Genomic DNA, 42744 nt, shown 5'->3' with positions numbered 1-42744 from the left:
GCTTGGCCTCGCAATACGCTGACGTCGACCTCCACATCTCGCCCTGCTTCGGGGTTTGTCCAAGGGACATGGCCCCGCATTACACCATCCCGCGATGGTTTGGTAGAGAAAAACACCAGTCACCTAGACGGTGATCCCCGGCCGTACCCAGGGTACCACCCACGCTGCTGCCCCGGTGAACCGTGGAGCAAGCCGCGAGCGCCCTTCGACCCGCAGAGTATCGACCCGCGCGGAGGGGTCCATGTTCACGGGCTGGAGGGCGCTCGCTGCGTTTCTCAGCACCCTGCTGGGGAGGGGTTCGTCAGCTCTTCGGCGGCGTCATCTTCGCCGGGTCGACGGTGACGTCGCGCTTCAGCTTGCCGAAGCGAATGACGCTCTGGTCGCCGGTCTGCTCCTCGATCGTGACCTCGCTGATCGTCCACAGCTCGATGCCGAGGCGCATTTCGAGGCGCTTGACGTGCTTTTTCACGTCCTCGGCGCGCGGGACGGCGCGAAGGGTGATTCCGTCTTTTTTGCTGGGGATGCTGAGGTCGTAACGGCCGCGGAGTTTCTCCAGGTCGCCGCCCATCAAAATCAAGAGATCACCGAGCACCGCGCCGAACCGGCCCGCCGCGGCCTTGCCGACGCTCGCCGCGCCGCGCGGGGTCGCAAAGGAAAACCCCTCGGGGCCGACCCAGTACGTGACCGCGTCCGGGGGCAAGAGCTCCCAGCGCAATCGGTCGGGGCGAACCAGGGTCATCTCGCCGGCGCTCTTCACGGTCGTCGCGAGCAGGCCAATCGTGCGTTCTTGCTCGAAGGGACCGACGAGCGTCTTGAGATCCGCGCGCGCCTTCGTGATCCGGCCGAGGACCTCGGAGACCTCGTCGGCATGGGCCTCGGCGGAATACGACGCGGCGGCGAGGAGCGCGCCCGAGGCGGCGAGGGCATTTCGCAAGAAATCACGTCGATCCATCAGAGCTCTCCATGATGCGGCTTGCCCGCCTTTTCCCAGGCTTCGTAGGCCGGGGACCGGTACAGCGGGTCCTCGGGGGCGGTGACGAGCGGCTCGTCGTCCTTTGGTTCGTAGCCCGATTCGAGGAGCCGGGCGACGTCGAACCGCACGAAACGGCCGAGCAGGTGCGGGCCTTCGCTGACCCAGAGGACACGCGCCGTGGTGTCCATGACGACGGCGTGCGTGGCGATGAGGGCGTCGAGGGAGCGGCGATGGCCGATCGGGAGGTCCACCCCGCCGAGGCCTTTTTTGTCGCGCAGAACGCCCATCACGTGTTCGACGGACGCGGCCGGCGGGAGATTCTGAAGGAGCTCGTCGAGGCGCTCGCGGCGCGGGCGCGTGGACGTCGTGGACTCGACGCGCTTGTTCGCGGGATCGTTCACGAGCGGGCCTTCGAGGTGGTTCGTGAGCGGGACCTTTCCGCGTCCACGACGGACGTGGATCGGCTCACCCGGGGCGCGCTCGACGATCGCGACGTCGCCCTTGGCGTCGGTGAGCATGATGAGGTGCGAGACCATGGGCGACCGATCGCGGAGCAGGTCGATGGCCTCGGCGGTGGTGCGGGCGCGGCCGAGGAGGTCGCGCGTGGTGTGGACGACGGGCTCGCCGACGTTGCGCGGCTCGCGGGCGCGGGCGCCGTGGACGACGAGCGCGAGGCCCTCGGCGTTCATGCCGCTGACGGCGCCGATGAGGCCGGGCCAGGCGACGGAGGCGTACGGAATGCGGTCTTGCTCGCGGACGAGGAAGACGGCCTTGCCCGTGTCGAAGATGCTACCGGCCTCGAAATCGAAATTGCGGGCGAGGACGGTGTGGCCGTCCTCGAAGGCGCCGTCGCCGAGGGCGAAGCTCGTGCAGCCGATGAGCGGCGAATGCTCGAAGGAGAGGGCGATGTCGTAGAGGGAATGCAAAAAGACGAAGCGATGGTAGGTCGAGAGGAAGCCGTCGTACGGGTCGGGCGAGAAGCCGCGGGCCTGGGCGGCGATCTCGCGCCGTCGTTCGTCCTGCATTCCCTGGTCGACGTGGCGGAATTCGAGGCGGCTCAGGTCGACGAGCAGCCAGCGCAAGGGCGGGACGGGGACGTAATGGCTGAACTGGTCGTAGAGCGTGCCCTCGTTCTCGACCATTTCGCGGTAGAGGAGGCGCGAATGCTGGTGGCCGATCTCCTCGGGCGTGCCGGCGAGGCGGACTTCGAGGATCGCGCCGCGCTTTCGGGCATACGCAGGGCCAAGGACCCGCAGGCCGGGGCGCGCCTCCACGGCCTCGCCGGTCGTCTGGGCAAGGGCGGGGGGCTCGATCCGCGTGCCGGCGAGGATGGAGACGTGGGCGAGGCCCGGGACGACGACGAGGAGGACGAACGCCCAGAGGAGGCGCCGTTTCCAGCGCGCGCGGGGCCGCGGGGCGGGTGTCTTCGGGCCTTCGTCCGTCACGGCGCCTCGGATCAGAGCTCCCGGGCGCTCTCGCGCGGGGTGTCCCGCGAGGGCCGCGAGGGTTTGGCCGAGGGCACGGACGGGGTCACTGGGGGAATCGTGGCGGGGGCGAGCCTCGATTCGGCGAGGGTGCTGACGACGCGGAAGACGATACGCGCCGGGTCCCGCACGCTGTGGAAATGGGTGATGCGCTCGTGCTCCGGCGGATACACGACGTCCATGGGGACCTCGACGATCCGCACGCCCGCGGCAATGGCGCGGAGGATGATCTCGGCCTCGAACGCATACCCGTCGTCCCGCGCGCCGAGCGAGAGCGTGGTCTGGAGGGGATACCGGCGCAGGCCACATTGGGTGTCGGCGAGCGGGCGGCCGCTGAAGAGCGAGAGGAAAAAGTTCGAGATGCGGTTCGACATCTGGTTCGCGCGCGGCGCGCCGGCGCGGACGAGGTCACGCACGCCGAGCACGAGGGCGCGCGGGTCGGGGTCGACGAAGGCGATGCGGTGCGCCTCGGCCGGCGGATGCTGGGCGTCGGCGTCGAGCGTGACGGCGACGTCGAAGCCGCGCCGCAAGGCGTGCATCATGCCGGTGCGGAGGGCCGCGCCCTTGCCGCGATTGTTGGGGTGCGCGAGGACGGTGGCGCCGGCCGCGCGGGCGAGGTCGGCGGTGCCGTCGGTGGAGCCGTCGTCGACGACGAAGACCGCGGAGGGCTCGGGCCAGAGGGCGCGCGTGGCGCCGACGACCTCGGCGACGGTGCGGGCGGCCTGATAAGCGGGGATGATCGCGCAAGGACGCATCGGTTCGAGAACCGTTACCACGGCGAGCGCGTGTCGGGGAGCGCCACGCAGGACACCGGCGTGCGCGCGGCGGACGTTCGGGGTAGGGTGGCGGCGATGGAAGACTTCGATCCCGAGGCGCTGCGGGAGCTGCGTTACCGCGCGAAGGGCGTGCTGCGGCAGCGGATGCGTGCGCTCCGGAACTCGATCCCGCGCGAGTCGTTGGCCGAGCGGTCGAGCAAAATTCGGGCGGGTCTGCTCGGGCGGCCGGAGGTCACTGCGGCGCGGACCATCGCGCTTTTCTGGCCGATCGTGAAGCGCGGCGAGGTGGACCTCAGGCCGCTCGTCGCGGAGCTCGAGGGGCGGGGCGTGCGTGTGGCATTCCCCTCGATCCACCCGGAGACGCGGGTGATGACGTTCCGGGTCCCGGCCGACCCCGCGGCCATGGAGGAGCACGGGCTTGGCTTTCAGGAGCCGCTGCTCACGGATCCGGAGGCGCTGGAGGTCGACGTGGTGGTGGTGCCGGCGCTCGGGGTGGACGGGGAGGGAAATCGGATCGGGTATGGGGCGGGGTATTACGATCGAACCATTCCACGGTTCTGCCCGCCGGGGGTCGCGATTGGCGTGGTGTACGATTTTCAGGTGTTATCGGAGGTGCCGGCGACGGAGGGGGATGTGCCGCTGCCGGTCGTGGTGACGGACGAGCGTGTGATCGAGGTCTGAGGCGCGGATGTCTCCGGCGGAAGGGGGGGCGCGCGCCACGATCTTCGGTGAATCCGGCGAGTCGGGTGGTCACGCGCGCTGCGTGGTGTAAACCTAGCGCGTTTTGATTTCCAGGAATCACGCGCGGAGCGCCCGCGCGCGATGCGGGGGGAACACATGCGCATCAATTCTTCCGTGCTGTGCGGCGGGATCGTCCCGCTTTTGTGGCTCTGCGCCGGATGCGGGTCCGACGGGGCCGAGCGCACCGGAGTGTCGGTCGATTCGTTGGAATGGAAAGAGGGCGCCAAGCTCGTGGCGCCCGAAGGGACGAAAGAGGCGAACTTCGGCGTGTCGATCGCCATCGACGGAGATATCGCGATCGTCGGGGCGCACGCCGACGATGGGATCGCCGAGAACGCCGGCGCCGCGCAGGTCTTCGTGCAAAAAGACGGCGTTTGGGTCCCGGAGCAGAAGCTCGTCGCCTCCGATGCAGAGGCGACGGATGGATTCGGCTACGCCGTGGCGATTTCGGGCGATATCGCGATCGTCGGCGCGCCGAACGATACCGACCAGGCCGAAAACGCGGGCGCGGCGTACATCTTCGTGCGAGAAGGCGGCGTCTGGAAGGAGCAGCAGAAGCTCGTCTCACCCACCCCGGAGCTCATTGGCTCGTTCGGCACGTCGGTGGCGATTTCGGGCAACCTCGCGCTTGTCGGGGCGAGCCGCGAGGACGGGCTCGGCTTCGATTCCGGCGCGGCGTACATCTTCGTTCGGGACGCGTCCGGGAAGATGTGGGGCCTGCAAAAGAAGCTCTTGCCGGCGGACGGGACGCCGAGCCATTTCGGCGCGTCGGTCGCGCTCTCGGAGAACGCCGCGGTCGTCGGGGCGCCGCGGGACAACGCCGGGATGCCGGTCTCCGTCGGCGCGGCGTACGTGTTCGATCGATCGGAGGGCGCCTGGCCGCTCGAACAGAGGCTCGTGGCGGACGACGCGGCCGAGCAAGACTATTTCGGGCTCTCCGTGGCGATTTCGGGCGATACGGTGCTCGTGGGCGCGGCGGGGGATGACGACGTCGCCGAGGACGGCGGCGCGGCGTATGTCTTTTCGCGGGTGGACAAGGTGTGGGGCGCGCAGCAGAAGCTCGTCCCCTCCGAGGCGGAGAAATTCGGCAGGTTCGGAATGACGACGTCGGTCTCGGGCGACGTGGCGCTCGTGGGGACTTATCTCAGCGGGCCAAACGTCACGGGCGCTGGGTCGGCCTACGTCTTCGTGCGCGCGAGCGATGCTTGGGCCCAGGATCGCCGGCTCCTCGCGGCGGACGGGGCCGACGGCGATTTCTTCGGCCTCGCGGTCGCGGTCTCCGAAGGCACGGCGGTCATCGGCGCGCCGGGCGATGATAACGACAAAGGTGAGAATGCCGGCTCGGTGTATACGTTCGCGGCGCTGGTCGCCTCGGGGGCGAACGGCGCCGGTGGAATGGGCGGCGCCGGCGGCGCGGGCGCCGGTGCGAACGAGGCGACCATCGGCGACGACAGCACGATGATGACGGGCGGATGCGGCGCGTGCACCGCCGTGGGCGGGGGCGAGGAGACGCGCGGGCTGATGGCCGCGATGGTGGCGCTCGGAATGGCGTTTTCCGTCGGGCGGCGGCGCTCGCGCCTCAATGCAAGGGGTCGCCGAGGATCTTCTTCCGATCGAGCTGCTCGGCGAGGGTGAGCCGGTCGGCGTCGTTCATCGATACGAACCGAATCGCCTGCAGCCGGTCCTTCGCCCATATCGGGCGGCCGCGCAGGCGAATCGGTCGGCCCGCGCCGACGTCCAGCTCGAACGCGGTGATCATGCTGAGCTCCCGATCCACGAGGGTCCGCGGCGTTTCGAAGACGAGCCCGCTCACCGAGAGGTCGACGGCGCGGCACGTGTGGCGATGCCCATCCACGATGGCAACCAAGGGATAGTCGCAGAGCGCGCGAGGGCCGATCCGTCTTTCCATGAAGGTCCATCTGCCGCGGTACGTGGAAAAGACGGACCGGGCCAACTTTTTGCCGTCGGCCGAGCGCGGGCTAGGATCCGCGTCGAGGAGGATCCGGAATGCCCACGTGCCGGGAGTGCGAGAACGAGGTCGACGAGCTGAAGACGGTGAAGGTCGGGACCAAGAAGAAGAAGATGTGCGAGGACTGCGCCGACCGCGTCGCCCAGGAAGGCGCGATCGCCGAGGAGAGCGAGGCCGTCGTGCAAGGGATGATGGGCTTCAAGGGGCGGCGGTAAGCGCCGCGCCTCATCGCATGATTTGATCGATCTCGTTCGAGGTCGCGTCCGCGAGCCCCTTCGCGAGCTTCTTCGGATCGAGCTCGACCGCGATCGCGACGGCGTCGGGCGCGTGCGTCGGCAGCGGCGCCGTCACGGGCGCGTCGAGGCCGAGCAGGTGGCCAAACGAGCCCTGCGCGAGGTCCTTCCACGACGCCGCGAGCTCCTCGGAGGCCGCCTCGCCGGTGCGGGAGAAGTCGCCGGCGACGGCGATGGAGAGCAAGATGCCCTCGCGCGCGCTCGGCCTCGCCGCCGCGCCGATCGCGGTGGCGGCGGCGAGCAGGCCCCGCGCGCCCCGCGCGAGCTCGCCCTCGAACGGGCCGAGCGCGAACGCGCGGGCAGGCGCCGGGCCGAGGCGCTCGGCGAGCGCGCGCAAGGACGGGTCGGCGAAGGCGCGTGTGGCGCGGGAGAGGGCGCCGCGCGCGAAGAGGGCGGCGATGCGGCAAGGGCCGCGCGGGATCGAGCCCGCTTGCTGGAAGCAGACGACGTCGGAGCCGATCGCGGCGAAGGCGTGCGCGCCGCGGCCGATCTTGCCGGAGACGCGGACGAGGTCGGGGCGGTCGACGGCGCGCGTCGTGTCGGTGCTCAGGCGGTCGCGGAAGGCGCGCTCGACGGCGCGCGGGTCGCTCGTGTGGCGGAGGATCTCGACGGTCGCGTCGCCCTCGTTCGTCGTGTAGGACGCGACGACGGCCTCGGGCGTCCGGCGGAGATCCACGGCGGTGCCTTTCGCGAAGCGGTCGAAGCGCGCCTCGGAGATGACGGCGCCGACGAAGGGGACGAGCCACGGGATCGAGGTGATCTCGTGGGGATGCACGAGCACGACCCAGCGCAGGCCCGCGAGGGGCAAGAGCCCGTCGAGCGAGGGGACGGCGAGCGGCGGCTCGGGCGTGGCGGGCTTCGTGACGGGCGCGGGCGCGCCGCAGCCGGACAAGGCGGAGGCGAGCGCGGCGAGCGTGGCGGCGAGGAAGGCGCGCCGGCCCGGATCCGTGGCGTCAGCCGACGACGAGGTGCGCGAACTTGCGGTTCTTCGATCCGACGCGGACAAGATACCTCCGGCCCCGCTCGAGCTTCTGTTGCTCGTCGCGCACGACCTCGCCGTCGAGGTGGACGGCGCCGCTCTTCACGAGCCGGAGCCCCTCGTTCGTCGACTTCACGAGGCCCGCCAGCGACAAGGCCTTGGCGATCCAGAGCGACTCGGCCTCGGCGGCCACCTTGATCTCCTCGATGTCGTCGGGCACGCCGCCTGCGGCCACGCTGCGGCGCCGTTCGAGCGCGGCGTCGGCGGCCGCGGCGTCGTGGAAGCGCGTCACGATCTCCTTCGCGAAGATCGCCTTCACCTCGACGATGTTGCGCCCTGCGCGCGTCTCCTCGCGCAGCGCGGCGATCTCCTCGTTCGATTTCGAGGAGAGCAGCTCCATGTAACGCCAGATCACCTGGTCATCGACGAGCATGAGCTTTTGCAGCATCTCGAAGGGCGGCTCGCTCACGCCGACGTAGTTGTTCGCGCTCTTCGACATCTTCAGGCCGACGACCTTGCCGCTCTCGACGCGCGCGTTCGTGCCTTCGAGGATCGGCGTGGTCATCACGATCTGCGCGCGCTTGCCATAACGCGGCATGAGGTCGCGGCCGACGAGTAGGTTGAAGAGCTGGTCGGTGCCGCCGAGCTCGACGTCGTTCTCCAGCACGACCGAGTCGTAGGCCTGGAGCAGCGGGTAGAGGAACTCGTGGATGTGGATCGGCACGTTCCCGTCGAAGCGCTTCGAGAAATCGTCGCGCTCGAGCATACGCGCGACGGTGTACTTCGCGCCGAGCTCGACGATCTCGAAGGGCGAGAGCTTGCCGAGCCACTCGGAGTTGTAGCGGACCTCGGTCTTGTCCTTGTCGAGGATCTTGAAGGCTTGCGCCTGGTAGGTCTCGGCGGCGGCGCGCACCTCTTCGCGCGTCAGGCGCGGGCGGGACTCGCTCTTGCCCGTGGGATCACCGACCATCGCGGTGAAGTCGCCGACGAGGAAGATGACCTGGTGCCCGAGCTCCTGGAACTGCCGCATCTTCTGCATGAGCACGGTGTGCCCGAGGTGCAGGTCGGGACGCGTGGGATCGAAGCCGGCCTTGATGCGCAGGGGCCGGCCTTCCTTCAGGCGCTCTTCGAGTTCGGCGCGGACGTGGAAGTCCACGACGCCCCGGCACAACTCCTCCAGTTGACGCTCGGCGGAAAGCATGGGGCGAACTTTGCCGGACGGCGCGCCGGGCGCAAGCGTCACGCGGCCGAAGAGGCGCGTAGAGAGGCGCTTTGCCCGGGGGGGACGATCATTCGTCCTCGTCGATGTCGTCGTCGTCCTCGTCGTCCTCGTCGTCCTTGCCGCCGGTGATCGCGAAGGCGCGGCTCTGGTTGACGAGCTCCTTCAGCTCTTTGCCGACCTTGAAGAAGGGCAGGCGCTTGGCGGGCACCGGGACGGGCTGGCCCGTGCGCGGGTTTCGGCCGCTGTAGGGTTTGTACGGGCGGACGGTGAAGCTTCCGAAGCCGCGGATCTCGATGCCTTCGCCGCGCTGGAGCGCCTCGGTCATCGCATCGAAGATGCAGTTGACCACAAGCTCCGCGCGCGCCTTGGTGAGCTCGCCACGGCCCGCGATCGCGTCGATGAGCTCGCTCTTCGTCATGGAACACCCCTCGGCGGCCGTCACGCCGCCCCCCGTCCCTACGCCCCCCCAACCTCGTGTGACGCCTGGACGGATACGACTTACGATTCCAGGAACTTAGGACACCCCTCGCATTCTGGACGCCCAGCGTCAACGACTTTCGTCCTCCAAGAAATCCAACCTGTCCAGCGCAACCCGCGAACCCGCGGGCTGCGGGCCGAGGCGGACGGTGAGCGCGATGGAGCGAGCGGCGCGCGGGATCGGGAAGGCCGGGAGCGTGACGCAGGGCGAATGCGGGGCCGCGGCGGGGGCGAATTCGTGGGTGTGCAAAGGGTCTCCGTCGACGACGAGCGAGACGGTGACGGAGGCGGCGCCGAGGATGGCGAGGCGCGGCGCGACGCGGCGGCCGGCGAGGAAGGGGGCGGGGAGGGCGAGGGAGACAGCGCCGCTCTTCGCGGGATCGGCGGGCGTGACGGAGAGCCAGCGGCGCGCGGAGGCGCAGGCGTCGGTGGCCCAGGCGGGCAAGGCCCAGGCGTCCTGTTGCGCGAGCGCGGGCCAGAGGTTTTCGCCTTCGAGGGCGAGGGGTGCTTGGAGATCCAACGAGTACGGGACGAGGTGCGGCGGGGCGGGGGGCGCCTCGCCGTCGGGCGGGATCGGGAAGAGGTAGCGATACGCAGGAGGACGGCCGTGCGCCTCCCAGGCGAAGCGATCGAAGGCGTCGCCGCGGTACCGGGCGATCGGTCGTCCGTTCGAGGTCCAAGGATCGTAGGCGAGGTTGAAGCCGTGGTCGGTGTCGACGAAGACGAGCGCACGTGCGGGGAGGCCCGCGAGGCGGGCCGGCTCGAACATCGGGAGGCCGGCTTCACGATCACGCAGCAAGGCGTGATCGAAGCCGGCGCGGAAGGCGAAGCCGAGCGGGACGAGCGCGACGAGGGCCGCGATGCGACGTGACGCGCCGCGGAGGTCTTTTGCGCGCGCGGCGAGGTGCGCGGCGGCGAGCGCGGCGAGGATGTGTTCGAGCGGGAGGACGTCGGCGTAGAAGCGCGCGCCGCCGCCGGGGTAATTGCCGTCGAAGTAGAAGGGGACGTACGCGGCGATCTGGAGGGCGACGGCGATTGGGAGCAGGCGCGCGCGTGGGAGGCGCGCGGCGAGGATCACGCCGAGGAGGACGAGGAGCGTGAAGGGCTCGGCGTTGCCGGCGTCGACGAGGTGTTGTTTGAGGCGGCGGAGCGTGGTCGCGGCGGCGGCGTAGGCGCCGTAGCCGTGCGGGAGGTTGTGCTGGACGAAGTCGCCGTGCTCGCCGAGGCAACCGATCGAGGCGCCGAAGCCGTACCGAAAGCAGCCGGGCGGGCCGTCGGAGAGGGCGTAATAGAGGCGCTGCGACGAGGTGAAGAGCTCGCCGGTGGCCGCATGTTGGTGGGCGAGGAGCAAGCCGAGGCCAGGGAGCGCGCCGAGGGCGAGGAGCACGAGGGCGGTGAGGCGCGCGCTGCGGGGCGCGCGTGCCGTGGCAAAGCGTGTCGTGACGACGAGGAAGGCGAGCGCGAGGAGGAGGGCGAGCGCGGAGGGAGGGCGCGTCGCGGCGAGCCAGCCTGCGAACAAGCCTGCGCCGAGCGAGGGGAGAAGGGCGCGCTCTCCGGCTTCGAGCGCACGCACGGCCGAGAGCGCGAGGGCGAGCGCGCCCGTGAAGCAGAGCGCGGCGAGGCCGTGCGACATGGTGTCGGCGGTGTGGTAGCGGAGCGCGGCACAGAGGACGGAGAAGAGGGTCGCGAGGCGCGGGATCGAGACGCGATCGGCGGCGGGCGTGTTTGCGGGGAGGGCCCGCTCGGCGAGGGCGTAGGTGGCGATCGTGAGGGCCGCGGCGAGGAGCGGGCCGATCGCGAGAGGCGCGTGGGCGAGGAAGCCGAGCGCGAGGAGCGCGGGGTACCCGGGCGGAAAGAGGACGGCGGCGGTGGGCCCGTCGGGGCCGTCGGTGCGCACGAGGAAGCGGCCGAGCGTGGAGGCGACGGGCTCGTCGAGCGGGAAGGCGAGGTGGCCGGCCGCGAGGGCGCGCGCTTCGAGGAAGTAACTGGTGGCGTCGATGATGCGAGGTCCGCCGCGGAGGTAGAGCGCGACGTACGCGGCGGAGAGGGCGGCGGCGGAGAGGGCGGCGAGGGCGAGGAAGAGGCGGGATTTGGTTGCAGGTCGAACGATGCGCGGGGCGAACGCGAGGGCGATCAGCGCGGCGAGGAGGGCGGCGAGCTGAGCGGGGTCACGGGGGAGGCCGAAGCGCACGGGGGGATGTCAAGGGGGGAAGCGCGGGAGGTGTCCGGGAGCGGGTGGAGGGAGAGGGTACATCGGAAGCGGAAGGGGGGCCCTTGCGGAACGCCACGCCGCTCTTGCGGAACAGCGCCCCGCCCTTGCGGAACAGCACCCCGCCCTTGCGGAACGCCACGCCGCCCTTGCGGAACGCCACGCCGCCCTTGCGGAACGCCACGCCGCCCTTGCGGAACGCCACGCCGCCCTTGCGGAACGCCACGTCGCCCTTGCGGAACGCCACGCCGCCCTTGCGGAACAGCATCCCGCCCTTGCAGAACAGCGCCCCGCCCTTGCGGAACGCCACGCCGCCCTTGCGGAACAGCGCCCCGTCCTTGCGGAACGCCACGCCGCCCTTGCGGAACGCCACGCCGCCCTTGCGGAACAGCATCCCGCCCTTCCCGAAAACGATCCCGCCCTCGCGGCGGCCAAAGGCAGGCTCGGGCGTGTCGGGTAGCGCTTGGCGTTGCGCCAAAGGCAGGTCCAGGCGCGCCGACCGTTGGGTCGCTCGTCGCCGTGCCAATGGCCCCGGCTGGTTCTGCCGTTGTGGTCGAGCGTGCTCGCGGGTGCACGATCGTGCGGGTGCGGCTTCCTGATTTCTCTTTGTCTGGCCAGTCGGCCGGGTGCCATGGAGTACGTGCGGTAGAGACACGCATGCGTAATGTGTGCTACGGAATGAGGGTCATGACACGCGCCGCCCACGAGGATCAACTGCTGAAGTCCCTGATTCGCGAGCATCGGAAGCGGAAGGACGAGCCCCTGCATCTGGCCATCCACTTCGAGCACGCGAGACACAAGAGGGATCTCTGCTTGTTCGAAGTGCTCGGTAACTTCGGTAGTGGCTCGATTCACGAGGACAAGAAGTTATTCGAAGTGGCCTTTGCGGCCGCAAGCGTTGGTTCCCGCCTTTCTTCGAGGGATGCTTTGAGGCTCGTGCTCACGAGTCCGGAGGAACTTCGCGAGGCGCTGCGTGCGGGTTGGGCATCTCTGACCCCCATCAAGAAAGCCTTTGCTGACGACGCTGCCACGGTGCTCTTCAGCGATTCGATTGGTAAACACCTACTCGCTGATCTTCAGCACGGAGCCGCGAACGCGAAGAAGAGGCGTATTGCGTGAAGCTGGAGCAAGCTTGGATGACGCAGGCGAAGTCCGATTGGAAGACGGCCCTGCTGCTCACCACCGAAGTAGACGATTGTCAACGGGTAGCGAAGTACCAGCAGGCGGTCGAAAAGTCGGTCAAAGCGCTCGCCGTGGCCCTGACTCGAGCGAAGATTGCCAGTTATGATGTGGGCAGCGCTCATGATGTCGCGCGAATCGCATCGAGTATTCAGGCGGCAGCGCCAGCGTGGAGTCGGCAGTACAAGGATCTCAAGCAATTGCTCCTGAAAGCTTTTGCCCGACATCGTATCGAAATTATCAAACAGCTCGATTCGGTCGTGCCTCAATACCCGGCCAAGGGGCAGCTTGCCAGGCGGAACTCCGAATACCCCTTCCAGCAAGCCGCGGGTGATGTTTGGTGCGCACCTTGCACACCGGCCACGTTCAGCAAGGGTGAGCTGAAGCGCTACGAGGCAACGGTAAAGGTAATTGTCGATATCACGGACAAGCTCGTTTCGGCACTTGGACGGGCCATCCCGTAGCTTCGCAGGTCAGGTGCTCGGCTGCTCAGGGAGCCGCGTCGGAGCGAATCACCCCGCCCCCACCACACACCGAAACCCATACCAAGGGTGCCGCTCGCTCGCGACGGGATGGTTGTCCGCCGGGGACTGGTTCCCCATGAGCCCATGGTCGTGCCAGGTGCCTCCCGTCACGCGGAACATCTTCTCCCGCGGACACGGCTGCTCACCCGCCGTCGAAATGCACGTGATCGGCTTCGGGTCGAACACGAACTCGGCCACATTCCCCGCCGTGTCGTAAAGCCCGAAGGGACTCCGATCCCCCGTGTAACTCGCCACCGGACAGGTCCCGAGATCCACGGCGACCGGCGGCGTGCTGCTCGTGATCGGTCCCACCACGCCGCCCTGCGTCCCGCCCATCGCGCCGCGTTGCCAGCAATGCTCGATCTTCTCCGGCTCGTCGCGGCCCCACGGGTAGGTCCGGTGCCGCTCGCCGAGCCGCTCCGCTTCGCTCATGCGCCCATCCCCGAGCGCGGCCCAGTACGCCTCGTAAATCGTCGGCAGGCGCCGGCCGCCGTTCCACTGGCAGTACGCCTCCGCTTCGGCCGGGCTCACGCAGTTGATCGGATGATCGCCGCGACCAGGCTTGCCCCAGTTGCAATTCGGCTCGTGGAACTTCTGGACGCGGCCTTCGCCCACCGGCGCGACACACGCCTTCGCGCCGACACACGCGGCATAGCCGGAGACCGTCACCTCGGTCGCTTCGATCTGGAACGGCTGCACCGTGACGACCGTGCGGTTCACCGCCATCGATTCGCGGAACGAGAAGGTCGCCCCGGGGATCGAGACCAGGCGCGCGCCCCGCGGCGAGACCGCCAGGCGCCTCGCGTTCTCCGCGTCCGTTCGACCGCAGCCGGTCACGGCGACGGCGAGCACGAGGCCGAGCGGGATCCTCGTCGGGGAGCGCATCAGCGTCCCGCCGACGGCGCTCCGCCGTCCTCCAGGATCCACGCGTGGTACGTGATCCACTCGCCCTCGACGGGCGTGATCGCGAGTTCAAAGCGCGGCGGGAGGTCGGCCGGCAGATCGACGCTCGGCTCGGTCCACGTGGGCCCGGGGCGCGCTTCGAGCTTGCCGAGAAGGCGGCCGTCGGCGCGGACTTCGGCCGCGACCTGCCGGCCCGCGACGGTGCGCACGACGAGACGGCCGCCGCGCCTCGGCGCGTTCATCAGGGCGCGCTCGGGCTCGCCGTGCGGGACGATGCGGCCGGCGTCGAAGAGATCGCGGAGCCTTTGGCCGGGCTCGGGCAGGACGCGGTGCACGACGAAGCCCATGCCCGGACGCGGGAAGTTGTAGCCGTGGGCCTTTTCGTTGACGAGATCCCCGACGTCGAGCTCGTCGATCACGCGCTCGCCTTCCCGCTGCGTGCGGGGCCAGCCGTTCCTGTCGAGCGCGCTCCAGTCGGCCTTGTAGATGACCTTCTCCGCGCCGCCGCAGATCACGTTGCCGACGACGGGCACGCCCACGAGGCGACGGCCGAAGAGGCCCGGGAGGTCGCCCCACCACGACGGGTAGATGGCCATGTGGTCGGGCCGATCCTCGGGCGGGATACGTTCGAGCAGCTCGATCGTGGCGCCGAGGCCGTTCACGCCGGCACGCGCGAAAGGAAGGTCGTGGTAGCCGCCGAGGCCGATGATGTCGAGGCCGGGCAGGTCCGACGCATACATGAGCGCGCCCGCGTCGCCGACGAGCACGCGCTTCGCCTTGCGCTCGGCGAGCACCTTGCCCGCGACCACGTGCTGGTCGCGGATGTTGCGGCTCGCGCGGCCGAAGAACCAGATCTGATCACGCATGTTCGGCGCCTGGTGGACGCCGTAGAGGACGACCACGCCGCACGCGATCGCGATCCGAAGCGCGAGGAGGCCCCGCGCGCGGCGCGTCGCTTCGAGCGCGGGCATGAGGAGCACGCCGAGGCCCATCGCGGCGAGGATGAACAGCCACGCGACGGCGCTCATCGTGTAGCGCTCGTTTTGCCAGCGGACCTGGCCGTTCAGCGAGACGAGCAGGAGCCAGCCCACGACCTGCGCCCAGAGCATGGCCGCGATCCTGCGGGTCTTTTTCGAGAAGAACGGGATCAGCGCGACGAGCGGGACGACCCAGCCCCAAGGGAGGTTCTGGCCGGGGATCCAGTCGGCGAAGTGGTGCTGCGTGTTGCGCAGGACGACGTACTTCAGGTGCGAGAGGTACTCGTCGAGCTTCTGCTCCCCGTTCATGTAGGGGTGGTTCAGCGCGAGCTTGACGATCGCGCCGGCCGCCGCCCATTCGCCGGTGAAGAGGCGGTTCGCCACGGCCTGCGCCACGGCCACGATCGCGCCGGGGATCGAGGCGCGGAGCAAGGTCGCGAACGCGGCGCGGAGGCCGAGGGGCCTGCGCACGAGGAGCGCGGCGTAGAACGCGAAGATCGCGATGCACACGACGGACTCGGGCCGCGTCGCGTAGAGCAGCGCGCCCGCGAGGCCCGCGAGCAAGCCGTCGCGGCGCACGGCGCGGGGATCGTCGGGCGTCTTGCCGATCGAGAGGATCGGCAGGAGCATGAGCGCCCAGACGCCGAGGTGGAACGCGTTCTCCATGCCGCTGAAGAGCGACCAGTCGAGGGCGCCGAGCGAGAGGACGGCCGGCGGCAAGAGGTACTTCGCAGCGCGTCCGAGCGGCTCACATGCGCGTCCGGCGACGACGAGGAAGAACGTGGTCGAGATGCAGGCGATGAGCGCCGCCCACGCCATGAGGTCGAGGCTGCGGAAGCCGAGGAGGTAGCCGAGCGAGAGCGTGAACGGGTAGAGCAGGCTCGTGTTGCCGCTGGAGAAGCCGTTGCCCTCGGACCACTGGAAGGGAAAGCCGCGGGCCGCGGCGCGCGCGTAGTCGAAGTGGATGAAGACGTCGTCGAGCGGCGCCGACCAGCCGCCCCGCGTCTGCACGTGCATGTACCCGTAGAACACCGTGGCCGCGTAGAGGACGCAGGCCCAGGCGTAGACGGGGTAGAGCACGCGGTCGATCGCGGGCCAGCTCTCGACGACACGCGCGAAAAAGCCCGGGTCGTAGGTGTCGCCGCGTTGCTGGGCCCCGTGGGGGGAGGCCGCTTCCGCTTCGTCTTTGTCCAGTGTGGCGGGCACGGGGGACTCTTATTACACGATCCCCGGTTCGGCCCGCGCGCCGACCTCGTCGTGACGCACGGGGCCCGGCCGAACCCGGGGACCATGAATTCCAAGGGCGCGCGCGTTGACCGGCCCTTGCCGCACCTGTAGAAAAGAACCGCGTTCGAGCGTCGCGGAAGGCGCCGACGCCGAATGGACGACCGATGCGCTGGTTCGTGGAAATCTCGTCGGCCGGGCCCTCCGCCGAACCTCCGGCAAAGCTCACCGTGGAGGCCCCGCAGTGGCAGCCCGCGCTCCAGAAGGCCCGCGCGATGCGCGGGGACGACGGGTCGCTCGGCAACTTCTCGATCGAGCTTCTCGACGACGGCTACAAGGCCGTCGATCCGGTAAAGAAGCTCCGCTACGTGGTGCGCAAAGCGCCCGACACGGCCGAGCTCTCCCCCGGCGGGCAAGCCGCCGCCGAGCCGCCGAAGGGCCGGCCGGCCGTCACCGCCCCCCCGCGCGTCGCAACCCCGCCCCGCGCGACGCCCGCGCCCGCGGCCACGCCGCTGCCGAACCCCCGCGTGCTTTCGAGCCGCGAGGTGGCCGCCACGGAGAGCTCGCCGCTGACGTACCGCGAGCACGTGTACGTCGTGCCCGAGGGGACGGCGGTCGAGGTGGCGCGGCGGGTCGTGCTGGATCGGTTCGAGGCCGTGAAGAAGGCGCTCGACGGCGAGCGCGGCGTGCTCGTGAACCTCGCGGTGTTCGATCACGCCTACGAGGGGAAACCCGCGCGCGCGCCGCTCGTCACGCTGATGTGGAAGGACTGGCGCGGCGAGCCGGAGGTGCGTCCGCCGGCGCCGCAGCCGAGCAAGTCCGTGGCCGCCGCCGCGCCGCGTCCCGCTTCGACGCCGCCGCCTGCGCAACGCGCCGTCTCGACGCCGCCGCCCGCGCAGCGGTCCGTCTCGACGCCGCCTGCGCGTTCGCCTTCGTCGCCGCCGCCTGCGCAGCGGTCCGTCTCGACGCCGCCGGCACGTTCGCCCTCGGCGCCGCCTCCGCGCGCGGCGGCCGGGTCGAGCCCCGCGATCAAGGCCGCGGTCACGACGACCACGAAGTCCACGCCGCCGAAGGCGCGTGTTCGCTCCGCCGAAGAGCTGATGAAGGAGCTCGAAGGCGCCTCGACCGATCTGCACTTCCTGAGCGACGCGCTCGAAGGCGCCGACTTCGTGATCTCGATCCTCCGGGAGCAGCTCCCGAGCGAGCTCATCCTCGTCTGGTTCCACGACGCCGAGAAACGCGAGCTCGTCCTCGTGCGCCAGCAAGGCGGCAAGCACGACAGGCTCCTCGCCCGCATGCCCGATCGCACGGGTCTCGCGCAGGCGGCCATCGCCAACAAGAAGGCCCTCGTCATCACCGACGCGCAGCGCGATCCACGCGCCGTCGACGCGCGCTGGAAGGCCTTCGGCATCGATCCGAAGAGCATCGCCTGCGCGCCCGCGCTCGGCGGCGGCAAGACGCTCGGCCTCATCGAGATCGTGAACCCCACGGGCGGCGGTCGATACGCCACGGCCGAGGGCAACGCGCTCACCTACGTCGGCAAGGAGCTCGCGGAGTTCCTCACCATCCAGGGCGTCGTGCTCGATCCGGAGAAGATCCGGGCCACGGCGAACAAGGCGGCGGCGCGCTAGGCGCGCGGCGAGACCGTCCATGCAGCGTCGTCGGCTGCGCGAGCGGCTGCTCTACTTCGCGATCGTCCCCTCGATCGTCTTCGCCGTCCTCGTGCTCGGCGGCATCGCGCTGCGCACCACGCTCCAGATCGAGAAGGCGCGCCAGCAGACCGTCTTCGACGCCACGCTCACGCTCGCCGACGAGCGCGTCGACCGGCTCGACAAGCTCATCATCGCGCAGGACAACGTCGTCGCGGCGCACGTCGACATCGCGAACCTCAACACGATCGCGCGCCGCTGGTTGCCCACGGCCTCCCGCGAGACGCCGACGGTGCGCGCGATCCTGGTGCTCGACCTGAGCCACGAGTCGCGCGACGTGCTCGCCTTCGCCTCGCGCGCGCCGGGCCGCGAGGACGACGCGTTTCGCAGGCTCCTCCTTGGCCGGCTCTTCTCCAGCCTGAACTTCGACGGCGATACGGAGGAGCTGCGCCACCTGCACCAGATCATCGATCAGCAGAGCATCCTGATCAGCTACTGGCAGCGCACCTACGCGGGCCGGCGTTACCTCGTCGTCGCCTGGCACGACGTGCCGCGCCTCGTGCACGACGTCTTCCCGCGGCTCTACCGCGACATCGATCGCGGCAACAGCCGCATGAACGTCATCGACGAGGAGGGCCGCATCGTCTTCGGCCCGCCCATCAAAGGCGGCGAGTTCACCGTCGGCCGCCCCTTCCCGACCACGCTCTACAACTGGCGGCTCCAGATCGCGCTGACCAGCGCCGACGACCTCGGCGACAAGGTCGAGCGGCAGCGTATGGTCGAGCTCGGCATGGTCGGCTTCGCGGCGATCGTGGTGCTCGTCGGCGTCACGATCATCATCTTCGCGTCGATGAAGGAGCGCAGGCTCGCCGCGCTGAAGAGCGACTTCGTGGCGAACGTCTCGCACGAGCTGAAGACCCCGCTCGCGCTCGTCCGCATGTTCGGCGAGATCCTGCTCGCCGATCGCGTGGCCAGCGAGGACAAGCGCCGGCAGTACCTCCAGATCATCGTGAGCGAGAGCGAGCGGCTCACGGCGCTGATCGAGAACGTCCTCGATTTCGCCAAGGTCGAGCGTGGAAAGGCCGCGTACGAGTTCGCGCCCGGCAAGCTGGAGGACGTCGTCAGCCGCGCCGTCGACGTCTATCGCTACCGCGCCGAGCGGGACGGCATCGTCGTGCACCTCGTGAGCGCCGAGGGCATGCCCGAGGCGATGCTCGACGCCCGCGCCATGGAGCTTGCGATCATCAACCTGCTCGACAACGCCTTCAAGTACGCGAAGGACGGCGGCCGGGTCGACGTCGAGGTCGCCTCGGAGGACGACGCGGTCGTCGTGCGCGTGAGTGATCGGGGCCCCGGGATCGATCCCGACGAGCAGGAGCGCATCTTCGAGCGTTTCGTGCGCGGGCGGCGGGCGGGCGAGCAGCGCATCCGCGGCAGCGGCATCGGGCTCGCGCTCGTCAAGCACATCGCCGAGAGCCACGGCGGCAGCATCGAGGTGAAGAGCCCCATCCTGGAAGACGGCCGCGGCAGCGTGTTCGTGCTGCGAATTCCGGTGTCCCGTGGGCATGCGCCTCGGAAGTTGCCAATCGCGGGGGCTTCCTCCGTGGCGTAGACTCTTCGTGTGTCTTCGGCTTCTGATCCTTCCTTGATCCCTCTCCGGGAAGCCGACGGCTTCGAGCCGCCGGTGCCCACACCTCTCCTCACGCCGCGAACGGTCCTCGTCCGCAATCGCTCGCTCCCCGTGGCGCCGCTGGCCGATCCGCCGCGGCGTCATCTGCCGCTCGCGGGTCCTTCGCGTGGCGTCGACCAGGCGTGGCGGCCGATCTACGTGATCTGGGAGATCACGCTGCGCTGCGATCTCGCCTGTCATCATTGCGGATCACGCGCGGGACGAGCGCGACCCGAGGAGCTCTCCACCGAGGAGGCGCTCGACCTCGTGCGGCAGATGCGGGACCTCGAGGTCACCGAAATCACGCTGATCGGCGGCGAGGCGTACCTGCGTGACGACTGGGACGTCATCGCGAAGGCGATCGTCGACGCCGGGATGACCTGCACGATCACCACGGGAGGTCGAGGTTTCTCCGCCGAACGCGCGCGGCGCGCGAAGGCCGCGGGCGTGCGTAGCGTTTCGGTGTCGATCGACGGGCTCGCCGCGACCCACGACATGTTGCGCGGCGTGAAGGGCAGCCACGCGAGCGCGATGGAGGCGCTCCGGAACACGAAGGAGGCGGGGCTCGTCGTCAACGCCAACACGCAGATCGGCCGCCTCAACCTCGCCGAGGTTCCTGCGGTGTTCGAGGGGTTGATCGCGGCGGGTGTCGACACGTGGCAGGTGCAGATCACGGTCGCCATGGGCCGCGCCGCCGACCAGCCCGAGGTGCTGCTCGAACCGTGGCAGATGCTGGAGGTGATGCCGATGCTCGCGGCCTTGAAGGAGCGCGGCGATCGGCACGGGCTGCGCATCTGGCCCGCCAACAACATCGGCTACTTCGGCCCGTACGAGCACGTGCTGCGGGGCTCGTTCCCCATGGGATACAACGGCTCGTGTGGCGCGGGCCGCACGTTGCTCGGCGTCGAGGCCAACGGCGATCTCAAGGGTTGCCCGTCGCTACCGTCGCAAGCGTACGTGGGCGGCAACATCCGGGAGCGATCGTTGCGAGAGGTCTGGGAGCAGACCGATGCGCTGCGCTTCACGCGCGACCGCACCGTGGACGAGTTATGGGGCCACTGCGGCGACTGCTATTACGGCGACGCCTGCATGGCCGGCTGTAGCTGGACGGCGCATGTGCTCTTCGGGCGACGTGGCAACAACCCGTTTTGCCATCACCGCTCGCTCGAACTTTTGCGCAAGGGGCGGCGCGAGCGGCTCGTCCCTGCGGAGGCGGCCTCGGGCAAACCCTTCGATCACGGGCGTTTCGAGCTGATCGAGGAGGACTGGCCCGCGCACGATCTCGACGACGCGCGGCGACGCTACGGCCTCGCCCCGGTTGTGCCTTGACACGAAGCGCGAGTCCGGAGACCTGTAAGGAATGAAAGCTTCCCTCGCGCCTTGCCCTTCTTGCAACCGTCACATCCGCATATCCGAGGCCACGTGCCCGTTTTGCGGACAAGCCGTCCCCGAGGACATGGAATCGCGCGCGCGCACGCTCCCCACGGGGCGCCTGACCCGCGCGATGATCTTCGCGTTCGGCAGCACGCTCGCCGCGGCCGCGTGTGGCAGCGACGTCAAAGACGGCTCGGGAGGTGCGGGCAGCACGGGTGACGTGGGCGGCTTCGGTGGCTCTCCCAGCGTCGGTGGCGCATATGGCGGCGGCCCCGGTTGGGGGGGCGGCGGCATGGGCGGCTCTCCCGGTGTCGGCGGCGCGTACGGCGGCGGCCCGGGTTGGACGACCGGTCCCGGCGTGGGCGGCGGCGGGATGGGCGGCGTGGGCGGCGTGGGCGGCGCGGGTGGCGACGGCGGCGACGGCGGCTCCGGCAGCAAGTGATGCGATGACCGAACCCGGATCCCTCCGGGCGTCGTACCTCTCGATCGATCGGCGCCTGCTGGGTCTGTTTCGGATCTACCTCGGCGTGGTCCTGCTCGGGGATCTCGGCCGCAGGTTGCCCGAGCTCGCGCTTTTCTACAGCGACGAAGGCGTCTTGCCTTCCCACCTGTCGCTGTTCGCGCCGCTCGCATCCCCGAACTTCTCGCTGCTGCACGCCTTCACCTCGCCGGGCGAGGTGGCCTTCGCGTTCGTCCTGTTCGCGTGTGTCTACCTCGCGCTCGTCGCGGGCTTTCACACGAAGCTCGCGCAGATCCTCGCGCTGCTCGTCTGGACGAGCCTCGGCGCGCGCAACCTGTTCCTGGAGAACTCGGGCAACGCGGCGATGGCGGCGCTGCTCGTGTGGACGACGTTTCTCCCGCTCGGCGATCGGTACTCCGTCGACGCCTGGCGAAAGGCGCGGCGCGGCGAGCCCGAAGGCGAAGCGGCCTTCACCTCGCTCGCCGTGCTCGCCCTCGCGCTCCAGATCGCCGCGATTTACCTGCTCAACGCCGTCCAGAAGAGCGGAGCGACGTGGCGCGCGGGCGAGGCGGTGCACGATGTCCTCTGGCAACACCGCCTCACCACGTCGGCCGCGGGCCTGCTTCGGCTTCACGAGCCCGCGTGGCTGTCGCCGGCTCTGTCGTGGTTCACGCTCGTGATCGAGTGGAGCGCGCCGCTGCTCGTGTTGTCTCCGCTGCGGACAGGCGCCACGCGGACGCTCCACTTCGTGCTCACGACGGCGCTGCACCTCGGCATCGCGTTGCTCTTTTCGGTGGGCGTCTTTTCCTGGGCGATGATCGGCTTCAACCTGCTGCTTTTGCCGCCGACGGCCATCGACGCCCTGCTCCGTCGCGTCCCCTTTTTCGCGAGGCTCTCCCGATCGAGCGCGGCGTCGAGCCTCCCGCCGCCGAGTCCTTTGCCCTTTTTCGAGCACGTTCATCGCTGGGGACGCGCGCTGCGCGAGACGGCTGTGCTGCTCGTGCTGGTCACGATCGGCGCGCAGATCACCCAGGACAATGCCGTCGTGCCGACGTGGTTGCGCGTGCCTCCGCCGTTTCCCACGCCGGTCCGGTACCTGCGCCTGATCCAGGGCTGGAACCAATTCGCCCCCGAGGCGCCGCGCCACGACGGGACCTTCGTCGTGGATGCGCGCACCGAATCCGGTCGGCACATCGACCCGCTCACCGGCGCGCCCCCCGATTTCGACGTGCTCATGCGCGGCCCGGGCGCGATGAGCCAGCTCCGGTGCGAATACTTTTATCACGTGCGGCGCGAGCCCTTCGCGCGCTACCGCGACGCGCTCGCGCGCTGGCTCCTCGACTGGCACCGTCGCGAAGGGCTCGCCGCCTCCGAGCGGATCGTCGCGCTCGACGTCTGGTGGGTCTCCGCCGATGCCCCACCTCCCGGCGAAACGACGCCCCGCAATCTACGGAAGACGCAGATTCTCCATCACCCTTGAGGCCGCTTCAAACCTCGGGTTGTTCGGCCTGCGCGCCTTGCGACACGGCCACGTGGGCGCGGCGGCGGATGCGCTCGACCACCTGCGTGGCCCAGCGCGCGAGATCCTCGCGGCCGGGGCAGTCCGGGATCGACAGGATCGCGGCGTCGACGAGCTGTTCGAAGAGGTGCGTCGAGGCGCCGAGCCCGAGGTCGGACGCCGCGTTCGGCCGCCCGAGCGCTGCGTCGCGGCCCACGGGTTTGCCTGCGCTCGCCGCGTTGCTGAGCACGTCGAGCATGTCGTCGGCGATCTGGTAGGCCTCGCCGATCCGCTGCCCGAACCCGCGCCACGCCTCCGCCTCCTCCGCATCGGCGCCGGCCGCGACCGCGCCGCCCACCGCGGCAGCCTCGAAGAGCGCGCCCGTCTTGGCCCTTCGATAGAGCGTCGCCGGGATGCTCGGCTCGCTCTCCCAGCCCTGGCCCGCGATGATCCCGTACGGCATGCCCACGCCGCGGCCGACCGTGGTCACGAGTTTGCCGAGCCGCAGCGGCGCCGCGGCCGACGCGCGGGCCAGGACCTCGAAGGCGAGCGTGAGGAGCTGGTCGCCGGCGAGCACGGCGAGCGGCTCTCCGAAGGCACGGTGTGTCGAAGGTTGTCCGCGCCGGGTCAGGGCGGCGTCGAAGCAGGGCAGGTCGTCGTGGACCAGCGACGCGCAATGCATGAGCTCGACGGCCGCGGCGACTCCGTCGGCGAGCCCCGGCACGTCTTCCCCGCAGGCCATGGCGACGCGCAGGCAGAGCTGCGGCCGGATGCGAGCGCCGGCCGGGAACACGGAGTGATAGACGGCGGCCGCGAGGCGGGGCGGGGCACCCGGGGCGCACATCGGATCGAGGGCTGCGCGCAGAGCGCGCTCGACGCGACTGGAGACGTCCATGCAAGGGGTATCGTCCATGGATGTGGAACCCTTGTCAAGGGTTTGGTGGTCCATGATGAACAAACTCTAGACAGATGTCCAAGGTTGTTGTAGGAACGGGCTCATGGCGAACAGGACGAGCCGTGCGGTGGTGATCGGCGCCGGCGTGGGCGGCCTGGTGTCGGCGCTGGAGCTGGCTCGTCGGGGGATCGAAGTCGTGGTCCTCGAACGTGCGCCCAGGGTCGGCGGCAAGATGCGGCAGGTCGACGTGGGCGGACGGGCGATTGATGCCGGACCTACGGTCATGACCATGCGCTGGGTCCTCGAAGAGGTGTTTTCTTCGGCGGGAGCCTCGCTCGACGCTGAGATTACCCTTCGGCGGGCGGAGGTGCTTGCGCGACACGCCTGGGGAGAGGGGCCCACGCTCGATTTGTACGCCGATCTCGACCGCTCCGTCGCGGCCGTATCGACGTTCGCCGGCCGCGCCGAGGGCGAGGGATACCGGCGGTTCTGCGCGTATACCCAGCGCATTTACGAGACCGTGCAGAAGCCGTTTCTCTGTTCGGAGCGCCCGAGCCTCAGCTCGGCGATGGTCGCGGTCGGCTCGCTCGGCCTCCAGGGAATGCTCTCCATCGACGGACACCGGACCCTCTGGAAGGCCCTCGGCGAGTTTTTCCAAGACGCACGTTTGCGCCAGCTCTTCGGCCGCTACGCCACGTATTGCGGCTCCTCGCCGTTCCTCGCGCCGGCGACGCTCAACGTGATCGCCCACGTCGAGCGCGACGGCGTCTACCTCGTCGAGGGCGGCATGTACCGGGTCGCCGAGGCGCTCGCGCGGGTGGCCGAGCGCCTCGGGGTCACGATTCGCTGCGGCGAGCACGTCACGGAGCTCGTCGTGGAAGGCAACCGGGCCGCGGGCGTGCGCCTCGCCTCGGGCGAGCGGCTGCAGGCCGACCTCGTCGTCCACAATGGCGACCCCGCGGCGCTCTTCCAGGGAATGCTCGGCGCGTCCGGGAGGCGCGCAATCCCGGCCCCCGCGGAGCGCTCGCTCTCGGCCCTCACCTGGGCGTTCGTGGCCGAGGCGCGGGGCGGCTATCCGCTCACGCGCCACAACGTCTTTTTCTCGAAGGATTATCACGAGGAGTTCCGCGACCTCTTCGATCGTGGCGTCTTGCCCCGAGAGCCCACGGTGTACGTCTGCGCCCAGGATCGCGACGACGGGGATCAAGCGCCTCCGGGCCCCGAGCGGTTCCTCTGCCTCGTCAATGCGCCGGCCCGCGGGGATCAGCGCGCCCTTACCACTTCGGAGATCAAGCAATGCGAAACAGCAGCGTTCTCGCTCCTCGAACGGGCGGGTCTCGTCTTACCGCCGTTTGCCGCGCCGCCCGTCGTGACGACACCGAGCGAGTTCGATCGCATGTTCCCAGCGACGGGGGGGGCCCTGTACGGCCCGGCGTCGCACGGGTGGAAGTCCCCGTTCGTCCGGGCGGCGTCGCGCACGAAGATCCCGGGGCTCTACCTGACGGGTGGAGCCGCGCATCCGGGGGCGGGCGTGCCGATGGCGGCGCTGAGCGGGCGCCTGTGCGCGAAAGCCGTGATCGAGGACCTCGCTTCGACGAGCCGGTCCCGCGAAACGGTTATGCGTGGTGGTATCTAGACGCGCTCAGCGACGACGGCCGCAGCGGCATCACCATCATCGGCCTCGTCGGGAGCGTCTTTTCGCCGTTTTATGCGGCCGCACGCAAGCGCGGCCCCGCCGACCCGCTCGCCCATTGCTCGATGAACGTCGCGCTGTATGGGCCCGCGCGTGATGCGTGGTCGTTCACCGAGCGCGGCGGGACCGACGTGCGCCGGTATGGCACGGCGCTCGTCATCGGCACGAGCTCGATGGAGTGGCAGGACGATACGCTCGTCGTCCGTTTCGAGGAGGAGACCGCGCCGCTGCCGGGCCGCGTTTCGGGCACCGTGCGGATCCATCCGCTCGCGATCGTCCACGAATCGTTCGTCCTCGACACGCACGGCCGTCACCGCTGGGCGCCGATCGCGCCGATCGCCCGCGCCGAAGTCGACATCCGCCGCCCCGAGGGCACGCGCTGGACGGGCATGGCGTACGTCGACTCGAACTTCGGCAGCGAGCCGCTCGAAGACGGCTTCACCGGCTGGAACTGGAGCCGCGCCACCACGCGGCGCCGCACGGTCGTGACGTACGACTCGGTTCGTCGTGACGGAACCCGTGATCTCATCCAGCACAGCTTCGGCGCCGACGGACGGTCCGAGCCGCTCGAACCGCTCGCCCTCGCGCGCGCGCCGCGCACGCTGTGGGGCATGGAGCGCCCCGTGCGGGTCGATCCGGGCACGTCCCCGCGGGTCGTGCGCACGCTCGAAGACACACCGTTCTACGCGCGCTCGCAGCTCTCCGGCCGTTACCTCGGCGAACACGCGCACGGCGTGCACGAGGCGCTCTCGCTCGATCGGTTCCGCACCCGGGTGGTGCAGTTCATGCTGCCGTATCGGATGCGACGCGTCTCGCCATGACGACGGACGTCCCGAGCCTCCTCGGTTTCCTGCTCTTCGGGTGGTCCTTCGCGGTCGCCTCGACCTCGCTCGAAGCCGTCCGGCGCGCGACCTTCGCCCCGCGCGCCGCCCTCCGGAGAGGCGCGGAGGCGGACGTCCGGAAGGAAAACCCCACGGTCCTCGTCGTGCGCCCGTGCGCGGGCAGCGAACCCTCGCTCGAACGTACGCTCGCCTCGCTCGCCCGCGCGAAGCGCTCCTTCGACGTCCGGTGCCGCTTCGCCATCGAGGAGGCCTCCGACCTCGCCTTGCCCGCGGCGCGCATGGCGGCCGAGGCGCTCGCGCGCGCTGGGATCGAGGCCGAAATCGTCTTCACTGGTGGCGGCGGACCGAACCGCAAGGCCGCGCAGCTCGCGGCCGTGGCCGAGGGCGCCGACGTCCTGATCGTCACCGACAGCGACGTCGATCTCGATGGGGTCGACCTCGATGCCCTCGTCGCGCCGCTCGTCGGGCCATCGCCTGCGTGGGTCGCGTGGGCGCCGCCGGCCGAGCATGCGCCTCCGCGGACGCTCGGCGATCACGCCTCCGCGGCTGTCCTCGGCGCCTCGCTTCACGCCTTCCCGCTCCTCGCGCGCCTCGATCCACGTGGCCTCGTCGGCAAGCTCTTCGCCATCCGCGCGAGCGCGCTCGCCGCGATCGGCGGCTTTGGCTCGCTCGTCCACTACCTCGGCGAGGACATGGAGATCGCGCGGCGCGTCCGCGCGAAGGGGGGCTCGGTCGTGGCCGTGCCGATCGTGGCGCGCTCGCTCGCCGAGGGACGATCGTGGGAGGCCGTGATCGCTCGCTTCTCTCGGTGGCTCACGGTGATCCGCGTGCAGCGCCCGCTCCTCTTGTGGAGCTACCCCGCGCTCTTCTTCGCCACCTGGCCCATCGTCCTGCTCGCGGCCGTGTTTGCCTTCGTCGTCCCGCAGGTCGCGCTCGGCGCCGCGCTGCTCGCGCTGCTCGCGCGCCTCGTCATCGCGCTCGCCGCCGCGCGCGCTGCGGGGCGCCCGGTGGGCCTCGCCTCTGCGTTGCGGGATGCCGTCCTCGCCGACGTCGTGCTCGCCTTCGCGTTCACGCGTGCCCTACGATCGCGTACGGTCCTGTGGCGGGATCGTGTCCTCGTCGTCGACCGTGCCGGCCTTTTGCGTCAGCCCTCCGCCCTGAAACCGTGAGGTCGGCCCTCCTGGGGATCTTGGTAACGACGACGCGAGAGAAACGTCGCAAAATTGGCGCATTTCCCGCGTAGGTTGCGTCGTCGAGCGCTGCCCCGACGAGGAAGGTTCGTGGTATCGATCGAGCGTCGGTCGGGGGGTCGTTGGTCGTTGCGCCTTGATCTCGAAGGCGGTCGAGCGGTGCGTGGGGGAGGCCGAGCCGTTCGACCTCGAGCTCGAGCTGCTCACCTACCACAAGCGCAGGCTCTGGGTGCGCGCGGCCGGCCACGCGCAGGTGGAGGACGGCGAGGTCGTGCGAATCTTCGGCGCCTTCCAGGACATCCACGACAAGAAGCGGCGCGAGCTCGAGCTCCAGGAAAAGCTCGCGATCATCGAGCAGCAGCGCTCGACGATCCACTCCATGTCCGCGCCGATCATCCAGGTCTGGGACGGCGTGCTCGCGCTCCCCGTCGTGGGTCAGCTCGACGAGGCGCGCGCCGCGGACATCACCGAGCGCCTCCTCCAGACCGTGGTCTCGCTCGGCGCGGCGCAGGTGATCCTCGACCTCACCGGCGTCGAGGCCGTCGACGACGCGACCGCCGATCACCTCCTGCGCATCATCCGCGCGACGTCGCTCCTTGGGGCGCAAAGCATCATCACGGGCGTTCGCCCCGCCGTGGCGCAGACGCTCGTCGCGCTCGGGGCCGACCTCACGAAGACGACGGTGCGGAGCAACCTGCGCGAGGCGATCAAGGCCGCGATGAGGTCGCCTTCCGACGCGCGTCCCCGGCGCTGAGCGGCGGCGCGGCCTTCGGCGCCCGCATCACCCACGGCCGCGTCATCGCGGCGAGCATCACTTCGAGCACGCCGCCCACGCGCGAGGGCGCCGCGCGAAACACCACCTCGAAGCCCGCCGCGCCCTCGCCGCGCAGCGCGCGCTCGATCCGGACAAGCTCCGCCTCCACGGCCTCTTCCTGCGCCGCGCGGCCCTTCGCCGTGTCCCGCTCGGCCGGCAGGGGCTCGCCGAACGAGAGCCACAACGTAGGCCGCTCCGTTCCGCCGAACTCGTACCGGAGCCCCACCGGCAGCGTGCGCGCCTTGCGCGAGACCCGCGCGATCTCCGCCGATCCCGGCCGAAACCCGAGCGGCCTCTCCGTGACCGGCCGCTCCTGCCCTTGCGGATACACCCACACGAGCTTGCCCGGCGTATCGAGTAGACGTGCCGCGTGGCGCATCCCGAGCGCGCCGTCCGCGGGTTTGTCGAGGTCCACGCCGAACGCGCCGACGAGCGAGAAGAAAGGCAGGCGCCGGAGGTTTTTCGCGTCCATCATCGCGTAGCCGTCCGTGCCGAGCAGGTGCGTCGAGACGTGCATCGCGACGAGCGGATCCCACCACGACGTGTGGTTCGAGACGACGAGCAGCGGCGCCTCCTTCGCGAGCGCCCGCGCCCGATCGAGCCCCTGCGCGCGCACCTCGCCGAACGTCGCCTGGATCCGCGAGCGCGCGTGGCCCGAGAACCACGTGTTGAACCAGGACACCTTGCGTGCAGGGATCATCGACCCCTGCGGTTCGAGCGCGCGCACGCGTCGACGAGGAACTGCACCTCGGGCAGCGCCGGCGGCCCGACCTGCGCATCGCGGTCGACGTGCGGGAGCGGCACCCGCGGCGTGGGCGCGGCGAGCGCGCGCAGGAGCAGCCAGAGCTTGCGCCCGAGCGGCACGTACGCGCGGCTCGTCACGGAGTCGAAGCCCGCGCCAAAGACCACGCGCCCGATGTCGGCGTAGATCAAGCTCGCCGCGCGGATCGAGGCCTGGCAGTCGCGCGGCAGCATCGTGATCCCGAGGTCCGCGCGCGTGTAGAGCCCCGACGCGTGGCGCAAGAGCCGCTCCACCACGCCGCCGAGCGCCGCCGTGAACACGGGCCGCGCGACCCATGGTTCCACGTCGATCCCGGCCTCCTCCAGCCACGCGAGGGGCAGGTACACGCGCCCGTTTCGCGCGTCCTCGCCCACGTCGCGCGCGATGTTCGTGAGCTGCATGGCGACGCCGAGGTCACACGCGCGCGCGAGCGCCTTCGGGTCCCGCACGCCCATGAGCACGCTCATGATCACGCCGACCGTCGAGGCCACACGCGCGCAGTACGCGTGCAAATCGGAGAGCGTCTTGTACCGCCGCCCCGCGGCGTCCCAGGCAAACCCTTCGATGAGCGCTTCCATCACGGCGCGCGGCAGGTCGTGCGCGCGCGCCACGTCCGAAAACGCCCGATCGACCGGCGAATCGTGGGGTTTGCCCTCGTACGCCGCGGCGAGCCGCGCTTGCAGCGCCTCCACCGCGCCGGGCTCGCTCGCCTGATCGACCACGTCGTCGGCCACGCGGCAGAACGCGTAGACCGGCAGCATCGGCACGCGCACCCGCTTCGGCAGGAGGAGCGACGCGGCGAAGAAGCTCTTCGAACCTTTTCGCAAGAGCTCCCGACACGCGGCGAGATCGTCGGCCGTGGCCGTGCGCTCGGCAGGCGACGGGAGGAGCGGCGCGCCGAGGGTCATGGCGGGTTCAATGGAGCGAGGACGCATCGGGCACCAGCCTGTCGAGCACCCGCGCCGACGAGAGCACGCCTGGCAGACCCGCGCCTGGATGCGTCCCTGCGCCCACGATGTAGAGCCGCTCCACGTCCTCGCTCTCGTTGTGCGGTCGGAAGAACGCGCTTTGCGTGAGCACCGGCTCCATTCCGAAGGCCGCGCCGCGGAACGAGAGCAGCCGGTCCTGGAACTCCTGCGGATGGGTCACCCGCGAGGCCACGATCTCCTTTTCGAGTCCGGGCATCAGCGTTGTCGCGAGGTACCGCTCGACCTTCTTCCGATACGGCTCCGCTTCTCTCTCCCAGTTCGTCCCGCTCGCCAGGTTCGGCACGGGCGAGAGCACGTAAAACGCGTCGCAGCCCTCGGGCGCGAGAGACGGATCCGTCGCCGTCGGCCGGTGCAAATAGAGGCTGAAATCATCCGCCAGCACGTGCCGCTGGAAGATGTCGTCCAGGAGACCCTCGTAGCGCGGACCGAGGCAGATCGTGTGATGCGCGACGTCCTCGTAGGTTCGCTTCGTCCCGAAGTACCAGACGAAGAGGCCCATCGAATATCGTTGCTTCTCCAAACGTTCGTTCGTCCAGCGCTTGCGGACGTTGTCGTCGACGAGGTGGCGATAGGTCCAGGCCGAATCCGCGTTCGAAACCACCACCTCGGCCTCGATGCGCTCGCCGTTCTGGAGCTCCACGCCGCGCGCCCTTCGCCCGTCGAGCAGGATGCGTCGCACCTCCGCGTTGCAGCGGACCTCGCCGCCCTGGCCCTCGATGAGGCGCACGAGCCCTTTCACGAGCGCGCCCGTCCCGCCCATCGGGAAATGCACGCCCCACTTGCGCTCGAGGAATGCGATCAGGGTGTAGATCGAGGTCGTCGAGAACGGGTTTCCCCCGACGAGCAGCGGGTGGAAGCTCATCACCTGCCGCAGCCGGTCGTCCTTCACGTGCTTGGCGACGAGGTTGTAGACCGAGCGATAACTCTCGAGCTTCACCATGTCGGGGACGATCTTCGCCATGTCCCACCACGAGCCGAACGGCACGTGCGCGAGCTCCTCGAAGCCCACGCGGAAGATCTCCTCGCTCGTGCGGAGGAACCGCTCGTAGCCCTCCACGTCCCCCGGCGCGAGCGCGGCGACCTCCTTGCGCATCGCCGCAGCGTCCCCCGTGTAGTCGAACAAGGCGCCGTCGTGGAACCGGATGCGGTAGAAGGGGGTGACCGGCCGCATGTCGATGTCGTCGCTCATGCGCCGGCCCGCGAGCGTCCATAACTCTTCGAGCAAAAAGGGCGCCGTGATGACCGTCGGCCCCGCGTCGAAGGTAAAGCCGTTGATCCGGTGGACATAGGCTCGTCCGCCCGGAGCATCGAGCTTCTCCAGCACCGTCACCCGGTAGCCACGCGCGCCCAGGCGGACCGCTGCGGCCAGACCGCCAAAACCGCTGCCGATGACGACCGCGTGAGGCTTGGGGGTTGAACCTTGCATGCGGACAATATAAGGTCTGTATCAAGTTTGACAAAGGTTTCTCTTGGTCGGTCCTGACGATCGGTCGGGGCGACCGTGGAGAGCGATCCGTTGAGCCTCTACCGAATCCGCACCGTCTCGGAACTGACAGGCGTGAGCTCTGCGACGCTGCGTGCCTGGGAGCGTCGTTACGGCGTCCCTGCGCCGTCGCGAACGCCCTCCGCCTACCGGCTTTACAGCGAGGAGGACGTCGCGCTCATCGTCAAGATGCGCGACCTCGTGAAGGCGGGCATGGCGCCGGCCGAATCCGCGCGCCTCCTGCTCAGCGAGCCCGCGATCGTCGCCGCGCCCAGTGCGCCTCCGCCCGGCGCCGCGCCCCTCGATACCGACCCGTTCACCGCCGCGAAGGATCGGATCGTCGAGGCCACGCGCCGCTTCGATCCCGACGCGCTCGAAGAAGAAGTCTCGAAGACGCTCACCCTCGGCCCCGCCGTGGCGATCTTCGAACGGACGATCGGCCCTGCGCTCCGCGAGATCGGCGACCTCTGGCACGCGGGCATGATCACCGTCGCGCAGGAGCACCTCGCCTCCAACGTGCTCGGCGGCACCCTCATCCACCTCTTGCGCCTCGCGCAGCCGGCGGACGCCACGCGCCGCGTCGCGCTTGCTTGTTTCGCCGACGAAGACCACGTCCTTGGCCTCTACGGCGTCGGCTTGCGCTTCACTTCGTGGGGGTTCCGCACGCTCATGCTCGGGGCGCGCACGCCGCCGGCGGCGATCTCGCGTGTCGTCGACTCGCTCGCGCCCGACCTCGTGGGCCTCAGCGTCACCATCGCCCCGCCGTCGCCGCGCGCGCGTGAGCTCGTCGACGCCTATGCCGATGCTTGCCGCGGCGCTGCGTGGCTCATCGGCGGCGACGGCTCGGAGACCATGCGCGCATGGATCGAGGATCGCGGCGGCATTTACGTCGGCCGCGACCTCGCGGGCGCGCGGCAGACGATCGAGCGTGTCCTGGCGGCGCAGAAGCGGAGGCGCCCGTCGCGGGGCAGCAAGGACTGACGCGTCGAGCGCGTCAGCCTTCGACCTGCGCGCCGAGCAGCTCGATGAGCTTCTTCCGATCGGCTGTGCCGAGCGCGCCCGAGCCGGCGAACAGCACGCGCCCGTCTTTGCCGACGAGGATCACGTTGCTCACGCCCTTGCGAATGCCGTAGGCCTTTCCGAACGAGCCGTCCCAGTCGCAGTAAATCGTGGTCTTCTGCTTTTTCGACTCCTCGCGGATCGCGTCCTTCACGAAGCCTTTCGCGGGCCACCAGTCGTAGCCGCTCACGTCCGCGACCGCGGCGAGCGCGATCTGTTGCTTGTACTTGTCGCCCTGGGCGAGCTTCGACAGGTCGTCCTTAAGCGGCTGGTTTTGCGCTGCGGAGTCCTTGTCTTCATATACGATGAGGATCGGCTTGCCCTTGAGAGAGCTCATCTGCAGCGCGCGGCCGTCGGCGTCCTCCACCCGCGCATTCGGGGCTTCGGCGCCTTCCTTGGGCAGCGCGAGGGAGACCCCGGGCACGAGCGCGGCCACGAGCGCGGCCGCCGAGACGAACTTCGAAGCTTTTCCCTTGGAGCTCATCGCCGAATCCTCCGCGCAACACGCGTCCCGTTGAAGCTGTACACTCTTTGTACAAGGTTCGACGCCGATGTCAATCTTTGTTTCGTGTTCATACGGTCGCGCCGCGGGGGACGGGGTGGGGGCGGGCCCGTGGTGGGTGGGGTGGGGGTGTGTTGCGGGGGCGGCTCTTGACAGCGGCCGACCCATGTAGAGATTGCAGGTCGTCGGAGCCCGGGTGGCGGAAGAGAATCGAGAACGGTTCTCCGCGCTTGGGGATGAGTGCACGAGACGGGACCGAGCGCGCGTTCGCGGTCGGGGCATGGTTTGCCCTGCCGGCGGCGCCTCGGGGCCCGTGGGGGCAGAGCCACGCCCTGCGAGGGCATACGGAGGCGACCATGTTGATGCGATTCGGTGACGTGAACAGGACCTTTGCTGCGATGGATGAGCTGCGCCGGAGAATGGACCGGCTCTTCGACGAGTACGAGCCGCGCGGGGGTGCCTCGCCGCGATCGACCTTCTTCTTCGAGCCCTTCGAGGCCGGGCTTTCGTCGCGCACGGTCGCGACGTGGCCGCGCCTCTCGGTGTACGACAAGGGCGAAGCGCTGGTGATCGCGGCGGATGTTCCCGGAATGAAAGAATCGGACATCAAGCTGGAGATCGATCAGGACGTGCTCACGCTTTCGGGCGAGCGCAAGGCCGACATCCCGGAGGGTTATGCGCTCCACAAGAGGGAGCGCGCCCCGGTGAAGTTCTCGCGCAGCGTGTCCTTGCCTTGCAAGGTCGATACCGAGAAGGCGAGCGCGGTGCTGAAGGACGGCGTCCTCACGCTCACGCTGGCGAAGTCGCCCGAGGCGCAGCCCCGGAAGATCTCTGTGAAATCGGCGTCGTGAATCGATTCTGGAAGGAAAAGGAGAGAGCAGCCATGAACGCGCAGATTAGCCGTGACGAGCGGGACCATCAGACCGAGGCGCCGGAGACGCGGCGCGGCGTGGCGCCCGCGGTCGATATCTTCGAGAACAAGACCGAGCTCTTGATCGTCGCCGACCTGCCCGGCGTCGGCCCCGGCGACATCGCGGTCCGCCTCGACAAGAACGAGCTCACGATTGCGGGAAAGCGAGCGAGCGCGCCGGAGGGCAACGCCCTCGCCGTCGAGGGCCGCCCGGGGGATTTTTCGAGGACCTTCCTGGTCCCGCAAGGCATCGTGGCCGACGGGATCACCGCCGAGGTGGCCCAGGGCGTCCTCAAGGTCCGCCTGCCCAAGGTGTCCTCCCAGAAGCCTCGGCAAATCGCGGTCAAGGCGAGCTGATCACCTTTCGCGGCGCCCGGCGGTCGGCGTACTCTCGACCGTATGCGCCTGCGCCGCCGCCTCTCCCGCCTCGCCCTCCTCGTCCTCGCTCAGGCCCTCGCGAGCTGCGGCCCGGGACCCACGGTCGTCACGGGCCCGCAGTCCGCGGAGTTCGGCGGCGCGGGCGACAAGAATGGGGGCCCCGCGGGCGACCTCCCGATCGTCCCCGTGCGCTGGGAGGAGCAGCCGACGCAGACCCTGGAGGTCGCCGGGGGCGATCGCAGCGGGGCGCCCGTCTCGCTCACCTCACCCGACGGCGTCGGCCTCGTGATCACCTCGCTCGAGGTCGCGGCGGCCGTCGAGGATCCGCTCGCCTTCACCGAGCTCCATTTCACCTTCAAGAACCCCGAGGATCGCACCATCGAGGGCCGCTTCGAGCTCGTCCTGCCGCCCGGGGCCACGATCAGCCGGTTCGCCATGAAAAACGCGGACGGCTGGAAAGAGGGCGAGGTCGTCGAGCTCCAGGCGGCGCGCGTCGCGTACGAGGATTTCCTCCACCGCAGGGCCGACCCGGCGCTGCTCGAAAAGCAGGCCGGAAATCGCTTCCAGGCGCGGGTTTTCCCCATTCCTGCCTCGGGCGAAAAAGAGATCATCGTCTCCTATTCGCAGTCGCTCGCCTCGCGCGCCGATCCTTACCGCGCCTATCTTCGGGGCTTGCCGCGCATCAGCAAATTCGACATGCGCGTCATCGAGCGCCGCCGCGGGGACAAGGGCGAGCCCGTGCGCCGCATGCACGCCTTCAAGCAGGCCGATTTCGCGCCGGACCGTGATTTCGTGCTCCCGCTCGGCGCGGGCGGAGCGTCGGCCGTCGGCCTGCGCCATGAGGAGCTCGCGGTCGCGCGGGTCACGCCCCTCGCGGAGAATCGCCCCGAGCCGGTCCGGGATCTGCTCGTCCTGCTCGACACGAGCGCCTCGCGCGCGCTCGACCTCTCCACCCAGGCCGAGCGGCTCGCGGCCTTGCTCGCGGCGCTGCCGGACGAGGCGGGCAGCGACATGCCGATCGCCGTCGCGTGCTTCGATCAAGGGCTCGAACCCGTGTACATGGGGCCCAAAAAGGGGTTTGGCCGCAAGGAGATCGAGACGATCCTGCAGCGCAAGGCGCTCGGCGCCTCCGACCTCGGGCTCGCGCTGGAGAGCGCGGCGGGGTATGCCAAAAAGCAGGGCGGCCGCTTCACGCGCGCCTTGCTCCTCACGGACGGCATTCCCACGGCCGGGCCCACGACGCCCGGCGAGATCGCGACCGAGCTCGGAAAACTCCGGGACGCAGGCATTCGCAGGCTCGACGCCATCGTGGCCGGCGGCATTCGCGACGAGGCGCTCCTGCGCCGGCTCACGACGGGCACGTTCCCGCAGGACGGCGTGGTCCTCGACGCGGCGGAGAGCCCGCGCGCGCTCGCCGATCGCCTCGGCCGCGCCACCGTCTCGGGCCTCAAGGTGCGCGTCCCCGGCGCGAAATGGGTTTACCCGGAAAAACTCGACGCCGTGCAGCCCGGCGACGAGGCGCTCGTGTATGCGGAGATCCCGCCGAGCGCGCCCTTCGAGGTCGAGGTGCAGGGGCCTTCCGGCACAGCGCGGACGAAGGTCGCGACGGAGTTCGCCGAGCGCCCGCTGCTCGAACGCGCGGCGACGCAGGCAAAAATCGAGCGCCTCTCCCTCGAAAGGGAGACGGCCCCGGACGAGGGCCGGCGCGCGGCGATCGGGCGCGAGATCGTCTCGCTCTCGACGCGCTTCCGGGTGCTCTCCGACCTCACGGCGCTGCTCGTCCTGGAGACCGAGAACGATTACGCTCGGTTCGGCATCGACCGGACCGCGCTCGCGGACATCCTCGTGGTCGGCCGTTCGGGCGTCGAGCTGCAAAGCCGCAAAGGTGGCCCCGTGGCCGTCGCCGCGGGCTCGGACGAGCCCCCGAAGGTCGCCCAGGAAAAAAACGAGAGCGAAAACAAAGAAAGCAAAAAGAAGGATACCGGCGCCCCGGCCGCGCAAGCCGCGGCGGCCCCGGCGGCCGAGGCAGCGGCGCCGCCTCCTCCTCCGCAATCGGAGACCCTTTCCCGGGAAGAGCTCGCGCGCGAGGCCAAAACCGAGCCCGCCGATGCCGAGCCGTCCCCGTCCCCGCGCCCCGCGAGCACGCCTCGCGCAGCCGCAAAGGCAGCACCGGCCGCGACCGCGGCCTCGGGCGCATCACGCCCCCGCAGCAGCGAGGCCGAGTCGATCCTCAATCCTTTCGACGACGCGCCGAGCACTTCCTGGCGACCGCCGCCGAACCGTAGGCCGCCGCCGCCGCCGCCCCGCCCGCCGAGCGAATTCGAGGACGACGAGGACGAGGGTGACTCCGGCGTCCTGCCCTACGAGGGCAAATTCGCCGACGTCATGAGCCTGATCCAGGCGAAGAAACACGCCGAAGCGCTCTCCCTGGCCTCCGCGTGGCGCACGGCCGAGCCGGGCGACGCGCTCGCGCTCGTCGCGCTCGGCGAATCATTCGAAGGGCTCGGCGACCTCCCCCAGGCCGCGCGCGCCTACGGCTCGATCATCGACCTCTTCCCGTCCCGCGCCGACCTCCGCAGGTTTGCCGGCGCGCGGCTCGAGCGCATTGGCAATCGCGCCGACGGCGTCTCTTTCCTCGTCGTCGACACCTACGAAAAGGCCGTCGCGTCGCGCCCCGATCATCCCTCCGGGCACCGGCTCCTCGCGTATGCGCTCGCCCGCGCCGGAAGGTTCGCCGAGGCGTTCGAGGTCATCACCGCGGCGTTCGCGCGTCGTTATCCGAGCGGCCGTTTCGCCGGCGTGCGCCGCGTCCTCGCCGACGACGTCGGCATCCTCGCCGCTGCGCTCCTCCGCGCCAAACCCGAGCGCCGCGCCGAGGTGGAGAAGACGTTGCGCGAGATCGGCGTCCCCCTCGCCAAGCGCCCCTCGCTCCGGTTTGTCCTCACGTGGGAGACGGACGCGAACGACGTCGATTTCCATATTCGCGACAGTCGCCGCGGACACGCCTATTACAGCCACCGAAAGCTCCGCTCGGGTGGCGAGCTCTTCGCCGACGTCACCACGGGGTATGGCCCCGAGTGTTTCGCCATCGAAGGCCGCGCCGCGGCCTACCCGTATCGCCTCCAGGCCCATTATTACTCGAAAGGCCCGATGGGCTACGGCATGGGAAAACTCCAGATCGTCGAGCACGACGGAAATGGCGACATCCGGCTCGAAGAGCGTCCGTTCGTGGTCATGACCGACCGCGCGTTCGTGGATCTCGGGGTCGTCACCGGCAAGCTGCCGGCGCCGCGCTGAATTCGCTGACGCTCGCGTGACCGTTCAGACGAGCGTGCGAATCAGCTCGTCGAGCGACCCGGTGCCGGCCACGAATGCGCGCCGCAGCCGCTCCGCCGGACGCACGTCCGGGGTCCGCCCGCAGGCGGCTTGCGCCTCGTGGAGCAGCCGCGTCTCGGCGCTCGTGAAGCGTCCGTCGATGATCGCCGCCGAGAGCAGGACCTGCAGCGCCATTCGTTGCTCCGCGGACGGCAGGCGCGCAAGGATGTCGAGGAACACCCGCGAATCGTCGATCCCGTCCGGCAACGGATCGTCCACGCGCCGCAGGACCTCGACGAGCACCGCGTGCAGATTCGGGTGCAAGTCCTCCGTGCGCACGATCGAGCTCGCCACGGCGCGCACGAGCGCGAGGCGCCCCTCGGCCGAAGGCGTGATTCCCTGATCGAAGATCGCCCCCACGAGCTCGCGCGCGGCCGAGGGGCCCATCACCCGGATCTTCGCCTCGCGCAGCACGACCCAGCAAACGATCCCGTTCCACGCGGCCGTGCCGGGCACCGCGACGAAAGGCAGCCACGTGCGCACGAGCGCGCGGCCGGCCAGGCGACGGACGAGCACCTTCACCGCGAAATTGGTGACGCTCACCTTCACCTTGTAGAGCAGCGACGCGATCGCCAATTTGAATTTCGATGCCTCACGCCGCGGATCGACCCCGAACACGCGCTCCGTCGGGTTCGGCAATTCGAGCGCGGCGCGCGCGAGCGCCGCCGCCACGGCCGCCCCATCGCCGCTCGTCTCGGTCGCGAAAGGATCGAGCCCCGCGGCGCGGGAGAGCTGATGCACGGCGCGCAGCGAATCCCAATAAAGATACAAGATCTCCGCCACCGCCGCGACGATCGTCACGCCGCCGACGAGCGCCCAGTATCGCGCGGCCACATCGAAACTCGCGTGCTCGGCCCCGAAGAGCCGATCCGCGAGCACCTCCGCGCCGGCCGCGAGCGCCGCGCTCACCGCGCCCGCGACGCTCGCGCGGATCACGGCGCCGCGCACCACGACCGAGAGGTGACGTCGCTCCTCGGCGTTCAGTACGCTCACCGCGTCGGCCGAAGCGACGCGCGGCAAGGACGCCGAGAGCCGGCGAAAATAACGCACCCCGAGCCGTTCGAGCAGCGGAGCTTTCGTCTCTACTTGTGCCGCCGGATCCGTCCCGCTCGCGCTGACCATGCGAGCACCAACGATACACGAATAAAGCTTGACGTGCGGCGAATCTTTGCGTTTGCTCGGTTCGCGGGGCGGGCCCCGTGGCCAAGGGACCTCGAAAGGAGAGTGCGCGTGGGCGTCGTCACGTTCGACAAGACCGGGGAGAAAGTGAATCTCGGCGCGATTAGCGAGTCGCCGCCCGGCGGGTTGACGCGCGAGGCGGCGGCGCGGGAGCTCGAGGAGCTCGGCGAGGAGCTGTTCGAGCTCCAGGATCTCCTGTGGGGCGCGCGCACGCATTCGGTGCTCGTCGTTCTTCAGGGCCGCGACACCGCGGGCAAGGACGGCGCGATCAAGCACGTGGTGGGCCTGCTCAATCCGCGCGGCGTGCACGTCACCTCGTTCGGCGTGCCCACCGAGGAGGAGCGCGAGCACGATTTCCTCTGGCGCATTCACCGCCACACGCCGCGCAGGGGCGAGTTCTCGATCTTCAACCGCTCCCATTACGAAGACGTGCTCGTCGTGCGCGTCCACGACCTCGTCCCTCGCGACATCTGGGGCGAGCGATTCGGCCACATCCGCGATTTCGAGGAGCTGCTCTGCGAGCACGGCACGATCGTGCTGAAGTTTTTCCTTCACATCAGCAAGGACGAGCAAAAAAAGCGCCTCGTCGAGCGCGAGCAGGACCCGCGCACCGCCTGGAAGCTGAACCCCGGCGACTGGAAAGAGCGCGAGAAGTGGGGCGAGTACACCGACGCCTACGAGGACGCCATCTCGCGCACCGCGACGAAGCGCGCCCCGTGGACGATCGTGCCCGCGGACTCGAAATGGTACCGCAACCTGGTCATCGCCCGCGAGCTCGTGCAGACGCTCCGGCCCTACAAAAAGGTCTGGCAGGACAAGCTCGATGCGGTCGGTCGGGAGCGCAAGGCCGAGCTCGACGCCTATCGGACCCGTCGATAGATACGAACGGCGCAACCGCTGAGGCGCCCGCAGCGGCTCAAGCCCGCGGCTTCGCGAACAGATCCTTGATGAAATCGAGCACCGTGAGGTTCTTGTAATCGCGGAACTCACCCGCGTCGAAATACGCGCCGCCGCAGGTCGAGCACGTCTCGTACCAGAGGTGCGTCTGCGCCGGGTCCACCATTCGCACGAGCGGGTTTCCGTCGCGTGGACAGCGCACGTACGGGATTGTGTTGTTTTTCCGCCCGGTCTTCGGATCCCCCGAGTCGATGATCTCGGAGCCACGCATCGATTTGAGCCGCTCGTTCTCGCGGCTGTCGAACCAGAGACCTTTGCAGCCCGTGCAGCGATCGACCTCGACGTCCTCGAACACCACGATCTCCATCACCGCTTTGCATTTGGGACAGTTCACGGTCGCCTTCCTCTCGGCTCGCCCGAGCGAAATCCTTTGGGGTGCGCGCGACGCGCCCCGATGAGCCCGAAGGCGGCGAGGGCCGCCCAAAAAGCGCCCGCCTCGCCGCCCGGGACCCCCCGCGCGAGGCCACAGGCACAGGCGCCCGGCGGCTCCTTTCCCGGGATTTCCCCGGGCGGCACGCCAGCGTCCACCGGCCCTGCGCCGCCTGCGCCGCCTGCGCCGTCACAGGACACCGGATTCAGCATCGTCTGCAACATTGGCCAGCGTGGCTCGCAAAACGAGCGCGTCGTGCTGCCTGCGGGGCAGGGGAGCGGCCCGCAGAGATCGGCGAGGCGCGAGGCCACGCCGAACGTCGAGCCCGCGGTCACGGACAAACCCACGGAGAAGCCGTCGAGCGCCTCCTCGGTGCATGCGTACACACCCGGCTCCGCCCAGCGCAAACACCGCGCGTGCAATCGAGACACCTGCTCGAAAGCCCATTCCGGCGCCGGCGAGCGCCAGATGCCATCCTTTTCGCCGCCCACGACGAGCGCGCTGCCGTCGGGCGACAGGGAAAACCCCAAGAGCGCTCCTTCCCCGACGAAAAGCTCCTCCCACGTCTTCGCGCCGTCCGCCGAATGGAGCAACCTCCCCGGGGCGCCGTCGAGCCGCACGTACAACCGGTCCGCGTCCGCCGGATCCACCGCGCCGATGAAGGGGCCGCGCGTGTCGTCGCTCCCGGGCACCGGCGTGATTTCGTGGGTCTTTCCGCCGTCCGTGGACCGAAGCACGACGCCCATCGGCATCGATCCGCCGAGCACGCCGCTCACGTAGACGATCGAAGGCTGCGGCGTGAGATCGACCGTCCATCCGCGCAGATTGTCCGGGAAAACGGCCTCCGCGTCCGTGAACGACGCGCCGCCGTCCTCGGTCCAGAAGAGCCGCGTATCAAAGCTCGCGCCGAGCGGCGTGGACGTGAGCACCACGGCGCGGGCTGGGTTTTTCTTGTCCACCGCGAGATCGATGACGAGCTTTCCTTCGAGCGCGCCTACCCGCGAAAATCCACAGCCGTCGGGCGTCGAGACGGTGAGCCCATCGGGCAACCCCACGAGCAGCGCGCCGCCCGCGGTGATGCCGATCGGCGGGTCCCAGATCCCCGCGAACGACATCGCCTCCTCGCACACCCACGACCAGCGCGCGCCCCCGTCCGTGCTCACGACGAGCCCGTACGTCGCCCGCAAGACCACGTGCGCCGGATCCATCGGATCGACCTCGACGTGCCCGGCCGAAGGAAATCGACCATTCGCGAGCGCCGGGCCCGCAGGCAAGGCGAGGGCGGCGAGGGCGGCGAGGCCTCCGAGGCGCCTCATGGCAAGCAATGCCCCTGGAAGCAATTCAAATTCGGGACGCAGTCGATGCTCGTGTTGCAATGGCCGCCCTCGGGGCATCTCTTGGGGCACGGGCCGCCGCAATCCGGGTCCGTCTCGCCGGCGTTCTGGTAGCCGTCGGCGCAGGTCGGCGTGCACGTGAGCTTCACGGGATCACACACGCCGCCTTTGCAATCCGCGTGGACGAGGCACGGGTAGAACGGCGGGCATTTCACGTCGCACGAGCCGCCGCAGTCGTAGCTCGTCTCGTCGCCGTTGTGCTCGCCGTCGAAGCAGGAGGGCGTCGAGCAGACGGCGCTGCCCGCCGGGCCCTCGCAGATCTTGCTCGCGCAATCGAGCCCGTTCGTGCACGGCGTGCCCGGCGCGCATCCGGTCGGACAAACCACGCCGCAATCGATCCCCGTCTCGTCCCCATTCCGCACGCCGTCCGTACACGAGGGGCCCGCGCACACCCCGGCCACGCACGACGTGCTCTCGCAATCGATTCCACCCTCGCAAGCCCCGCCCACGCCGCATTTCACGCAGTCCGACCCGCCGCAATCGACGTCCGTCTCGGACCCGTTCTTCACGCCGTCCGAGCAGGTCGGGATCGCCGCGCAGACGCCGGCCTCGCAGAACCCCGAAACGCAATCCGCGTCGATCTCGCAGGCCACGCCGAGCGGACACGCGGGACACGTCGGCCCGCCGCAATCCACGCCCGTCTCCTCGCCGTTCGTCGCTCCGTCTTTGCACGTCGGCGCGCACGTGCCCGCCTCGCAGAGCCCACCCACGCAATCGTCGTCCGCGATGCAACCCGCGCCCGGCCCGCAATTCGCGACGCACGATCCGCCGCAATCGATGTCCGTCTCGTCGCCGTTCTCGATCGCGTCGCTGCACGTCGCCGGGATGCACGTTCGATCCGGCCCGCACTTGCCGCTCGCGCAGTGCACGCCGGCCGTGCACTCCACGCACTGACCCTTGCCGTCACACGCTGCCCCGCCCTCGTCGCAGGGCGCCCCGATCGGCTGGTTGTCGAAGCCGCAGCGACCATCCTCGAAGCATCGGGGCTCGCCACACGCGGAGGCGAGCCCCGGACAATCGGCGTCGCTCGTGCACGAAAACGCGCCGCCCGCGCCGCCTTGCCCGCCCGCGCCGCCCGCGCCGGTCGACGCGGACGAGCTTCCGGACGACGAAGCGGACGACGTGTGATCTTTGGGGATTCGACGTTCGTCGACGTCGGTGAGGAGGACACACCCGGCGACGGGCGCGAGCAGGACGAACGCGAGGAAGGGCGCCTCTCGAACGAACGAAACGAGGCGCGCCGGGGGGATCATCGAGTCCCCCCGGAAATTACCACGACTTCACGTGCCGCCGCTCTTTGATCTCCTGCGACAGCATCTCGACGAAGCCCGCGAGCGGCATCGCCTTCTGCTC

At 69.7% G+C, this 42744-nt stretch carries 40 protein-coding genes (1 of these 40 cut by a window edge); 19 read left to right on the top strand and 21 right to left on the bottom strand.

The genetic code is table 11. The features are described 5' to 3' along the window. Positions 1–301: 301 nt before the first annotated feature. From E8A74_RS03820 to E8A74_RS03810, 3 genes are read right to left on the bottom strand one after another with little or no spacing between them, the layout of a single operon-like run. The gene (locus E8A74_RS03820) at positions 302–952 is read right to left on the bottom strand and encodes a LolA family protein (RefSeq protein ID WP_136927518.1); all 651 of its coding nucleotides are present in this window, start codon (positions 950–952) and stop codon (positions 302–304) included. Then, on the bottom strand, positions 952–2418 hold the full coding sequence (locus tag E8A74_RS03815; protein WP_136927517.1) for a C45 family autoproteolytic acyltransferase/hydrolase: 1467 nt from the start codon (positions 2416–2418) through the stop codon (positions 952–954). Before E8A74_RS03815 ends, E8A74_RS03820 begins: the two co-directional genes overlap by 1 nt. 11 nt (positions 2419–2429) lie before the next feature. Next, positions 2430–3212 carry a glycosyltransferase family 2 protein gene (locus E8A74_RS03810; protein WP_136927516.1) on the bottom strand — a complete coding sequence of 261 codons (783 nt, stop codon included), beginning with the start codon at positions 3210–3212 and terminating at the stop codon, positions 2430–2432. 96 nt (positions 3213–3308) lie between these two features. Here E8A74_RS03810 and E8A74_RS03805 point away from each other — a divergent pair, with 96 nt between their 5' ends. Both E8A74_RS03805 and E8A74_RS03800 read left to right on the top strand, forming a co-directional pair. Next, positions 3309–3914, top strand: a complete 606-nt coding sequence (locus E8A74_RS03805; protein WP_136927515.1) for a 5-formyltetrahydrofolate cyclo-ligase — start codon at positions 3309–3311, stop codon at positions 3912–3914. 264 nt (positions 3915–4178) lie between these two features. Further along, positions 4179–5609 carry an FG-GAP repeat protein gene (locus E8A74_RS03800; RefSeq protein ID WP_170228835.1) on the top strand — a complete coding sequence of 477 codons (1431 nt, stop codon included), beginning with the start codon at positions 4179–4181 and terminating at the stop codon, positions 5607–5609. On the opposite strand, the gene E8A74_RS03795 is transcribed toward E8A74_RS03800, so the two are convergent. Further along, the gene (locus E8A74_RS03795) at positions 5554–5883 is read right to left on the bottom strand and encodes a PilZ domain-containing protein (RefSeq protein ID WP_136927513.1); all 330 of its coding nucleotides are present in this window, start codon (positions 5881–5883) and stop codon (positions 5554–5556) included. The genes E8A74_RS03800 and E8A74_RS03795 overlap by 56 nt on opposite strands. Before the next feature lie 98 nt (positions 5884–5981). Between E8A74_RS03795 and E8A74_RS51845 the strand changes: the two genes are divergently transcribed. Then, positions 5982–6158: a hypothetical protein gene (locus E8A74_RS51845; protein WP_170228834.1), complete on the top strand. Its 177-nt coding sequence runs from the start codon at positions 5982–5984 to the stop codon at positions 6156–6158. A gap of 10 nt (positions 6159–6168) precedes the next feature. Here the strand turns inward: E8A74_RS51845 and E8A74_RS03790 are convergent, their stop codons facing one another. The 5 genes from E8A74_RS03790 to E8A74_RS51840 all read right to left on the bottom strand — a co-directional run bounded on the left by E8A74_RS03790 (position 6169) and on the right by E8A74_RS51840 (position 11517). Then, positions 6169–7242, bottom strand: a complete 1074-nt coding sequence (locus tag E8A74_RS03790; RefSeq protein ID WP_232379358.1) for a hypothetical protein — start codon at positions 7240–7242, stop codon at positions 6169–6171. Next, a complete protein-coding gene (gene tyrS, locus E8A74_RS03785) occupies positions 7190–8416 on the bottom strand; it encodes a tyrosine--tRNA ligase (protein WP_136927511.1) in 1227 nt (408 codons plus the stop codon). The genes E8A74_RS03790 and tyrS overlap by 53 nt, the downstream gene beginning before the upstream one ends. Before the next feature lie 88 nt (positions 8417–8504). Continuing rightward, positions 8505–8855: an HU family DNA-binding protein gene (locus tag E8A74_RS03780; protein WP_136927510.1), complete on the bottom strand. Its 351-nt coding sequence runs from the start codon at positions 8853–8855 to the stop codon at positions 8505–8507. Positions 8856–8984: 129 nt separating this feature from the next. Further along, positions 8985–11105 (bottom strand): hypothetical protein, encoded by a 2121-nt coding sequence (locus E8A74_RS03775; RefSeq protein ID WP_136927509.1) that lies wholly within the window; start codon positions 11103–11105, stop codon positions 8985–8987. Beyond that, positions 11083–11517 carry a hypothetical protein gene (locus E8A74_RS51840; RefSeq protein ID WP_170228833.1) on the bottom strand — a complete coding sequence of 145 codons (435 nt, stop codon included), beginning with the start codon at positions 11515–11517 and terminating at the stop codon, positions 11083–11085. Before E8A74_RS51840 ends, E8A74_RS03775 begins: the two co-directional genes overlap by 23 nt. Before the next feature lie 293 nt (positions 11518–11810). Here E8A74_RS51840 and E8A74_RS03765 point away from each other — a divergent pair, with 293 nt between their 5' ends. Together E8A74_RS03765 and E8A74_RS03760 are read left to right on the top strand one after the other, a co-directional pair. Then, positions 11811–12242 carry a hypothetical protein gene (locus tag E8A74_RS03765; protein ID WP_136927508.1) on the top strand — a complete coding sequence of 144 codons (432 nt, stop codon included), beginning with the start codon at positions 11811–11813 and terminating at the stop codon, positions 12240–12242. Continuing rightward, positions 12239–12766, top strand: a complete 528-nt coding sequence (locus tag E8A74_RS03760) for a HEPN domain-containing protein (protein ID WP_136927507.1) — start codon at positions 12239–12241, stop codon at positions 12764–12766. The genes E8A74_RS03765 and E8A74_RS03760 overlap by 4 nt, the downstream gene beginning before the upstream one ends. Before the next feature lie 48 nt (positions 12767–12814). On the opposite strand, the gene E8A74_RS03755 is transcribed toward E8A74_RS03760, so the two are convergent. Both E8A74_RS03755 and E8A74_RS03750 read right to left on the bottom strand, forming a co-directional pair. Further along, the gene (locus E8A74_RS03755; protein ID WP_136927506.1) at positions 12815–13711 is read right to left on the bottom strand and encodes an SUMF1/EgtB/PvdO family nonheme iron enzyme; all 897 of its coding nucleotides are present in this window, start codon (positions 13709–13711) and stop codon (positions 12815–12817) included. Then, on the bottom strand, positions 13711–15912 hold the full coding sequence (locus tag E8A74_RS03750) for a hypothetical protein (protein WP_232379357.1): 2202 nt from the start codon (positions 15910–15912) through the stop codon (positions 13711–13713). The genes E8A74_RS03755 and E8A74_RS03750 overlap by 1 nt, the downstream gene beginning before the upstream one ends. Positions 15913–16097: 185 nt before the next feature. Between E8A74_RS03750 and E8A74_RS03745 the strand changes: the two genes are divergently transcribed. The 5 genes from E8A74_RS03745 (at position 16098) to E8A74_RS03725 (ending at position 22562) form a co-directional block, all read left to right on the top strand. Further along, on the top strand, positions 16098–17561 hold the full coding sequence (locus tag E8A74_RS03745) for a GAF domain-containing protein (RefSeq protein WP_136927505.1): 1464 nt from the start codon (positions 16098–16100) through the stop codon (positions 17559–17561). Between the two features lie 19 nt (positions 17562–17580). After that, complete coding sequence (locus tag E8A74_RS03740; protein WP_136927504.1) at positions 17581–19191, top strand: sensor histidine kinase; 1611 nt, start codon at positions 17581–17583, stop codon at positions 19189–19191. Between the two features lie 33 nt (positions 19192–19224). Beyond that, positions 19225–20577, top strand: coding sequence for a radical SAM/SPASM domain-containing protein (locus E8A74_RS03735; RefSeq protein ID WP_232379356.1), 1353 nt, complete (start codon positions 19225–19227; stop codon positions 20575–20577). Between the two features lie 127 nt (positions 20578–20704). Next, positions 20705–21064 (top strand): hypothetical protein, encoded by a 360-nt coding sequence (locus E8A74_RS03730; RefSeq protein ID WP_136927503.1) that lies wholly within the window; start codon positions 20705–20707, stop codon positions 21062–21064. A gap of 4 nt (positions 21065–21068) precedes the next feature. Continuing rightward, entirely contained in the window at positions 21069–22562 is a 1494-nt protein-coding gene (locus tag E8A74_RS03725) for an HTTM domain-containing protein (protein WP_136927502.1), read from the top strand. Between the two features lie 7 nt (positions 22563–22569). Here E8A74_RS03725 and E8A74_RS03720 read toward each other — a convergent pair whose 3' ends face one another. Then, positions 22570–23475: a polyprenyl synthetase family protein gene (locus E8A74_RS03720; RefSeq protein ID WP_136927539.1), complete on the bottom strand. Its 906-nt coding sequence runs from the start codon at positions 23473–23475 to the stop codon at positions 22570–22572. A 103-nt stretch (positions 23476–23578) separates the two neighbouring features. On the opposite strand from E8A74_RS03720, the gene crtD reads away from it, so the two are divergent. The 4 genes from crtD to E8A74_RS03700 all read left to right on the top strand — a co-directional run bounded on the left by crtD (position 23579) and on the right by E8A74_RS03700 (position 27954). Then, the gene (gene crtD, locus E8A74_RS03715; RefSeq protein WP_136927501.1) at positions 23579–25111 is read left to right on the top strand and encodes a 1-hydroxycarotenoid 3,4-desaturase CrtD; all 1533 of its coding nucleotides are present in this window, start codon (positions 23579–23581) and stop codon (positions 25109–25111) included. Then, positions 25036–25989, top strand: coding sequence for a carotenoid 1,2-hydratase (locus E8A74_RS03710; RefSeq protein WP_232379355.1), 954 nt, complete (start codon positions 25036–25038; stop codon positions 25987–25989). Before crtD ends, E8A74_RS03710 begins: the two co-directional genes overlap by 76 nt. Continuing rightward, positions 25986–27179, top strand: a complete 1194-nt coding sequence (locus tag E8A74_RS03705; protein ID WP_136927500.1) for a glycosyltransferase — start codon at positions 25986–25988, stop codon at positions 27177–27179. The genes E8A74_RS03710 and E8A74_RS03705 overlap by 4 nt, the downstream gene beginning before the upstream one ends. Before the next feature lie 157 nt (positions 27180–27336). Then, positions 27337–27954, top strand: a complete 618-nt coding sequence (locus tag E8A74_RS03700) for an STAS domain-containing protein (protein WP_136927499.1) — start codon at positions 27337–27339, stop codon at positions 27952–27954. On the opposite strand, the gene E8A74_RS03695 is transcribed toward E8A74_RS03700, so the two are convergent. Genes E8A74_RS03695 through E8A74_RS03685 form a run of 3 tightly spaced genes read right to left on the bottom strand, consistent with a single transcriptional unit; the run spans position 27908 to position 31210 of the window. Continuing rightward, on the bottom strand, positions 27908–28714 hold the full coding sequence (locus E8A74_RS03695) for a lysophospholipid acyltransferase family protein (protein ID WP_136927498.1): 807 nt from the start codon (positions 28712–28714) through the stop codon (positions 27908–27910). The two genes, E8A74_RS03700 and E8A74_RS03695, sit on opposite strands and share 47 nt — an antisense overlap. Next, positions 28711–29703, bottom strand: coding sequence for a phytoene/squalene synthase family protein (locus E8A74_RS03690; RefSeq protein WP_136927497.1), 993 nt, complete (start codon positions 29701–29703; stop codon positions 28711–28713). The genes E8A74_RS03695 and E8A74_RS03690 overlap by 4 nt, the downstream gene beginning before the upstream one ends. 7 nt (positions 29704–29710) lie before the next feature. After that, complete coding sequence (locus E8A74_RS03685; protein WP_136927496.1) at positions 29711–31210, bottom strand: phytoene desaturase; 1500 nt, start codon at positions 31208–31210, stop codon at positions 29711–29713. A 90-nt stretch (positions 31211–31300) separates the two neighbouring features. Between E8A74_RS03685 and E8A74_RS03680 the strand changes: the two genes are divergently transcribed. Further along, positions 31301–32248 (top strand): MerR family transcriptional regulator, encoded by a 948-nt coding sequence (locus E8A74_RS03680; RefSeq protein ID WP_136927495.1) that lies wholly within the window; start codon positions 31301–31303, stop codon positions 32246–32248. A gap of 13 nt (positions 32249–32261) precedes the next feature. Here E8A74_RS03680 and E8A74_RS03675 read toward each other — a convergent pair whose 3' ends face one another. After that, a complete protein-coding gene (locus E8A74_RS03675; RefSeq protein WP_136927494.1) occupies positions 32262–32810 on the bottom strand; it encodes a YtfJ family protein in 549 nt (182 codons plus the stop codon). Positions 32811–33184: 374 nt separating this feature from the next. Between E8A74_RS03675 and E8A74_RS03670 the strand changes: the two genes are divergently transcribed. Genes E8A74_RS03670 through E8A74_RS03660 form a run of 3 tightly spaced genes read left to right on the top strand, consistent with a single transcriptional unit; the run spans position 33185 to position 37413 of the window. After that, positions 33185–33679, top strand: coding sequence for an Hsp20/alpha crystallin family protein (locus E8A74_RS03670; protein WP_136927493.1), 495 nt, complete (start codon positions 33185–33187; stop codon positions 33677–33679). Between the two features lie 32 nt (positions 33680–33711). Beyond that, positions 33712–34095 (top strand): Hsp20/alpha crystallin family protein, encoded by a 384-nt coding sequence (locus E8A74_RS03665; RefSeq protein WP_136927492.1) that lies wholly within the window; start codon positions 33712–33714, stop codon positions 34093–34095. A gap of 42 nt (positions 34096–34137) precedes the next feature. Further along, positions 34138–37413, top strand: coding sequence for a VIT domain-containing protein (locus tag E8A74_RS03660; RefSeq protein WP_136927491.1), 3276 nt, complete (start codon positions 34138–34140; stop codon positions 37411–37413). A 24-nt stretch (positions 37414–37437) separates the two neighbouring features. On the opposite strand, the gene E8A74_RS03655 is transcribed toward E8A74_RS03660, so the two are convergent. Next, positions 37438–38613, bottom strand: a complete 1176-nt coding sequence (locus tag E8A74_RS03655; protein ID WP_232379354.1) for an LBF_2804 family protein — start codon at positions 38611–38613, stop codon at positions 37438–37440. Between the two features lie 108 nt (positions 38614–38721). Here E8A74_RS03655 and E8A74_RS54555 point away from each other — a divergent pair, with 108 nt between their 5' ends. Continuing rightward, positions 38722–39549 (top strand): PPK2 family polyphosphate kinase, encoded by an 828-nt coding sequence (locus E8A74_RS54555; protein WP_232379353.1) that lies wholly within the window; start codon positions 38722–38724, stop codon positions 39547–39549. 37 nt (positions 39550–39586) lie between these two features. On the opposite strand, the gene E8A74_RS03645 is transcribed toward E8A74_RS54555, so the two are convergent. The 4 genes in view from E8A74_RS03645 to thrS are tightly spaced (at most 16 nt apart) and all read right to left on the bottom strand, a layout consistent with a single transcriptional unit that may run on beyond the window. Then, the gene (locus E8A74_RS03645) at positions 39587–39961 is read right to left on the bottom strand and encodes a zf-TFIIB domain-containing protein (RefSeq protein WP_136927488.1); all 375 of its coding nucleotides are present in this window, start codon (positions 39959–39961) and stop codon (positions 39587–39589) included. Continuing rightward, entirely contained in the window at positions 39958–41313 is a 1356-nt protein-coding gene (locus E8A74_RS03640; protein WP_136927487.1) for a WD40/YVTN/BNR-like repeat-containing protein, read from the bottom strand. The genes E8A74_RS03645 and E8A74_RS03640 overlap by 4 nt, the downstream gene beginning before the upstream one ends. Next, a complete protein-coding gene (locus E8A74_RS03635) occupies positions 41310–42644 on the bottom strand; it encodes a hypothetical protein (RefSeq protein ID WP_136927486.1) in 1335 nt (444 codons plus the stop codon). The genes E8A74_RS03640 and E8A74_RS03635 overlap by 4 nt, the downstream gene beginning before the upstream one ends. Before the next feature lie 16 nt (positions 42645–42660). Then, positions 42661–42744, bottom strand: the final stretch of a protein-coding gene (thrS, locus tag E8A74_RS03630) for a threonine--tRNA ligase (protein WP_136927485.1). The gene runs 1746 nt beyond the window's last position; the window shows 84 of its 1830 coding nt (coding positions 1747–1830); the start codon falls outside the window, past its right edge; its stop codon occupies positions 42661–42663.

The sequence above is a fragment of the Polyangium fumosum genome, assembly GCF_005144585.1.
Lineage (GTDB): Bacteria > Myxococcota_A > Polyangia > Polyangiales > Polyangiaceae > Polyangium > Polyangium fumosum.
Note: the sequence above shows the minus strand (reverse complement) of the source record. Positions and strands in the feature narration are given on the sequence as shown.

Coding starts and splice junctions, on each gene's coding strand:
- E8A74_RS03820 (WP_136927518.1), bottom strand. CDS start 952: ATGGATCGACGTGATTTCTTGCGAAATGCCCTCGCCGCCTCGGGCGCG.
- E8A74_RS03810 (WP_136927516.1), bottom strand. CDS start 3,212: ATGCGTCCTTGCGCGATCATCCCCGCTTATCAGGCCGCCCGCACCGTC.
- E8A74_RS03805 (WP_136927515.1), top strand. CDS start 3,309: ATGGAAGACTTCGATCCCGAGGCGCTGCGGGAGCTGCGTTACCGCGCG.
- E8A74_RS03795 (WP_136927513.1), bottom strand. CDS start 5,883: ATGGAAAGACGGATCGGCCCTCGCGCGCTCTGCGACTATCCCTTGGTT.
- E8A74_RS51845 (WP_170228834.1), top strand. CDS start 5,982: ATGCCCACGTGCCGGGAGTGCGAGAACGAGGTCGACGAGCTGAAGACG.
- tyrS (WP_136927511.1), bottom strand. CDS start 8,416: ATGCTTTCCGCCGAGCGTCAACTGGAGGAGTTGTGCCGGGGCGTCGTG.
- E8A74_RS03780 (WP_136927510.1), bottom strand. CDS start 8,855: ATGACGAAGAGCGAGCTCATCGACGCGATCGCGGGCCGTGGCGAGCTC.
- E8A74_RS51840 (WP_170228833.1), bottom strand. CDS start 11,517: ATGCTGTTCCGCAAGGGCGGCGTGGCGTTCCGCAAGGGCGGCGTGGCG.
- E8A74_RS03765 (WP_136927508.1), top strand. CDS start 11,811: ATGACACGCGCCGCCCACGAGGATCAACTGCTGAAGTCCCTGATTCGC.
- E8A74_RS03755 (WP_136927506.1), bottom strand. CDS start 13,711: ATGCGCTCCCCGACGAGGATCCCGCTCGGCCTCGTGCTCGCCGTCGCC.
- E8A74_RS03745 (WP_136927505.1), top strand. CDS start 16,098: ATGCGCTGGTTCGTGGAAATCTCGTCGGCCGGGCCCTCCGCCGAACCT.
- E8A74_RS03740 (WP_136927504.1), top strand. CDS start 17,581: ATGCAGCGTCGTCGGCTGCGCGAGCGGCTGCTCTACTTCGCGATCGTC.
- E8A74_RS03730 (WP_136927503.1), top strand. CDS start 20,705: ATGGAATCGCGCGCGCGCACGCTCCCCACGGGGCGCCTGACCCGCGCG.
- E8A74_RS03725 (WP_136927502.1), top strand. CDS start 21,069: ATGACCGAACCCGGATCCCTCCGGGCGTCGTACCTCTCGATCGATCGG.
- E8A74_RS03720 (WP_136927539.1), bottom strand. CDS start 23,475: ATGGACGTCTCCAGTCGCGTCGAGCGCGCTCTGCGCGCAGCCCTCGAT.
- crtD (WP_136927501.1), top strand. CDS start 23,579: ATGGCGAACAGGACGAGCCGTGCGGTGGTGATCGGCGCCGGCGTGGGC.
- E8A74_RS03705 (WP_136927500.1), top strand. CDS start 25,986: ATGACGACGGACGTCCCGAGCCTCCTCGGTTTCCTGCTCTTCGGGTGG.
- E8A74_RS03695 (WP_136927498.1), bottom strand. CDS start 28,714: ATGATCCCTGCACGCAAGGTGTCCTGGTTCAACACGTGGTTCTCGGGC.
- E8A74_RS03690 (WP_136927497.1), bottom strand. CDS start 29,703: ATGACCCTCGGCGCGCCGCTCCTCCCGTCGCCTGCCGAGCGCACGGCC.
- E8A74_RS03685 (WP_136927496.1), bottom strand. CDS start 31,210: ATGCAAGGTTCAACCCCCAAGCCTCACGCGGTCGTCATCGGCAGCGGT.
- E8A74_RS03675 (WP_136927494.1), bottom strand. CDS start 32,810: ATGAGCTCCAAGGGAAAAGCTTCGAAGTTCGTCTCGGCGGCCGCGCTC.
- E8A74_RS03670 (WP_136927493.1), top strand. CDS start 33,185: ATGTTGATGCGATTCGGTGACGTGAACAGGACCTTTGCTGCGATGGAT.
- E8A74_RS03665 (WP_136927492.1), top strand. CDS start 33,712: ATGAACGCGCAGATTAGCCGTGACGAGCGGGACCATCAGACCGAGGCG.
- E8A74_RS03660 (WP_136927491.1), top strand. CDS start 34,138: ATGCGCCTGCGCCGCCGCCTCTCCCGCCTCGCCCTCCTCGTCCTCGCT.
- E8A74_RS03655 (WP_232379354.1), bottom strand. CDS start 38,613: ATGGTCAGCGCGAGCGGGACGGATCCGGCGGCACAAGTAGAGACGAAA.
- E8A74_RS03640 (WP_136927487.1), bottom strand. CDS start 41,313: ATGAGGCGCCTCGGAGGCCTCGCCGCCCTCGCCGCCCTCGCCTTGCCT.
- E8A74_RS03635 (WP_136927486.1), bottom strand. CDS start 42,644: ATGATCCCCCCGGCGCGCCTCGTTTCGTTCGTTCGAGAGGCGCCCTTC.